The 42,979-nt window shown below is 60.4% G+C and carries 47 protein-coding genes (1 of these 47 cut by a window edge); 35 read left to right on the forward strand and 12 right to left on the reverse strand.

The features are described 5' to 3' along the window. The 20 genes from mutS to trmB all read left to right on the forward strand — a co-directional run. Positions 1 to 81 carry the 3' end of a DNA mismatch repair protein MutS gene (mutS, locus tag PH562_RS21475; RefSeq protein WP_483315371.1) on the forward strand. 2,577 nt of this gene lie to the left of the window's left edge, so 81 of the gene's 2,658 nt are visible here — the last part of the coding sequence; the start codon falls outside the window, past its left edge; the stop codon is at positions 79 to 81. A 28-nt stretch (positions 82 to 109) separates the two neighbouring features. Next, positions 110 to 403 (forward strand): hypothetical protein, encoded by a 294-nt coding sequence (locus PH562_RS21480; RefSeq protein ID WP_113231860.1) that lies wholly within the window; start codon positions 110 to 112, stop codon positions 401 to 403. A gap of 118 nt (positions 404 to 521) precedes the next feature. Then, positions 522 to 3,437 (forward strand): [protein-PII] uridylyltransferase, encoded by a 2,916-nt coding sequence (locus PH562_RS21485; RefSeq protein WP_113231861.1) that lies wholly within the window; start codon positions 522 to 524, stop codon positions 3,435 to 3,437. Beyond that, positions 3,434 to 5,035: a murein biosynthesis integral membrane protein MurJ gene (murJ, locus tag PH562_RS21490; RefSeq protein ID WP_113231862.1), complete on the forward strand. Its 1,602-nt coding sequence runs from the start codon at positions 3,434 to 3,436 to the stop codon at positions 5,033 to 5,035. The genes PH562_RS21485 and murJ overlap by 4 nt, the downstream gene beginning before the upstream one ends. Before the next feature lie 245 nt (positions 5,036 to 5,280). Beyond that, positions 5,281 to 5,673 carry a VOC family protein gene (locus PH562_RS21495; protein WP_285175532.1) on the forward strand — a complete coding sequence of 131 codons (393 nt, stop codon included), beginning with the start codon at positions 5,281 to 5,283 and terminating at the stop codon, positions 5,671 to 5,673. A 112-nt stretch (positions 5,674 to 5,785) separates the two neighbouring features. Further along, the gene (trpS, locus tag PH562_RS21500; protein ID WP_285175533.1) at positions 5,786 to 6,850 is read left to right on the forward strand and encodes a tryptophan--tRNA ligase; all 1,065 of its coding nucleotides are present in this window, start codon (positions 5,786 to 5,788) and stop codon (positions 6,848 to 6,850) included. Positions 6,851 to 6,925: 75 nt separating this feature from the next. Then, the gene (locus tag PH562_RS21505; protein ID WP_285175534.1) at positions 6,926 to 7,417 is read left to right on the forward strand and encodes a universal stress protein; all 492 of its coding nucleotides are present in this window, start codon (positions 6,926 to 6,928) and stop codon (positions 7,415 to 7,417) included. A gap of 116 nt (positions 7,418 to 7,533) precedes the next feature. Continuing rightward, entirely contained in the window at positions 7,534 to 8,100 is a 567-nt protein-coding gene (locus tag PH562_RS21510) for a NifU family protein (protein ID WP_285175535.1), read from the forward strand. A gap of 24 nt (positions 8,101 to 8,124) precedes the next feature. Beyond that, positions 8,125 to 8,781, forward strand: coding sequence for a tRNA (adenosine(37)-N6)-threonylcarbamoyltransferase complex dimerization subunit type 1 TsaB (gene tsaB / locus PH562_RS21515; protein WP_285175536.1), 657 nt, complete (start codon positions 8,125 to 8,127; stop codon positions 8,779 to 8,781). A 2-nt stretch (positions 8,782 to 8,783) separates the two neighbouring features. Next, entirely contained in the window at positions 8,784 to 9,278 is a 495-nt protein-coding gene (locus PH562_RS21520; RefSeq protein WP_113231867.1) for a GNAT family N-acetyltransferase, read from the forward strand. A gap of 121 nt (positions 9,279 to 9,399) precedes the next feature. Next, positions 9,400 to 9,828 (forward strand): Fur family transcriptional regulator, encoded by a 429-nt coding sequence (locus tag PH562_RS21525; RefSeq protein WP_285175537.1) that lies wholly within the window; start codon positions 9,400 to 9,402, stop codon positions 9,826 to 9,828. Between the two features lie 30 nt (positions 9,829 to 9,858). Continuing rightward, positions 9,859 to 10,656, forward strand: coding sequence for a lyso-ornithine lipid O-acyltransferase (olsA, locus tag PH562_RS21530; RefSeq protein ID WP_285175538.1), 798 nt, complete (start codon positions 9,859 to 9,861; stop codon positions 10,654 to 10,656). A gap of 61 nt (positions 10,657 to 10,717) precedes the next feature. Next, positions 10,718 to 12,130, forward strand: a complete 1,413-nt coding sequence (gene miaB, locus PH562_RS21535) for a tRNA (N6-isopentenyl adenosine(37)-C2)-methylthiotransferase MiaB (RefSeq protein ID WP_285175539.1) — start codon at positions 10,718 to 10,720, stop codon at positions 12,128 to 12,130. 30 nt (positions 12,131 to 12,160) lie between these two features. Further along, a complete protein-coding gene (locus PH562_RS21540) occupies positions 12,161 to 13,213 on the forward strand; it encodes a PhoH family protein (protein ID WP_113231871.1) in 1,053 nt (350 codons plus the stop codon). An 18-nt stretch (positions 13,214 to 13,231) separates the two neighbouring features. Continuing rightward, complete coding sequence (ybeY, locus tag PH562_RS21545; protein WP_113231872.1) at positions 13,232 to 13,738, forward strand: rRNA maturation RNase YbeY; 507 nt, start codon at positions 13,232 to 13,234, stop codon at positions 13,736 to 13,738. A 25-nt stretch (positions 13,739 to 13,763) separates the two neighbouring features. Beyond that, positions 13,764 to 14,933: a hemolysin family protein gene (locus PH562_RS21550; protein ID WP_285175540.1), complete on the forward strand. Its 1,170-nt coding sequence runs from the start codon at positions 13,764 to 13,766 to the stop codon at positions 14,931 to 14,933. Between the two features lie 78 nt (positions 14,934 to 15,011). After that, positions 15,012 to 16,613, forward strand: a complete 1,602-nt coding sequence (lnt, locus tag PH562_RS21555) for an apolipoprotein N-acyltransferase (RefSeq protein ID WP_285175541.1) — start codon at positions 15,012 to 15,014, stop codon at positions 16,611 to 16,613. Between the two features lie 151 nt (positions 16,614 to 16,764). Next, entirely contained in the window at positions 16,765 to 17,184 is a 420-nt protein-coding gene (locus PH562_RS21560) for a helix-turn-helix domain-containing protein (RefSeq protein WP_285175542.1), read from the forward strand. Positions 17,185 to 17,371: 187 nt separating this feature from the next. After that, on the forward strand, positions 17,372 to 18,625 hold the full coding sequence (gene metK / locus PH562_RS21565; protein ID WP_113231875.1) for a methionine adenosyltransferase: 1,254 nt from the start codon (positions 17,372 to 17,374) through the stop codon (positions 18,623 to 18,625). Further along, positions 18,622 to 19,323: a tRNA (guanine(46)-N(7))-methyltransferase TrmB gene (trmB, locus tag PH562_RS21570; RefSeq protein ID WP_285175543.1), complete on the forward strand. Its 702-nt coding sequence runs from the start codon at positions 18,622 to 18,624 to the stop codon at positions 19,321 to 19,323. Before metK ends, trmB begins: the two co-directional genes overlap by 4 nt. 162 nt (positions 19,324 to 19,485) lie before the next feature. On the opposite strand, the gene PH562_RS21575 is transcribed toward trmB, so the two are convergent. Then, positions 19,486 to 19,743 carry a BQ00720 family protein gene (locus tag PH562_RS21575; protein ID WP_015338639.1) on the reverse strand — a complete coding sequence of 86 codons (258 nt, stop codon included), beginning with the start codon at positions 19,741 to 19,743 and terminating at the stop codon, positions 19,486 to 19,488. A 158-nt stretch (positions 19,744 to 19,901) separates the two neighbouring features. Continuing rightward, complete coding sequence (locus PH562_RS21580) at positions 19,902 to 20,333, reverse strand: Hsp20 family protein (RefSeq protein ID WP_285175544.1); 432 nt, start codon at positions 20,331 to 20,333, stop codon at positions 19,902 to 19,904. A gap of 231 nt (positions 20,334 to 20,564) precedes the next feature. Here PH562_RS21580 and PH562_RS21585 point away from each other — a divergent pair, with 231 nt between their 5' ends. Then, positions 20,565 to 21,509: a nucleoside hydrolase gene (locus PH562_RS21585; RefSeq protein WP_285175545.1), complete on the forward strand. Its 945-nt coding sequence runs from the start codon at positions 20,565 to 20,567 to the stop codon at positions 21,507 to 21,509. A gap of 67 nt (positions 21,510 to 21,576) precedes the next feature. Here the strand turns inward: PH562_RS21585 and PH562_RS21590 are convergent, their stop codons facing one another. The 3 genes from PH562_RS21590 to PH562_RS21600 all read right to left on the reverse strand — a co-directional run bounded on the left by PH562_RS21590 (position 21,577) and on the right by PH562_RS21600 (position 26,295). Further along, positions 21,577 to 23,922, reverse strand: a complete 2,346-nt coding sequence (locus PH562_RS21590) for a methyl-accepting chemotaxis protein (RefSeq protein ID WP_285175546.1) — start codon at positions 23,920 to 23,922, stop codon at positions 21,577 to 21,579. A gap of 193 nt (positions 23,923 to 24,115) precedes the next feature. After that, positions 24,116 to 25,015, reverse strand: coding sequence for a ribokinase (locus tag PH562_RS21595; RefSeq protein ID WP_285175547.1), 900 nt, complete (start codon positions 25,013 to 25,015; stop codon positions 24,116 to 24,118). A 101-nt stretch (positions 25,016 to 25,116) separates the two neighbouring features. Further along, positions 25,117 to 26,295 carry a DNA recombination protein RmuC gene (locus PH562_RS21600; RefSeq protein ID WP_285175548.1) on the reverse strand — a complete coding sequence of 393 codons (1,179 nt, stop codon included), beginning with the start codon at positions 26,293 to 26,295 and terminating at the stop codon, positions 25,117 to 25,119. A 186-nt stretch (positions 26,296 to 26,481) separates the two neighbouring features. Between PH562_RS21600 and def the strand changes: the two genes are divergently transcribed. The 6 genes from def (at position 26,482) to arsC (ending at position 29,961) form a co-directional block, all read left to right on the forward strand. After that, positions 26,482 to 26,997 carry a peptide deformylase gene (gene def, locus PH562_RS21605; RefSeq protein ID WP_113231881.1) on the forward strand — a complete coding sequence of 172 codons (516 nt, stop codon included), beginning with the start codon at positions 26,482 to 26,484 and terminating at the stop codon, positions 26,995 to 26,997. Positions 26,998 to 27,061: 64 nt separating this feature from the next. Next, complete coding sequence (locus tag PH562_RS21610) at positions 27,062 to 27,322, forward strand: FitA-like ribbon-helix-helix domain-containing protein (protein WP_113231882.1); 261 nt, start codon at positions 27,062 to 27,064, stop codon at positions 27,320 to 27,322. A 15-nt stretch (positions 27,323 to 27,337) separates the two neighbouring features. Beyond that, positions 27,338 to 27,757: a type II toxin-antitoxin system VapC family toxin gene (locus PH562_RS21615; protein WP_285175549.1), complete on the forward strand. Its 420-nt coding sequence runs from the start codon at positions 27,338 to 27,340 to the stop codon at positions 27,755 to 27,757. Positions 27,758 to 27,828: 71 nt separating this feature from the next. Continuing rightward, entirely contained in the window at positions 27,829 to 28,776 is a 948-nt protein-coding gene (gene fmt, locus PH562_RS21620) for a methionyl-tRNA formyltransferase (protein ID WP_285175550.1), read from the forward strand. Next, positions 28,776 to 29,582: a tRNA pseudouridine(38-40) synthase TruA gene (gene truA, locus PH562_RS21625; RefSeq protein WP_285175551.1), complete on the forward strand. Its 807-nt coding sequence runs from the start codon at positions 28,776 to 28,778 to the stop codon at positions 29,580 to 29,582. The genes fmt and truA overlap by 1 nt, the downstream gene beginning before the upstream one ends. Beyond that, entirely contained in the window at positions 29,560 to 29,961 is a 402-nt protein-coding gene (gene arsC / locus PH562_RS21630) for an arsenate reductase (glutaredoxin) (RefSeq protein ID WP_285175552.1), read from the forward strand. Before truA ends, arsC begins: the two co-directional genes overlap by 23 nt. 11 nt (positions 29,962 to 29,972) lie before the next feature. On the opposite strand, the gene PH562_RS21635 is transcribed toward arsC, so the two are convergent. The 3 genes from PH562_RS21635 to dapD all read right to left on the reverse strand — a co-directional run bounded on the left by PH562_RS21635 (position 29,973) and on the right by dapD (position 32,769). Then, the gene (locus tag PH562_RS21635; RefSeq protein ID WP_113231886.1) at positions 29,973 to 30,572 is read right to left on the reverse strand and encodes a hypothetical protein; all 600 of its coding nucleotides are present in this window, start codon (positions 30,570 to 30,572) and stop codon (positions 29,973 to 29,975) included. Beyond that, on the reverse strand, positions 30,559 to 31,752 hold the full coding sequence (dapE, locus tag PH562_RS21640; protein ID WP_285175553.1) for a succinyl-diaminopimelate desuccinylase: 1,194 nt from the start codon (positions 31,750 to 31,752) through the stop codon (positions 30,559 to 30,561). Before dapE ends, PH562_RS21635 begins: the two co-directional genes overlap by 14 nt. 159 nt (positions 31,753 to 31,911) lie before the next feature. Then, complete coding sequence (gene dapD / locus PH562_RS21645; RefSeq protein ID WP_069611177.1) at positions 31,912 to 32,769, reverse strand: 2,3,4,5-tetrahydropyridine-2,6-dicarboxylate N-succinyltransferase; 858 nt, start codon at positions 32,767 to 32,769, stop codon at positions 31,912 to 31,914. A gap of 215 nt (positions 32,770 to 32,984) precedes the next feature. On the opposite strand from dapD, the gene PH562_RS21650 reads away from it, so the two are divergent. Beyond that, entirely contained in the window at positions 32,985 to 33,872 is an 888-nt protein-coding gene (locus PH562_RS21650) for an LOG family protein (RefSeq protein WP_285175554.1), read from the forward strand. Positions 33,873 to 33,943: 71 nt separating this feature from the next. On the opposite strand, the gene PH562_RS21655 is transcribed toward PH562_RS21650, so the two are convergent. Both PH562_RS21655 and PH562_RS21660 read right to left on the reverse strand, forming a co-directional pair. Further along, entirely contained in the window at positions 33,944 to 34,660 is a 717-nt protein-coding gene (locus PH562_RS21655) for an EF-hand domain-containing protein (RefSeq protein WP_285175555.1), read from the reverse strand. A gap of 173 nt (positions 34,661 to 34,833) precedes the next feature. Beyond that, positions 34,834 to 35,538 carry a pyrimidine 5'-nucleotidase gene (locus PH562_RS21660; protein ID WP_285175556.1) on the reverse strand — a complete coding sequence of 235 codons (705 nt, stop codon included), beginning with the start codon at positions 35,536 to 35,538 and terminating at the stop codon, positions 34,834 to 34,836. 217 nt (positions 35,539 to 35,755) lie between these two features. Here PH562_RS21660 and PH562_RS21665 point away from each other — a divergent pair, with 217 nt between their 5' ends. Further along, positions 35,756 to 36,526, forward strand: a complete 771-nt coding sequence (locus PH562_RS21665) for an isocitrate lyase/PEP mutase family protein (RefSeq protein WP_113231892.1) — start codon at positions 35,756 to 35,758, stop codon at positions 36,524 to 36,526. 67 nt (positions 36,527 to 36,593) lie between these two features. On the opposite strand, the gene argB is transcribed toward PH562_RS21665, so the two are convergent. Then, positions 36,594 to 37,481 (reverse strand): acetylglutamate kinase, encoded by an 888-nt coding sequence (gene argB / locus PH562_RS21670; RefSeq protein ID WP_015338657.1) that lies wholly within the window; start codon positions 37,479 to 37,481, stop codon positions 36,594 to 36,596. Between the two features lie 285 nt (positions 37,482 to 37,766). Between argB and PH562_RS21675 the strand changes: the two genes are divergently transcribed. From PH562_RS21675 to PH562_RS21685, 3 genes are all read left to right on the forward strand, one after another. Then, entirely contained in the window at positions 37,767 to 38,306 is a 540-nt protein-coding gene (locus tag PH562_RS21675) for a sigma-70 family RNA polymerase sigma factor (RefSeq protein ID WP_113231893.1), read from the forward strand. After that, positions 38,303 to 39,016: an anti-sigma factor gene (locus PH562_RS21680; RefSeq protein WP_285175557.1), complete on the forward strand. Its 714-nt coding sequence runs from the start codon at positions 38,303 to 38,305 to the stop codon at positions 39,014 to 39,016. The genes PH562_RS21675 and PH562_RS21680 overlap by 4 nt, the downstream gene beginning before the upstream one ends. A gap of 109 nt (positions 39,017 to 39,125) precedes the next feature. Then, complete coding sequence (locus PH562_RS21685; RefSeq protein WP_285175558.1) at positions 39,126 to 39,683, forward strand: fasciclin domain-containing protein; 558 nt, start codon at positions 39,126 to 39,128, stop codon at positions 39,681 to 39,683. Between the two features lie 73 nt (positions 39,684 to 39,756). Here the strand turns inward: PH562_RS21685 and yihA are convergent, their stop codons facing one another. Next, positions 39,757 to 40,416 carry a ribosome biogenesis GTP-binding protein YihA/YsxC gene (gene yihA, locus PH562_RS21690; RefSeq protein ID WP_285175559.1) on the reverse strand — a complete coding sequence of 220 codons (660 nt, stop codon included), beginning with the start codon at positions 40,414 to 40,416 and terminating at the stop codon, positions 39,757 to 39,759. Positions 40,417 to 40,535: 119 nt separating this feature from the next. Here yihA and PH562_RS21695 point away from each other — a divergent pair, with 119 nt between their 5' ends. From PH562_RS21695 to PH562_RS21705, 3 genes are all read left to right on the forward strand, one after another. Next, positions 40,536 to 40,823, forward strand: coding sequence for a hypothetical protein (locus PH562_RS21695; RefSeq protein ID WP_285175560.1), 288 nt, complete (start codon positions 40,536 to 40,538; stop codon positions 40,821 to 40,823). Between the two features lie 115 nt (positions 40,824 to 40,938). Next, positions 40,939 to 41,766 (forward strand): AraC family transcriptional regulator, encoded by an 828-nt coding sequence (locus PH562_RS21700; RefSeq protein WP_285175561.1) that lies wholly within the window; start codon positions 40,939 to 40,941, stop codon positions 41,764 to 41,766. Positions 41,767 to 41,863: 97 nt separating this feature from the next. Next, positions 41,864 to 42,838: an alpha/beta hydrolase family protein gene (locus tag PH562_RS21705; RefSeq protein ID WP_285175562.1), complete on the forward strand. Its 975-nt coding sequence runs from the start codon at positions 41,864 to 41,866 to the stop codon at positions 42,836 to 42,838. Positions 42,839 to 42,979: the final 141 nt, after the last annotated feature.

Genomic DNA, 42,979 nt, shown 5'->3' on the forward strand with positions numbered 1-42,979 from the left:
CTGGATCTGGACGATCTGACGCCACGCGCCGCTCTGGACGTGCTTTATGAACTGAAGAAAACGCTGACCAAAAGCAGCTGACCACAGGCGATATTCCAAGGGCAATATGATGTATCTCGAAGTTCTTCTCGCCGAAGTCCGCACTCTGGGTGAGCGCTTCTCTCCGATCGCCGCGCGCGGCAAGATCTGTGGCGAGGGCGAAGCCCCGGACTGTGAATCCGATCGCGGCCTGCTCGATATCACCCTATCCTGCAGCCGTATTTCCGATATTTGCTCGAAAATCGCCAAGGCCGGTTATTGGGAATGCGAGCGCGAAATGGTGACGCAGATCGGCGCCCAGTCGCGAAACATATTATATAGCTTGAACGAGCTCAGACGGGCGATCGAGCCGGCAAGGCCCTAAAACCGCCGGCTTCTGCGTCGATTGCCGTCACGCTTCGTCAACTTTGGTCCGGTAAAAATCATGGAAAGACCAGGCCCAGAATGCCTGTGTTAATCGTGGGCCAAAGAGGCTATAGCGCATGCAGACGAAAAGACAGGCGCGCCGGCAACGGGCCGCGGTCAGCGAAGAGAAAGCCGATCGGCAGAGCATGGAAACGCATCATATCGATTTTTCGACCATTCTCGATGTATCCGCGCTGAAGGCGGAGTGCGAGGCTCTCGCCAAACGCGGCCTGGACAAGAATGAAGAGCGCTCCGCGCTGCTGGCGCTGTTGAAAAAGGCGAGCCAGGATGGACGGGAAGAAGCACGGCGATTGCTGATCGCCGACGGCAGCGGGCTCAATTGCGCGCACCGGATTTCCTGGCTGCAGGACCAGATCATCACCGTCATCTACGATTTCACCGTCCGTCACGTCTATCCGAAACAGGCTGGCGCCTTCTCCGTCACCGCCGTCGGCGGTTATGGCCGCGATACGCTGGCGCCTGGCTCCGATATCGACCTTCTCTTCCTCTTCCAGCCAAAGCCGGCGAGCGAGACGCACAAGGCGGTCGAATTCATTCTCTATATGCTTTGGGACATGGGCTTCAAAGTCGGCCATGCCACGCGCACAGTCGAGGAATGCATCCGCGAGGCCAAGTCCGATATGACGGTGCGCACCGCCATTCTCGAAACCCGTTATATCTGCGGCAACGTCGCGCTGGAGCGCGAGCTGCAGGCGCGCTTCGACAAGGAAATCATCACCAATACCGGCCCGGAATTCATCGCCGCCAAGCTTGCCGAACGCGACGAACGCCATCGCAAGGCCGGCGACACCCGCTATCTGGTCGAGCCGAACGTCAAGGAAGGCAAGGGCGGCCTGCGCGATCTGCACACGCTGTTCTGGATCTCGAAATATTACTACCACGTCCGCGATCCAGCCGAACTGGTGAAGCTCGGCGTGCTCTCGAAGCAGGAATACCGCCTCTTCGAAAAAGCCGAGGATTTCCTCTGGGCCGTGCGCTGCCACATGCATTTCCTGACCGGCAAGGCGGAAGAGCGGCTTTCCTTCGATATCCAGCGCGATATCGCTGCAGCCCTCGACTATCACGCCCGCCCGGGCCTTTCGGCCGTCGAGCGCTTCATGAAGCACTATTTCCTTGTCGCCAAGGATGTCGGCGATCTCACCCGCATCCTCTGCGCGGCACTTGAGGACCAGCAGGCAAAGGCTACCCCGGGCCTCACCGGCGTCATCAGCCGCTTTGCCAACCGCTCGCGCAAGATTCCCGGCACCGTCGAATTCGTCGAGGACCGCGGCCGGATCGCGCTTGCCAATCCCGATGTCTTCAAGCGCGATCCGGTCAGTCTCATCCGGCTGTTCTTCGTTGCCGATATCAATGGGCTCGAATTCCATCCGGATGCATTGAAGCGCGTCACACGCTCGCTGAGCCTGATCGATAACGATCTGCGCGAGAACGAGGAGGCGAACCGGCTCTTCCTCTCGATCCTCACCTCGAAGCGCGATCCCGCTCTGATCCTGCGCCGCATGAACGAGGCCGGCGTACTCGGGCGTTTCATTCCGGAATTCGGCAAGATTGTCTCGATGATGCAGTTCAACATGTATCACCACTATACGGTGGACGAGCATCTCATCCGTGCCGTCGAGGTGCTGTCGGAAATCGACAAGGGCAAGGCCGAGGATATTCATCCGCTCACCAACAAGCTGATGCCCAATATCGAGGATCGCGACGCGCTCTATGTCGCCGTGCTGCTGCATGATATTGCCAAGGGCCGCGAGGAAGACCATTCGGAAGCCGGTGCCGCAGTTGCACGCAAGCTCTGCCCGCGCTTCGGCCTTTCGCCGAAACAGACGGAGCTGGTGGTCTGGCTGATCGCCGAACACCTGACCATGTCGATGGTCGCCCAGACGCGCGACTTGACCGACCGCAAGACCATTATCGATTTCGCCGACCGGGTGCAGTCGCTCGACCGGCTGAAGATGCTGCTGATCCTGACCGTCTGCGACATCCGCGCCGTCGGTCCTGGCGTCTGGAACGGCTGGAAGGGCCAGCTGCTGCGCACGCTCTATTATGAAACCGAGCTGCTGCTGTCAGGCGGGTTCTCCGAAGTCTCGCGCAAGGAACGCGCCGAAGCTGCCGCCGGAGCCCTGGAACATGCACTTGCTGATTGGAGCCAGAAGGAGCGCAAGGCCTACGTCAAGCTCCACTATCAGCCCTATCTGCTGTCCGTGCCGCTGGAAGATCAAATCCGCCATACGCAGTTCATGCGTGAATCCGACAAGGCGGGCAAGGTGCTCGCCACGATGGTACGCACCGACAGCTTCCACGCCATTACCGAGATCACCGTGCTCTCGCCCGACCATCCGCGTCTTTTGACCGTGATCGCCGGCGCCTGCGCCGCGGCCGGAGCCAATATCGCCGATGCGCAGATCTTCACGACATCGGACGGCCGCGCGCTAGACACCATCCATGTCAGCCGCGAATTCCCCGATGATGCCGATGAACTGCGCCGTGCCGCCACCATCGGCAAGATGATCGAGGATGTGCTGGCCGGCCGCAAGCGGCTGCCGGAGGTCATCGCGACACGGACGAAGAACCGCCGCAAGAACAAGGCTTTCGTCATCCCGCCGTCTGTCATCATCACCAACAGCCTCTCCAACAAGTTCACGGTCATCGAGGTCGAATGCCTTGACCGCCCCGGCCTATTGTCGGAAATCACCGCTGTTCTTTCGGACTTGTCGCTCGATATCCAGTCGGCCCGCATCACCACCTTCGGCGAGAAGGTCATCGACACCTTCTATGTCGCCGATCTCGTCGGGCAGAAGATTTCCAACGAGAACAGGCGAGCCTACATCACCGCACGCCTGAAAGCCGTCATGGCCGGCGAGGAGGATGAAATGCGCGAACGCATGCCCTCCGGCATCATCGCGCCGGCCGCCACGCGCGGCGCCGCCGTCGAAAAGTCAGACACCGAGAAGAAAGCCGGTTCAGCCGCATGAGCCTAGTCAAGAAATTCATCACCGTCGGTGGCGCGACGCTTGGCAGCCGCATCTTCGGCTTCGCCCGCGAAACGCTGATGGCTGCCGCCCTCGGCACCGGGCCGATGGCCGACGTCTTCTACGCCGCCTTCCGTTTTCCGAACCTCTTCCGCCGCTTGTTTGCCGAAGGCGCCTTCAACGCCGCCTTCGTGCCGCTCTTTGCCAAGGAAATCGAGGCCAACGGCATCGACGGCGCCAAGCGTTTTTCTGAAGAGGTGTTCGGCGTTCTCTTCTCGGTCCTGCTGCTGATCACCATCGTCATGGAACTGGCCATGCCACTCCTGGTGCGTTGGGTCATAGCGCCTGGTTTCGCCGACGATGCCGAGAAATTCGACCTGACGGTCCGGTTGGCGGCCGTGATGTTCCCCTATCTCATGTCGATGTCGCTGACGGCGATGATGAGCGGCATGCTGAATTCGCTGCATCATTTCTTCGCCGCAGCCGTGGCTCCGATCTTCCTCAACCTGGTGATGATCAGCGCGCTGTTCTACGCGATCTATTTCGGCGCCGATCCGCTGACCACCGCCTGGTATCTGTCCTGGTCGGTGCTGGTGGCGGGCGTGCTGCAGCTGGCCGTCGTCTATATCGGCGTGCGTCATGCCGGCATCAGTATCGGCCTGCGCTTTCCGCGCTTCACACCCAATGTCAAGCGGCTCCTGCTTCTTGCGATCCCAGCAGCCATCACCGGCGGCGTCACTCAGATCAATCTGGTGATCGGCCAGGCGATCGCCTCGGGCAAGGAAGGCGCGATCGCTGCCCTGCAATATGCAGACCGCATCTACCAGCTGCCGCTCGGCGTCGTCGGCGTCGCGGTCGGAATCGTGCTTTTGCCGGAATTGGCGCGTTCGCTGAAGTCGGGCCATATCAAGGAAGCCGCCAATATCCAGAACCGCTCGATCGAATTCGTGCTGTTCCTGACCCTGCCGGCCGCTGTCGCCCTGTGGCTGCTCTCCGACGATATCATCCGCGTGCTTTACGAGCGCGGCGCCTTTAACGCGAACAATACAACGCTGGTCGGCTCCATCCTTGCCATCTTCGGCCTGGGCCTGCCGGCTTTCGTGCTGATCAAGGCCTTGCAGCCCGGCTTTTATGCCCGTGAAGATACGAAATCGCCGATGCGCTACACGGCGGTCGCCGTCGCCGTCAATTCGGCGCTGTCCATCTTGCTTTTCCCGGTGCTGGCCGAACGCGGCATTGCGCTCGCCGAAGCGGTTGCCGGATGGCTGAACGCTGTACAGCTCTTCGTTACGCTCTATCGCCGCGGGCATCTCGTCTGGGAATGGTCGCTGGTGCGACGCACCGCCATGCTGCTCGTCTCCTCAGCCGTCATGGGTGGTGTCATCGTATATTTGTCTCATCGGTGGGAGCCGCTTCTGGGGTCCGGCTCGACGCTGCTCACCAAGACCGGCGTCCTGGGTTTGCTCATATTGATTGCGATGGCAGTGTATTTCATTGTCGCCTTCCTGATCGGCGGCGTGGATTTGGGCATGGTGCGCCGCAATTTGAAGCGCAAGCGGGCCGCGACTGCGTCGGATGCGAAGGCGGTGAATGGGGAGTAACAAAGCGCCTTCGCCCCGCAATGCGGGGAGAAGGTGGCTTGGCGCCATCGAACAAAGTGAGATCGCGACAAGTCGGATGAGGGGCGTTCATTGAGGCTCCCGCAGAGTTAAAGTATGTAGGCATCGCCGCTTTAGCGGCTGGCCAAGATAGTCTGCCCACGCCGAACGTTTGTGCATGGCCCCTCACCCTAGCCCTCTCCCCGCAAGCGGGGCGAGGGGACGACTTTGCCAAAAGTGGAGCCCCAATGCCCCAATCCCTCTTCCTCATTACCCTCGTCGTCGATGACTACGACCGCGCCAAGGCCTTCTACTGCGATGCCCTCGGTTTCGATTGCTTGGCGGATGAAGTGCAGCCGGAGGGCAAGCGCTGGGTCGTCGTCAGGCCGAAAGGCACGGAGGGCGCCGCGCTATTGCTCGCTCAAGCCGCTAGCGACAGCCAGCGTGCGGCGATCGGTAACCAGACCGGCGGCCGCGTCGGCTTCTTCCTCAAGACCGATGATTTCGCCCACGATCATGCCGCGATGAAGGCAAAGGGCGTGCGCTTTCTGGAGGAGCCGCGCCATGAGGTCTATGGCACCGTGGCGGTCTTTGCCGATCCCTATGGCAACACCTGGGATCTGATCCAGCATTCTTCCTGAGACTGCCCCCATATAACCTCTTGATCCCAACCTATCCGCCGTGCATAAGCCGCTCGAAACCAAGGGTCGAGCGCCGCTCGCCCAGGCCCTCCACAAGCCTTTTGAGGACGACATGACCGAATTCAAGCCGCTCGTATTCTCCGGCGTTCAGCCTACCGGCAACCTCCACCTCGGCAACTATCTCGGCGCGATCCGCAAGTTCGTGGCCCTGCAGGCCAACAACGACTGCATCTATTGCGTCGTCGACATGCATGCGCTGACGGCGCAGCTCGTCCATGAGGACATGCCGAACCAGACGCGTTCGATCACTGCGGCCTTCCTTGCCGCCGGCATCGATCCGGAAAAGCATATCGTCTTCAATCAGTCGGCCGTGCCGGGACATGCCGAGCTTGCCTGGATCTTCAACTGCGTCGCCCGTATCGGCTGGATGAACCGCATGACGCAGTTCAAGGACAAGGCCGGCAAAGACCGCGAGCAGGCCTCGCTCGGCCTTTATGCCTATCCGAGCCTGATGGCCGCCGATATTCTGCTCTATCGCGCCACCCATGTTCCGGTCGGTGACGACCAGAAGCAGCATCTGGAGCTGACCCGCGACATCGCCATGAAGTTCAATCTGGACTATATGGAGCATATCCGTCGCACGGGCTACGGCATCGATATCACCGTCGGCGACGAGCCGGTGCATGCCTATTTCCCGATGGTCGAACCATTGATCGATGGCCCGGCGCCGCGCGTCATGTCGCTGCGCGACGGCACGAAGAAGATGTCGAAATCCGACGCATCGGACCTCTCGCGCATCAACCTGCTCGATGACGAGGAAAACATCTCGAAGAAGATCCGCAAGGCCAAGACCGATCCGGATGGTTTGCCGAGCGAAATCGCCGGCCTTGCCGGCCGGCCGGAAGCCGACAATCTGGTTGGCATCTATGCAGCGCTTGCCGACAAGTCGAAGGCCGAGGTTCTCTCGGAATTCGGTGGCCAGCAGTTCTCCGTCTTCAAGCCGGCACTGGTCGATCTCGCCGTGCATGTGCTTTCGCCGATCACAATGGAAATGCGCCGCCTGATGGCAGATCCCGGCCATATCGATGCTGTTCTGCGCGATGGCAGTGCCCGCGCCCGCGCCCGCGCCGACGTCACCATGAAGCAGGTTCGCGACATTATCGGCTTTCTCTATTGATGATGTCGTAATGGAGAGCTCCGGTTGCCAAACGGGGGCTTGCAAAACGCCGCCTTCGGGTGTCAGAGTCGCCGTATGGTTTCAAAACGTCTTTCACGGCTCGAAGGTCATCGCCGCAAGTTCATGGCGGTCATCGACGGCACGCCTGAATGCCAGCGCGCCGTCCATTATGCCGGCCGGCGCGCCAAGAATTCCAATGGCGGTCTCGTACTGCTCTATGTGATCCCCGAGGGTGACTTCCAGCAATGGCTCGGGGTCGAGGAGATCATGCGGGCGGAAGCACGCGAGGAGGCCGAGGCGGCAACCGCAAAGGCTGCGCAGACCGTGCGCGAAAACATCGGCATCGATGCTGAAATCGTCATCCGCGAGGGTGCTGCTGCCGAGCAGATCAATGCCGCGATCGAGGAGGACCGGGATATCGCGCTTCTCGTGCTTGCCGCCGGTTCGGCCAAGGAAGGTCCCGGCCCACTGGTTTCGTCGATCGCCGGTCGAGCTGCCGCTTTTCCGATCCCGGTGACAGTGCTCCCGGATACGCTGAGCAATGAGGAAATCGACGCGCTGAGTTGATCGCGTGTGCCATTTCTTGAGAAACACTCTCTTGAATAGAATGGCCAAAAGGCCTATCTTCTTTTGAAATATTCTAAAGTCGGGACCGGGTTTTCGCCCGCCGCATGGAGATCAAGATGTTCATTCAGACCGAAGCGACGCCGAACCCCGCGACCCTCAAGTTCCTGCCGGGCAAAGTGGTGATGGAAAGCGGCACGGCCGAGTTCCGCAGCGCCGAAGAAGCCGAAGCGTCGCCGCTTGCTGCCCGCCTCTTCGAGATCCCGGGCGTGATCGGCGTTTATTTCGGCTACGACTTTATTTCCGTCTCCAAGGAACAGCAGGAATGGCAGCATCTGAAGCCGGCCATTCTCGGCTCGATCATGGAGCACTTTATGTCCGGCAAGCCGGTCATGGGCACCGCATCGGTTCTCTCCGAAGTACAGGATGCCGGCGGCGAATTTTTCGACGAGGGCGACGAGTCGATCGTGCTGACCATCAAGGAGCTGCTTGAAACGCGCGTTCGTCCGGCAGTTGCCCAGGATGGTGGCGACATCACCTTCCGCGGCTTCCGTGACGGCAAGGTCTACCTCAACATGAAGGGATCCTGCTCTGGTTGCCCGTCCTCCACGGCGACGCTGAAGCATGGCGTGCAGAACCTTCTGCGCCATTTTGTCCCGGAAGTGCAGGAAGTCGAAGCCGTCTAATCCCGGCCTAGCGGAAAAATTGACATGATCGTACTGGCGCTCGACACGGCAGGTGTGGATTGCGCTGCCGCTGTGTATGATAGCGGCAGTGATTCTGTGATGGGGGAGGTCACGGAAACGATCGGGCGGGGGCATGCCGAGCATTTGATGCACGTTGTCGACGAGGCGCTGGCGAAAGCCGATGTGGCGCTTTCGGCGGTTGAACGTGTCGTCGTGACCGTCGGCCCCGGTTCCTTCACCGGCATCCGCATCGGCGTCGCAGCTGCACGCGGTTTTGCACTTTCCCTCGATGTTCCTGCAGTCGGCATCACGACCCTCGAGGTCATGGCGGCGGCTGCCAGAGCGCAGAATCCGGGCAAGTCGGTTCTGGCTGCCATCGATGCCAAGCGCGAGGAGATCTATCTCCAGAGCTTCGATTCGGATGGCAACCCGCTGGACGAGGCTCGGGCCGTGACGATCGACGAAGCGCGAGCAATCGCCGGCGCATTCGACGGGATCGTCACCGGAACGGCTGTCGCCCGGTTGAGCGACGCGCCGCCTGCGGAGCGGCCAGACGCATTTCCGATTGCCATCGTCGCCCGGCTGGGCGCCGGCAAGCCTGCCGGCGAAAAGCCGAAGCCGCTTTATCTTCGCGGACCCGATGCCAGACCGCAGGCCGGATACGCAGTTGCCAGGCAATAGACATGCTCGAATCCTACCTTACCTTGAAAGCCGAATACGAAATCGTCCCGATGGAATTGAAGGATTGCGCCGAAGTGGCGCTCCTGCATGGCGAACGGTTCCCGCGGGTATGGGACGAGAGCGAATTTCAAGGCCTCCTCGGACAGGAGACTACCTTCGGCTTCGTCGCCCGTCAGACCAATGCCATCTTGAAAAAGGCGCTTCCCGGCTTCGTGCTGGCGCGGCATGTGGCGGGTGAGGGCGAAATCTTGACGATTGCCGTCAATGCCAAACTCGCACGCTCCGGTCTCGGCTGGCGCCTCATGCAGGCGGCTCTGCGGGAAGCCCGCAATCGCGGCGGCGAAACCATGTTCCTGGAGGTCGATGGCAGCAATCAGCCGGCGCTCGGCCTCTATCGCAAGCTCGGTTTCGAGACGGTAGGGGAGCGTAAGGCCTATTATGTCGGCGAAAACGGCCAGAAGTCGACGGCGCTTGTCATGCGTCGCGTTCTTCGCTAGAGCATTTCGGAGCCAAGTGGCATCACCTGGCGTCGCACAAATGCGGCAAAACAAATAGTTAGAGCAGCAATTCGACGCTCCAACTGTTGCCACAGTCCAAACAGACCGAAGACAGCGATTGATGGAAGACGCCGTAAAATCCCTGGAGGAGCTTTGCGCCGAACGCGGAATGCGCATGACGGAGCAGCGCCGGGTCATTGCGCGCATCATCGAGAGCTCCGGCGATCACCCCGATGTCGAGGAGCTTTATCGCCGCTCGGTGGAGGTGGATGCGAAAATCTCGATCTCGACGGTCTATCGCACCGTCAAGCTGTTCGAAGATGCCGGGCTTCTCGCCCGCCACGATTTCCGTGATGGTCGCTCCCGCTACGAAACCGTGCCGGAAGAACATCATGATCATCTGATCGACTTGAAAAACGGCATGGTAATTGAATTCCATTCGCCGGAGATCGAGGCTTTGCAGGAACGCATTGCCCGTGAACATGGCTTCAAACTCGTCGACCACCGGCTGGAGCTTTACGGCATCCCGCTGAAGAAGGACGAAGGTTGACGTGAAGGCTTTCATGCAGGAGCGAATGATTTGATGACCTGGCTGCGCATCGGCTGTGCCGCCGTGGTTATTGGTGTCGTCAGCGCGGTGATGCTGCCGCTGCAGATCCTCTGTCTGCGCTTTGACTGGAAACTTCGGCGCTATCTGCCGCGCTACTGGCATCGTATCGTCTGCTATTGGCTTGGCGTGCGCATCCACGTGGTCGGCAAGATGGAGACGAGCCGGCCTCTCATGCTGGCGTCCAACCACTCATCCTGGCTCGATATTCTCGTGTTGTCGGCGGTGGCCGACGTCTCCTTCATCGCCAAGTCGGAAGTGCGGGACTGGCCGATCTTCGGGCTTTTCGCACAGTGGCAGAAGAGCGTCTTCGTCGAGCGGGAGCAAAAGCGCAAGACCGGCGAGCAGGTGAACGAGATCGCCGACCGCATGGCGGATGGCGAAATCATGGTGCTGTTTCCCGAGGGCACGACTTCGGACGGCAATCGGCTGCTCGAAGTCAAATCCTCGCTGTTCGGTGCTGCCGCTGCCGCCCTGCCGAAGGCGCCGGATGCCGTCGTGCATGTTCAGCCGGTCGCGGTCGCCTATACCCGCGTCCATGGAACACCGATGGGCCGCTATTATCGCCCGCTGACGGCATGGCCTGGAGATATCGAGCTTGTGCCGCACCTGAAGGGCATCATCCAGTGCGGTGCCATCGATGTCGACGTCTGTTTCGGCGAGGCGGTGGATTATCGCGCCGGCACCAATCGCAAGGAAGTCAGCGCTACGATCGCCAGGCGCATCCGCAATATGCTTGCCAGCCGCCTGCTCGGGCGCGAGATCGCCTGATTTCCGGGTGATTCCAACTTTTTCATTTTCTCCGAAAGCAAAAGCCACTACATAGCGGCCCATGACCAAGGATAGCCTGACCTTCGACGCCCCGGCGGCCGACGCTTTGCAGCTCGGTTCCCGCGACGGCTCCAACAGCCGCAAGGTCTTCATCAAGACCTACGGCTGCCAGATGAACGTCTATGATTCCATGCGGATGAGCGATGCGCTCTCCCGCGACGGCTACGAGCCGACCGAGGACATGGAAGAGGCCGATCTCGTCCTTTTGAACACCTGTCATATCCGCGAGAAAGCGGCCGAAAAGGTCTATTCCGCGCTTGGTCGTCTGCGCGAGATGAAGAAGCGCAAGGCCGCCGACGGCCGCGAAATGATGATCGGCGTTACCGGCTGCGTCGCCCAGGCCGAAGGCGAGGAAATCCTGCGCCGTGCGCCCGCCGTCGATGTCGTCATCGGCCCGCAGACCTACCATCGCCTGCCGGAAGCGCTTCGCCGCGCCAAGGAAGGCCAGCGCGTCGTCGACACGGAATATGCGATCGAGGACAAGTTCGAGCATCTGCCGATCGCAGAGAAGACGAAGATCCGCGCCCGCGGCGTCACCGCCTTTTTGACGGTGCAGGAAGGCTGCGACAAGTTCTGCACCTTCTGCGTCGTGCCCTATACCCGTGGTTCCGAAGTCTCCCGTCCGGTCTCCCAGATCGTCGAAGAGGCCGAAAAACTTGTGGATGGCGGCGTGCGCGAAATCACGCTGCTCGGCCAGAACGTCAATGCCTGGCATGGCGCCGGTCCGACGGGCGAAGCCTGGAGCCTTGGCGATCTCCTCTATCGTCTGGCGGAAATCCCTGGTCTCGCGCGCCTGCGCTACACGACCAGCCACCCGCGCGATATGGACGACCGCCTGATCGGCGCGCATCGCGACCTGCGGACGCTGATGCCCTATCTGCATCTTCCGGTTCAGGCCGGCTCGGATCGCATCCTGAAGGCAATGAACCGACGGCATACGGCGGCGGAATACCTCACTCTCATCGAGAGAATCCGTGCGGCGCGCCCGGATATTGCCCTTTCGGGTGACTTCATCGTCGGCTTCCCGGGGGAGACAGACCAGGATTTTGAGGATACACTCAGACTGATTGAGGAGGTGAATTATGCACAGGCCTTCTCATTCAAATATTCCACACGGCCAGGTACGCCTGGCGCGGAGTTGAAGGATCAGGTGCCCGAAGAGGTCAAGACCGAACGGCTGGAGCGTTTGCAGGCATTGTTGCTGAAGCAGCAGCATGCGTTTGCGGAGGCCTGCGTGGGCAAAACAGTGGATATCCTTCTGGAAAAGCCGGGCCGGATGCCGGGCCAGTTGATTGGACGCTCCCCTTGGCTGCAGTCTGTGAATGTTGATGCAAAAGCATCGCAAATCGGTGACATTATTAATGTACGAATCACCGGAACCAGCACCAACAGCCTTTTCGCTGAATTGCTCTAGGTTCCGGACGGACCAAAGGAGCCGCACCGCTTGAACGGACAGGAATTGGTTTCTTCTTCATCGCGCCAGCCCCGCACCGCGAGCGACGCCAATCACTTCACCCTGACGTTCGAGAACAATCGGTTCGCCAGTGAGCTTTTCGGGCAGTTCGACCAGAATTTGAAGCTGCTTGAGGAGCGCCTCGGCATCGACGCCCGCGCTCGCGGCAACTCCGTCGTCATCACAGGCGATGTGCTGGCCACCAATCAGGCGCGCCGCACGCTCGATTACCTCTATGATAAGCTGCAAAAAGGCGGCAATGTGGAACCTTCCGACGTGGAAGGGGCAATCCGCATGGCGGTTGCCGCCGACGACCAATTGACGCTGCCGACCATGGAGAGAAAAGCCAAGTTGACGATGGCGCAGATTTCGACGCGCAAGAAGACGATCATTGCGCGGACGCCGACTCAGGATGCCTATATGCGGGCACTGGAGCGGTCCGAGCTCGTCCTCGGCGTCGGCCCGGCCGGTACGGGCAAAACCTATCTCGCCGTGGCGCACGCCGCCCAGCTCCTGGAGCGCGGTGCCGTGGAGAAGATCATCCTATCGCGCCCGGCCGTCGAAGCCGGCGAGCGCCTCGGCTTCCTGCCCGGCGACATGAAGGAAAAGGTCGATCCCTATCTGCGTCCGCTCTACGACGCGCTCTACGACATGATGCCCGGCGACAAGGTCGAACGTGCCATCACGGCAGGCGTCATCGAGATCGCGCCGCTTGCCTTCATGCGCGGCCGCACGCTTGCCAATGCCGCCGTCATCCTCGATGAGGCACAGAATACGACATCCATGCAGATGAAGATGTTCCTGACGCGTCTCGGCGAAAACTCGCGGATGATCGTGACGGGTGATCCGAGCCAGATCGACTTGCCGCGCGGTGTCAAATCCGGCCTGGTGGAAGCGCTCGAGCTGCTGAACGGCGTCGAGGGCATCACCATCGTCCGCTTCAAGGATACGGACGTTGTCCGTCATCCGCTGGTGGCGCGCATCGTCCGGGCCTACGATTCCACCTATGCCGCAAAGGCAGAGGAAAGCGATCCGCAGATCTGATCTGCGGCACGAAAGCTCATGGCCGAACTCGATATACAGATCAGTGTGGAGGAGGGCGATTGGCCCTCCGAAGAGGTATTGCAGTCGCTTGCCGAGCGCGTGCTAGGTGAAGCTGCGAATTATCTCAAGAAATACGAGAAGCAGCCGTTTCCAAAAATGGCGCCCGAATTGTCGCTGGTCTTTACCGATGACGCTTCGATCCGCGAGATCAATGCGGAATGGCGGTCACAGGACAAGGCGACGAATGTACTTTCTTTTCCGGCTTTCCCGCTTGAACCCGGCGGCAAGCCCGGCCCGATGCTGGGCGATATCATCATCGCCAGGGAGACGGTGGAGCGTGAGGCGGTCGATCTCGAAAAGAGTTTTGACGACCATCTGACGCATTTGATGGTGCATGGTTTCTTGCATCTCTTCGGCTACGACCATATGAATAATAGCGAAGCCGAAAGAATGGAGGGGCTGGAGACTCGCATTTTGGCTAGTCTTGGCCTATCTGATCCCTATGCGGGACAAGACCCCATTTGATTTGAACCCTGTCTGACCAGGAACAATGAGCGACTTTACGACAAGATCGGCCCCCGAGGCCAAAGACGGAGCCGAAGCAGCCTCCTCCGACGAGGTAGGCAGTAGTAGCAACGGCAAGCGATCCCACTCTTCATTCTGGGCACGTGCTGCGCGCATTCTGCGCCCGGCACAGGATTCCGCTCGGTTGCGCGAGGATCTGGCCGATGCGTTGATGACCAACGCGGCCGGTGACGATGCCTTCTCCGCGGATGAGCGGGCGATGCTCCACAATATCCTGCGCTTCCGCGAGGTGCGCGTCGAGGATGTCATGGTACCACGCGCCGACATCGAGGCCGTGGATCAGAACATCACCATCGGCGAACTGATGATCCTCTTCGAGGAAAGCGGCCGTTCGCGTATGCCCGTCTATGCCGACACGCTGGATGATCCGCGCGGCATGGTGCATATCCGCGACCTTCTGTCCTATGTCGCTAAGCAGGCCCGCAACAAGCGCCGCAACGGCAGTGCGAAGACGGCTGCGGCACCAGCCACTCCCGCAACCGAAAAGCCCGCACGCTCGGCCAAGCCGAATTTCGACCTTTCGCGGGTCGATCTGCAGAAGACGCTGGCGGAAGCCGGCATCATCCGCAAGATCCTGTTCGTACCGCCTTCGATGCTTGCCTCCGATCTCCTGCGACGCATGCAGGTCAACCGCACGCAGATGGCGCTTGTGATCGATGAATATGGTGGCACGGATGGCCTGGCCTCGCACGAGGACATCGTGGAAATGGTCGTGGGCGACATCGACGACGAGCATGATGATGAAGAAGTCATGTTCAAGCGCGTCTCGGAGGACGTCTTCGTTGCTGACGCTCGTGTCGAGTTGGAGGAGATCGCAGCTGCGATCGGTCCGGATTTCGATATCGCCGAGCAGGTGGACGAGGTGGATACGCTCGGCGGCCTGATCTTCTCCGCCCTCGGCCGCATTCCGGTGCGTGGCGAGGTGGTGCAGGCGCTTCCAGGCTTCGAATTCCACATTCTCGATGCCGATCCGCGCCGCATCAAGCGGGTGCGCATCACGCGTAAGCGCCATGCCGCTCGCCGCCGTCCGACCGTCAAGCTGGAAGGCGAGGCGGGTGCGTCGGAGCGCGATTTGCCGGCACCGGAAACGATCACCGAGGAAACGCCGGCCGAGCGTAACGCCGCCAGCCAATAAATGGCGCGGGAGCGGGACAAATCGCTGCATTTTTGAAAGACTGCGCCCAATTGATTCGCGATTGGACGGAGCTGGCGCATGGAATGGCTTTCGGGCAGGGTGATCCTCGTCTGGGGTTTCAAACGTGCGTTGCTTACCATTTTAGCCGGCGCCATCGGCGTGCTGGCGCTGCCGCCCTTCGGTTTCTTCGCGGCAATGTTCGTCTCGTTCACCCTGCTCGTCTGGCTGCTGGATGGCGTTGCTGCCGGCCCGGATAGCGGCCTGCTCGGGCGCCTGTGGCCTGCCTTCTTCACCGGCTGGCTGTTCGGCTTCGGCTATTTTGTCGCCGGCCTCTGGTGGCTTGGCCATGCGCTGCTGATCGATGCCGACGAGTTCGCCTGGGCGCTGCCGCTGGCAATCCTCGGTCTGCCAGCCTTTCTGGCCGTTTTCTACGGCGTCGCCACCGTGCTTGCACGGATCCTCTGGTCCGACGGCATGGGGCGTATCGCAGCACTCGCCTTCAGTTTCGGTATCCTGGAATGGCTGCGCAGCTTTCTTTTCACCGGCTTTCCCTGGAATGCCATCGGCTATGGCGCCATGCCCATTCCGCTGATGATGCAGTCGGCGCATGTCGTCGGCGTGCTCGGGGTGACCGTGCTTGCCGTCTTCGTTTTTGCGACACCTGCGCTGCTCGGCACGCGCCAGGGGCGGGTGCCGGGGATCGGCCTTGCCATTCTCATCGCCGCCACTCATGTCGGTTATGGCTATTACGCATTAGGCCAGCCGGAGGCGCCGCTGACCGATGCCAAGACGGCACCTGTGGTGCGTATCGTCCAGCCTTCGATCGACCAGGAAACCAAGATGGATACGGCCGCCGACCGCGCCGCCATCTTCGACAAGCACCTGGCGCTTTCCGTGCAGCCGCCTGCCAATGGCGGCAAGCGGCCCGACATCATCGTCTGGCCGGAAACGGCCGTGCCCTTCATCCTCACCGATAATCGCGATGCGCTCGCCCGTATTGCCGATCAGCTCGAAGACGATCAGATCCTGATTACCGGGGCTGTCCGTGTCGAAGACATGGGTCCGGGCGTCGAGCCGCGCTACTACAATTCGATCTATGTCATCGACGGCCGCGGGCAGATCATCGGTGCGTCCGACAAGACCCATCTCGTCCCCTTCGGCGAATATGTGCCCTTCGAGCATATTCTGAGCTATCTCGGTATCGAGAATGTCGTGGAACTGCCGGGCGGGTTCTCCGCGGCGACCAAGCGGCAATTGCTGACCATGCCAGACGGCATCAAATTCTATCCGCTGATCTGCTACGAGATCATCTTCCCGAATGAGATGACGTCGGAGATCCGGCAGGCCGATGCCATCCTCAACGTCACGAACGACGGCTGGTTCGGCGATACGCCTGGCCCATACCAGCATTTCCAGCAGGCAAGGGTGAGGGCGGTGGAGCAGGGACTGCCGTTGATTCGAAGCGCCAATACCGGCATTTCAGCATTTGTTGATGCACACGGACGGGTGCTTTCTGGCATCGATTATAATCAGCAAGGCTTCATAGATACCACTTTCGGTGGCGCAACCGTATCGCGCATCGACGATAAAGCCAGAAAAACATACTTTTGGTTGATCATCGGAGCAGTCGGCGTGATTGCCGTGATTTCGCGCATGGGTTTTATTTTCAGGGTGAATTGACCAAAAAACCCTAAAATTGCATAGTGCTAGATGTCCGCCTTTCGAACGTAGACTGGAGGCCTTGGGGGCGTCGGCTGCAACGTGGCGTTATAGGGGTGGTGAAGGGTACCGGGTGGCAGGTCCTGAATTCAACCTATGTTAGGGTAAAATGATGATTGAAAATAAAAAGAAGCCGAACCCCATCGACATTCATGTCGGTAGCCGCATACGCCTCCGCCGCACAATGCTTGGCATGAGCCAGGAGAAGCTCGGCGAAAGCCTCGGAATTACGTTTCAGCAAATCCAGAAATACGAAAAAGGCACCAACCGCGTTGGCGCCAGCCGCCTCCAGAATATCTCCAGCATCCTCAATGTCCCGGTTTCCTTCTTTTTCGAGGATGCACCGGGCGAGCACGCGGCCGGCACGGGCGGCATGGCCGAGGCATCCAGCTCCAACTACGTCGTCGACTTTCTGTCGTCTTCCGAAGGATTGCAGCTCAACCGCGCTTTCGTGAAAATTTCCGATGGCAAAGTCCGACGCAAAGTTGTCGAGCTGGTCAAGGCGCTCGCGGCCGAGGCGGATGCCGAGTAACCCTTCGAAGCGGGGTTAAACCGAGAAAGTCGAGAGGCGGTCATTTTGGCCGCCTTTTCGCTATTTACGGCAAAATTTTATCACTTGGGCAGGGATATAAAGATATATTTATGTCCTTGTGCGGCTTGTTTTTCGAGGCGGAGGCGAATATCAAAAGCAGAGATTTGTTCTTTGAGGGGAATCCCGCATGCGCGCGAATTATCTGTTTACGAGTGAGTCTGTTGCCGAAGGTCACCCGGATAAAGTTTGTGACCGCATTTCCGATGAAATTGTCGATCTGGTTTACCGCGAGGCTGCAAAGACCGGCGTAAACCCATGGACCGTGCGCATTGCATGCGAGACCCTTGCCACCACCAACCGCGTCGTCATTGCCGGTGAAGTGCGTTTGCCGCCGAGCCTGATGAAGAAGGACAAGGATGGCAACGACGTCATCAATCCTTCGAAGTTCAAGGCCGCCGCCCGCCGCGCCATCAAGGACATCGGCTACGAACAGGACGGCTTCCACTGGAAGAAGGCCCGTATCGACGTGCTCCTGCACTCGCAGTCTGCCGATATCGCCCAGGGCGTCGACAATGCCGCCGACCAGCAGGGTGACGAAGGTGCCGGCGACCAGGGCATCATGTTCGGCTATGCCTGCAAGGAAACGCCGGATCTCATGCCGGCGCCGATCTACTATTCGCACAAGATCCTGCAGCTGCTCGCTTCCGCCCGCAAGAAAGGCGACGGCGAAGTCGCCAAGCTCGGTCCGGACGCCAAGAGCCAGGTGACGGTTCGTTACGTTGACGGCAAGCCGTCCGAAGCGACCTCGATCGTGCTTTCCACCCAGCATCTCGACGAGAGCTGGGATTCAAAGAAGGTTCGTGCTGTCGTCGAGCCCTATATCGTCGAGGCGCTCGGCGACCTGAAGATCGCTTCCGATTGCAAGTGGTACATCAACCCCACCGGCAAGTTCGTCATCGGCGGCCCCGACGGCGACGCCGGCCTCACCGGCCGCAAGATCATCGTCGACACTTACGGCGGCGCAGCCCCGCATGGCGGCGGTGCATTCTCCGGCAAGGACACGACCAAGGTCGACCGTTCCGCAGCCTATGCTGCCCGTTATCTGGCGAAGAACGTCGTTGCCGCCGGTCTTTCCGATCGCTGCACGATCCAGCTCTCCTACGCCATCGGCGTTGCCCAGCCGCTGTCGATCTATGTCGACCTGCACGGCACCGGCAAGGGCGTCACCGAGGATCAGGTCGAAGCGGCGATCCGCAAGAACATGGACCTCTCGCCGACCGGCATCCGCCGCCACCTCGACCTCAATAAGCCGATCTACGCCAAGACCTCGGCTTACGGTCACTTCGGCCGCAAGGCCGGCCGTGACGGCTCCTTCTCCTGGGAGCGTACGGACCTGGTGAAGGCCCTCAAGGAAGCCGTGAAGCTCCGGGAAGCCGCATGATCGATACCGAGCGCCGGTCGCGGGCGACGGAAGCATTCTTCGGCCGGCGCAAGGGTAAGGCCTTGCGCGGCCAGCAGGCTGAAAAGCTGGAAGCATTGCTGCCGCAGTTCATCATCGACCTTTCCGCCCCGGCGCCGCAGCCGCTGAACGATCTCTTCCCGGTGCCGACCGAGCGTCTGCGCCTGGAAATCGGCTTTGGCGGTGGGGAGCATCTGATCCACCGGGCGCTGGAGCAGCCGAAGACCGGCTTCATCGGTGTCGAGCCCTTTGTCAATTCGATGCAGAAGCTGCTTGCTAGCGTCGACGACGCTGGCGCCCATAATATCCGCGTCTACAATGATGATGCGACGCAGGTGCTGGATTGGCTGCCGGATGCGTGTCTGGACCAGATCGACCTGCTCTATCCCGATCCGTGGCCGAAGAAGAAGCATTGGAAGCGCCGCTTCGTTTCGCAGGTGAACCTTGCCCGCTTTCATCGCGTCCTGAAGCCCGGTGCGCTCTTCTGCTTCGCCTCCGACATCGATACCTACGTCAATTGGACGCTGCAGCACTGCCAGGCGCATGGCGGCTTCGAGTGGACTGCGCAGAATGCCGCCGACTGGCTGACGCCCTATGAGGGCTGGCCGAGCACGCGCTACGAGGCCAAGGCCAGGCGCGAAGGGCGCTCGTCGGCATATCTGACCTTCAAGAAGGTCTGATCGCTCCGGTTACGGACGAGAATTTCAGATTGAGATATTTGCACTATCCTGTCTGACGACCGCCGCTTTGGGCGGTCTGGATCATGCGCGTGCGTTGCCAGGTGGGCCGGTTCGATGCGGTCCTTGCGGACGGTGACTTTCACCGTCGGACGACGCTCCTGGTCAGTGCAGGCTGACCGTCTTCAATTCGTCTTCGGCAGCACGATAGAAGGTGCTGGAGCGATTGTCCGTCAAGAGGATCGGGGTGCCGTCGGCGCCGAAAAGCGCCCACAGATCGACATCCGGATCGATATCGGGCGCTTCCGGGAAGCAGCGGGATACTTCGGACCAATCCATTTTTCTGATGTAGGCGACCTCACCGGTGCCGATATTGGCAAGTTCGGATGGGGTCAGGCGGGCGGTGGCTTCTTTCAACAACATGCTCGTACCTCCAGTATGAGGGACCAACGGCTCCAGAGCATGATGACCAAAAGTGTGAACGGCTTTCGGGTGACGTCGTGCTCTAGTTCTTTGATTCTAGAGCCGATTCGGATCTCAGGTCGAATCGGCCTGAAATCATCCGGCTCTAGGCCGTTGTTCTACTGTGAGACCGAAATGTTAATTTTCTTTACCATGCGGTCGGGTTCCGGCCGAATGAGATCGACGGAGAGCAACCCGTTCTTCAGCGTGGCGCCGAGCACCTGCATGCCGTCGGCAAGCACGAAAACACGCTGGAACTGCCGGGCGGCGATCCCCCGGTAGAGATAGTCACGCTCGCCCTGTTCCGTCTGGCGGCCGCGGATCAGCAGCTGGTTTTCTTCCGTCGTGACATCAAGTTCGTCTTCGGAAAAGCCGGCGACCGCCAGCGTGATGCGCAGACGTTCCGGCTCGCCCGACAGGCGGTCCGCACGCATCCGTTCGATATTGTAGGGAGGGTAGCCGTCGCTGACTTTGGAAATTCGCTCAAGCGTCTTTTCCATGGTGTCAAAGCCCAGAAGCAGTGGGCTGGCAAAGGGAGTCGTCCGGCTCATCGTCTCAAAGTCCTTGGGTGTCAAGCGACCGTTCCGGACCTGATCTTCAGCACCCGGTTGTCCCTAATATGGGAGTACGCGCCTGCGAGTGCAAGCCATGAGGTCTTCGCATTTGCGAGATCGAAATCCATGGTGAAAAATGGTTCCATGACATGGCGAGCGAGCGCTTGACAAAGCCGGACCGGACCCGCGACAAAGCCTGTCGATCTGCACCGGAGGAAAGTTGAAGACATGACCGAACCTAGAAAAATCATCATCGATACCGACCCCGGTCAGGACGACGCCGCGGCGATCTTTCTCGCCTTCGGCAGCCGCGAAGAGATCGACGTGCTCGGCATCACGGCGGTTGCCGGCAACGTGCCGCTGCGGCTGACCAGCCGCAACGCCCGTATCGTCTGCGAACTCTGCGATCGCCACGACGTCAAGGTGTTCGCCGGTGCCGACGCGCCGCTTAAGCGCAAGCTGGTGACGGCGGAGCATGTGCATGGCAAGACCGGCCTCGACGGTCCGGAACTCTCCGAGCCGACAATGGAACTGCAGCCAGGCCACGCCGTCGATTTCATCATCGATACGCTGCGCAAGGAGCCTGAGGACGCCGTGACCCTCTGCACGCTTGGCCCGCTGACCAATATCGCCATGGCGTTTCAGAAGGCGCCTGACATCGTCGGGCGCGTACGCGAATTCGTGATGATGGGCGGCGGCTTCTTCGAGGGCGGCAACATCACGCCGGCCGCCGAGTTCAACATCTATGTCGATCCGGAAGCGGCAGACGTCGTGTTCCGTTCGGGCGTTCCCATCATCATGATGCCGCTCGACGTCACCCACAAGCTGCTGACGCGCAAGGATCGCGTCGAGCGCATCGCCGCGGTCGGGACGCCCCCGGCCAAGGCCATGGTCGAAATGCTGCAGTTCTTCGAGCGTTTCGATATTGAGAAATACGGTTCGGACGGCGGTCCGCTGCATGATCCCACAGTCATCGCCTACCTTCTGAAGCCCGAGCTCTTCAAGGGCCGAGAATGCAATGTCGAGATCGAGGTGACGTCGGAACTGACCGTCGGGATGACCGTCGTCGACTGGTGGCACGTCACCGACCGCAAGCGCAATGCCAAGGTCATGCGCGACGTCGATGCCGATGGCTTCTTCGCGCTGCTGACGGAACGCTTCGCCCGCATCTGATCAGATCCATGCAAAAGGCCGCCGGATCGCTCCGGCGGCCTTTTGATTATATCCCGAGCGATTTGGCTCAGAATTCTTCCCAATCGTCCTGGGCAAGCGCCGTGGCACCCTGTGTCTGCGGAATGGCTTTGCGTGCCGGTGCTGCCGCGGGCGCAGGCGCGCGACGCGGCGCCGCCGGAGCCCGCATCTGCTGGGCGGTCGCCCGCAATGCGCTGGCATTGTCCGGAACGGCGCGGGCGGTGCGGAAGCGTGCAACGAGTGCCCTGAGCGACTGGGCTTCCTCGGCGAGCGCGACGCTCGAGGCTGTGGTTTCCTCGACCATCGCGGCATTCTGCTGGGTTACCTGATCCATCTGGTTCATGGCCGAATTGATTTCTTTCAGGCCGATAGCCTGCTCGCTTGCGGAAGCGGAGATCTGGCGGATCAAGCCGTTGATCTCCATGACCTGCTGGGCGATCTTGTGCAGGGCATCGCCCGTGCGGCCGACCAGATCGACGCCTTCCTTGACCTGTCCGGCCGAAGCGTTGATCAGGGTCTTGATCTCCTTGGCGGCATTGGCCGAGCGCTGGGCCAGCTCGCGCACTTCCTGCGCGACAACGGCAAAGCCCTTGCCGGCTTCGCCTGCGCGGGCTGCTTCGACACCGGCGTTCAGCGCGAGGAGGTTGGTCTGGAAGGCGATTTCGTCGATGACGCCGATAATGCGCGACACCTCCTGCGACGATTGCTCGATGCCGTGCATGGAGGAAATGGCCTTCTGCACGATCTCGCCGGAATGCTCTGCGTCCTCTGATGCGGCATTGACGCTGGTTGCCGCCGTACGAGCGTTTTCGGCGCTGGAATTGACCTGCGCGGTCAGCTCGTTGAGGGCCGCTGCCGTCTCTTCAAGGCTCGCCGCCTGCTGTTCGGTGCGGCGGGCGAGGTCCGAGGCGCTATTGCTGATTTCGCCGGTGCCGCTGCCGATATTGCCGACGCTGACATTGACGGTATGAACCGTCTCCTCGAGGCTCGCCAGCGCGGCATTGAAGTCCTGCTTGAGCTGGGCATATTCGCCGGGGAACTCGTCGGTGATCCGCTGAGTGAGATTGCCCTTGGAGAGCTCAGCGAGGCTTTGGCCGAGAATGCCGACGATATGGCGCTGAAGGGTAACGCTCTCGTTGCGTTCGCTCTCCGAGCGGCGGCGTTCGCCTTCGGCAGCCAGGCGCTGGTCGTTCGCTTCACCTTCCAGGCGCTTGGTGTCGGCTAGCGCAAAGCGGAACCCTTCCAGTGCCTTGGCGACTGAACCCACTTCGTCCGCACGAGCCTGACCGGCGACCGGCTCGGCATAATTGCCGGCGCTGAGACGATTGACGCTGGCGACGAGGCCGGCAAGCGGCGTCTGCACGAAACTGCGCACGGCGGCGTAAAGAGCGAGCATCACGGCAGCAAGCACCAGGATGCCAGCGACGATCATCATGTAGGTCTGATCGCGTACGGGTGCTGCGATTGCGCTGTGCGGTACGTCGATGAGAACGACCCAGGTGGCATTGAGACCCGGAACGGCGAAAGGATAGACGACGCGGTCGAACTCTTCGCTGCCTGCATCGGAAAGATTCTTGAGGATGCTTGCGGAAGAGGAGGTCAAAGCTGCCTTGATGACGTCAGCGCCGGAACCATTATAGTCCTTCATCAGCAGGTCGGCGGTCGGTGCCACCAGCCATTTGTTGTCCTGGGAAACCAGCAGCACGCGGCCGGTGCCGAAAGGCTGCATCTTCTGCAGCTTCGTCGAAAGCGAATTGAGGGAGATATCGACGCCTGCAACGCCGATCAACTTTCCGCCCGACATGACCGGATAAGCAATCGAGCTCATGGTCGTCGGAACATCGGTGCCCTGCGCGAGGTAGGGTGGCGTGATCGCGCCTTTGCCACTGTCGGCAGCAAGCTTCCACCATGCGGCGCTGTAATCATTGTCGAAGGTCGAGAACTGGATGCCGCCATCCTTGGTCTTCGACCAATAGGGCGTGAAGGCGCCCTTGTCGTTCACGGCCTGATCCTTGTTGTTGGCAAGTTCGGTCGTCTTGCCATCCAGCGCGCCGAGCTGCTCACAGAACCAGCTGCCGAAGGCAAAGGCATTCTGCTCGACATTTGCCTTGAGGATATTGATCATGCCCTTGCGGTCGAAGGTATGGCCCTCGTGGCCGCGGCCGATGATGGCGGCCATGGAGCGGGCGGCACTCGCCAGTTCGCCGACATTGGCGGCGATCTCGTTGGAAATGGATTTGGCCTCGGTATTCGCCTGATCCATCGTCAGCGTCTCGACGCGATCGCGGGTCTGGGAAATCAGCAGAAAATTGGAAACCAGCAGAACGAGTGCGATCGCCAGCCCGGTGACCAAGATGAGCTTGGCCGCAAGCGACTTCATGCGAAAGATGAACATCATTTCCTCGAAAAAGCGATGCGTCGGATACACATTATCCGAATGCAAGGTCGGCGCAGGATGGCCCTGTCATGGAGCCGCCGTTAAGATTCCTGCCGCGGCTCAAAGGCTATGCGCGCCAGGCTAGAGGAGAATGATATGGAAGCGCAAAAATTTAATTAATTGCGCTTCGCAAGGGTTGTGAAATTTAACCCTAAAGCTTTTCGGCGACTTCGCTGGCAACCGGGATGGACGGCTGCGCGCCCGGCTTCAGGCAAGCCAGCGAACCGGCGACGGCGGCGCGGCGTAGGCTGGCATGGAAATCCAGACCCTGATCGAGGCTCGCGGCAAAATAGCCGCAGAAGGTATCGCCGGCGCCGACGGTATCCACCGGCTCGATGACGAGGCCCTTGGCACGCGCGAGCTCGCCGTCGCGAATGGCGATTACGCCGTCGCCGCCAAGCGTGACGATCAGCGTCTGGCCGGTTTCACCATGCAGGCGGACGAGGGCAGCCTCACGCTCGGATGCCGACATGTTGTCCTGGCCGGCCAGCCTCTCGAATTCCGTCTCGTTGGCGATGACGATATCGGCAAGCCGGCCGAGGCGGGCAGCCTCAGGGATCAGAGGGGCCAGATTGAGCACGGTGCGCACGCCCTTTGCTTTCGCCGTATTCAGCGCCATCTCGACGGCGGCAACCGGAATTTCGAGCTGAAGCATCAGCGTATCGCCGGCGTTCAGAGCGGCGACGGCGGCGGCAACGTGTTCGGCCGCATTGGTGCCATTGGCGCCCGGAACGACAGCGATCATATTCTCGCCGTCACCGCCCACCAGGATGAGAGCAGTACCGGTCGGTTCTGACACGCGCCGGACGGTAGAAAGATCGGTCCCTGCCGCATCGAGCAAGGCAAGTGCGGGTTCTGCGAAGGCGTCATCGCCGACCGCCCCGCTGAGGCGCACCGTCGCACCGGCGCGGCGTGCGGCGAGCGCCTGATTGGCGCCCTTGCCCCCGGCCGCGGTGGAAAAGCCGTTACCGGCGACGGTTTCCCCCGGCTTCGGCAAACGATCCGTGGTGGCGATGAGGTCCATGTTGATGGAGCCGAAAATAGTGATCATGCGGTGTCCTGCCCTGGGTGTTGATCTCGCATGATCCTGCCCGAAGGCGCCTTATGTCTTTGTGGATCATGCATCGATTGGGGGCGACACTGCCGAAGCGATCAGTCTTCGTCAACTACCCTGAGCTTGAGTTGGCTCGTGTGGTTGTCGACAGGCTTGGGCCGCTCTTCCGGCCGCGCCTTGGCAGGCTCTTTCGCCGCCTCGAATTCCAGCGCCTCTATCCGCTCGCCGCGCCGCGCCAGCTTGTCGGCCGAGGTGACGATCATGTCGACATCCTTCTGCGCCATCGCGAAATGGCCCTGCAGCTTGCGCACGCGTTCATCGAGGCGCGAGAGGTCGTCCATCAGATGAGCCACTTCGCTTTGGATGACATGGGCCTGCTCGCGCATGCGTTGGTCCTTCAGCACAGCCTGGATGACTTGGATCGACAGCATCAGCAGCGAGGGTGAGACGATGACGATGCGCGCGCGCTGGGCCTTCTGTACGATCGCCTCGAAATTCTCGTGGATCTCGGCAAAGATCGACTCGGACGGCACGAAGAGAAAGGCCGTATCCTGCGTCTCACCGGGGATCAAATATTTTTCCGAGATATCGCGGATATGCAGTTCCAGATCCCTCCGGAACTGCTGCGCGGCGATCTTGCCATGTTCGGGACTGGCAGCACTACGGATGGCGTTCCACGCCTCCAGCGGAAACTTCGCGTCGATCACAAGCGGCGGCGAGCCGTTCGGCATGCGCACGGTACAGTCCGGTCGCGAGCCGTTGGAAAGCGTCGTCTGAAATGCGTAGGCGCCCATCGGCAGCCCGTCGGCGATGATAGTCTCCATGCGTGCCTGGCCGAAGGCGCCACGCGTCTGCTTGTTGGAGAGAATGGCCTGCAGGCCGACGACATCCTTGGCCAGCGTCTGGATATTGGTCTGAGCGGCATCGATGACGGCGAGCCTTTCCTGCAGGCGGCGCAGGTTTTCATGGGTCGAGCGCGTCTGCTCGCCGATCGTCGCCGTCACCCGCTGTGACATGCCGTCCAGGCGCTGGCCGATGGCCTGATTGAGCTCGGCCTGTCTGGAGCCGAACACTTCGGCGATGGTGGCAAGCCGCCCCTGCATTTCCGCCTGCGACCGCAGCAGCGCCGCCATCGTATGCTCGGCGTCGAGCGCGTCGTCTTCCGCGCGTGCCTTGCCACGGACGAAAAGGACGATGACTGCGATCGCAAGCAGAATGACGAGGCCGGTCAGAACCTGGACGGTGGAAATGGCTTGGCCGAAGATGATGAAAGACATGAAACCTGGCGCGCTGATGAAGTTCTCTACGCAAGCATAGCAAAATTGTTGTGAATATCCAGATCAAACCGTGAACAAAATTTCGAGACCATCCGCTGCCGTTCGGATTGCTGTCGTTGAAAAAACACCGCCTCACCGCCATCTTGGCGATTCCATCGCACAACAAGATGCGTTATGGGAAACGTCATGACGATCAAGCCACTCATCATTTTGCCCGACCCGCTGCTTCGCCAGGCTTCCAAGCCCATCGAGCAGATCGATACCGAAATTCAGCGCCTCGCCGACGACATGCTGGAAACCATGTATGACGCGCCGGGCATCGGCCTTGCGGCGATCCAGATCGGCGTTCCCCGCCGCATGCTGGTCATCGACGTTGCGCGCGAAGGCGAAGAGAAGAAGCCGCGGGTGTTCATCAATCCGGAGATCGTCGCGTCTTCGGATGAACGCTCGGTCTATGAGGAAGGCTGCCTTTCCATTCCGGATTACTACGCCGAGGTGGAGCGCCCCGCACGCGTCACCGTCAAGCATCTAGACCGCGACGGCAAGGAACAACTCACCGAGGCCGACGGTCTGCTTGCGACCTGCGTACAGCACGAGATCGACCACCTGAACGGCGTGCTCTTCATCGACTATATCTCGCGCCTGAAGCGGGAGATGGTGATCAAGAAGTTTACGAAGGCCGCCAAGTCGAAGGCTCTCTGATCCCAGACATTGAAAGATCGAGTTGAAACGCCTATGATATCATTGATATCAAATGGAGGCGCGAATGAGTGATCTGTTGCTGCGCGGTATCGACGACAGCTTGAAGGAGCAGTTGCAGGCCAATGCCAGCAGGCATGGCCGCAGCCTCTCGGATGAGGCGATCGAACTGCTGCGTCAATCGCTTGGACGCCAGCAGGGTGGGAGCAACTCGGCGGGGCAGCGATTGAGAGCAATTCTTGGCGCAGAAAAGCTCAGCGAAGAGGAAATCGAGGCAATCAATGCTTTTCGGAATGCGCCGGATCGCGATCCGCCCCATTTCGAATAGTGCTCTGGCCTGCGCATGATCGTTCTGGACACCAATGTTGTATCGGAGTTGCAAGGGCGGCTGCATAGCGAGCGCATATTGTCCTGGCTGGATAGCTTCGCCGTCGAGGCCGTTTTTCTGACCACCATCACCATCGGCGAGATTAGATTTGGACTGGAACTCCTGGCTGACGGGAAGCGCAAAGTGGCACTTGTCGCGGAGCTGGATGCGATAGAGGCAGAGTTTTCGGGCCGTGTTCTGGGATTTTCGAGCAACGCAGCCCATCAATACGGAATAATCTCCGCTCATCGCCACAAGATTGGGCGAAGGATGGAAACGAAGGACGCCATGATCGCCGCCATCTGCCTCGCGAGCGGTGCGACATTGGCGACGCGCAATACAAAAGACTTCGAGGGGCTTGATCTCAGGCTCATAAACCCGTTTGAAGGCGGCTAGCGTTTGATCCGATGGCATGCGCCGCGGCCGCTGGGTCATTCGAAATCTGATATCTTAGCCGGATGGATCGCATGTCGCTCAACATCATCTTTATGGGAACGCCCGAATTTTCTGTGCCGACATTGCGGTCCCTGATCGATGCCGGCCACAAGATTCGCGCCGTTTACACGCAGCCGCCGCGTCCCGGCGGGCGGCGAGGGCTCGACCTGCAGAAATCGCCGGTGCATCAGGCGGCCGAATTGCTAGGCCTGCCGGTTTTCACGCCGGTCAATTTCAAGGATCCCGACGAACGCCAGCGCTTTCGCGATCTGGATGCCGATGTCGCTGTCGTCGTCGCCTATGGCCTGCTGCTGCCGGAAGCGATCCTCACCGGGACACGTCTCGGCTGCTACAACGGCCATGCCTCTTTGCTGCCGCGCTGGCGCGGGGCAGCTCCCATCCAGCGAGCGATCATGGCTGGCGACAAAAAAACCGGCATGATGGTGATGAAGATGGACAAGGGGCTGGATACCGGCCCGATCGCTTTGGCACGCGAAGTGGAGATCGGCGGCACCATGACCGCGGGTGAACTGCATGACAGGCTGATGCTCGTCGGCGCAAAAGCCATGGCCGAGGCCATGAACAAGCTGGAGCACGATGAGCTGCCTCTGACCGCGCAGCCATCCGAAGGCGTTCTCTATGCCGCAAAGATCGACAAGGGCGAAACCCGCATCGATTTCGGCAAGCCGGCGACCGAGGTCCATAATCATATCCGTGGCCTGTCGCCCTTTCCCGGCGCCTGGTTCGAAGCCGACATCGCCGGTCGGCCAGAACGCATCAAGGTGCTCGGCTCGGAATTGGCAGAAGGTAAGGGAGCTTGCGGTCGGGTCCTGACAGATGATCTCGTCATTGCCTGCGCCTCCGGCGCCATCAGGCTGACGAAGCTGCAGAAGGCCGGCGGCAAGCCCTTGGCGGCAGCCGACTTCCTGCGCGGTACGTCGATCGCGCCGGGTACCGTGCTTGCCTCGGAGCAAGCCTGATGCCGCGCTACAAAATGACCGTCGAATATGACGGTATTCCCTATGTCGGTTGGCAACGCCAGGAAAACGGCCCCTCCGTGCAGGGTGCGATCGAAGGCGCCATCCTGTCCTTGACCGGCGAAACTGTTTCGATCCGCGGCGCGGGACGCACCGATTCCGGCGTGCATGCCATGGGGCAGGTCATGCATGCCGATCTTTCCAAGGAATGGAAGGTCTATACGCTGCGCAATGCGCTCAATGCCCATCTGAGGATGGCCGGTGACCGCATCGCCATTCTCGATATCGTCGAGGTCGCCCCACGCTTCGATGCACGCTTCTCGGCCGTCCGCCGCCACTATCTCTATCGCATCATCGCCCGCCGCGCGCCGCTTGCACTGGAAGCCGGCCGTGCATGGTGGGTGCCGAAGGATATGGACCACGAGGTCATGCATGCCGCGGCGCAGACCCTTGTGGGTCGGCATGATTTCACCACCTTCCGTTCGGCGCATTGCCAGGCAAACAGCCCGGTGCGCACGCTCGACCGGCTGGATGTGACGCGCACCGGCGAGCTGATCGAGATCCGCGCCACCGCGCAAAGCTTCCTGCACAATCAGATCCGCTCCTTCGCCGGTACGCTGAAGCTCGCGGGCGAGGGCAAATGGACGCCTGACGATGTGCGCGCGGCGCTGGAGGCTCGGGACCGCAAGGCCTGCGGTCCTGTCGCTCCGCCGGATGGGCTCTATTTCATGCAGGTGGATTATCGTGACGGTGCCGGTTCGGCGGGCAACGAAGGGGAGACTATCGATGACGGTGACGATCTATCATAATCCAGCCTGCGGCAAGTCGCGTAACACGCTGGCGATGATCCGGCAGTCCGGCGAAGAACCCGTCGTTATCGAATATCTGAAGACGCCGCCCAGCCGCGAACAGCTGGTGGAGCTCATTGCCGCCATGGATCTGACGACCCGCGATCTTCTCCGCCAAAAGGGAACGCCCTATGACGAGCTCGGTCTTGGCAATCCCGATCTCACCGAGGATCAGCTGCTTGAGCGGATGATCGAGTACCCGATCCTGATCAACCGTCCGATCGTGGTGACGGAGAAAGGCGTGCGTCTCTGCCGCCCGTCCGAACGCGTGCTCGATATCTTGCCGAACCCAGATATCGGCCCGTTTACCAAGGAAGATGGCGACGTCGTCAACCGTTAAACGCGACTACCTCAGCCCGGCGGATAGACGCCGAGGAAGCGCTGTAGGAAGTCCGTCAGCAGCATGGTCGGAATAAGCAGCACCAGCGTCAGCGTGCCGATGAAGAGCGGATGCGTGCCGCAGATCATTCGAAGCATGCGCGCCAGCGAAAAGATGATCGCCATCATCAGCGCCAGCCACAGCAACGCCGCCAACCCGCTGGAACCCGGAACGAAGGCGATCAAGGCGATGAGTAGCGCATTCAGATAGGATGTCGGCACGCCGAGCCAGTTCACGACGACGACGATCGGCGTGAACTTGTCGCCGAAGCGAAAAATCAGCAGCAACACGCCAGCAAGCACGAGCGGGATCAGCCAGTTCGCAAATTCGACTAAGGCCAGGCGCAGAAAGAAGGCAAGACCCGCCGATGTCTCCGGCGGCATGGCGGTCAGATAGGCCTTCTGCCACCACAGCCATGAAATGCCGATCGACGGCAGGCACCAAAAAATCGCCCAGAAGGAACGCAGCATGCCGCGGTCCGAAATGTCCAGATACTGGAATCCGCGCGCATCCATCCGGATCAGCAGCCATAGGCCGGACAGGTAATACTGGACTTCCTTAAAGCTCGGCATTCTCGAACCAGCGCTGGATGAAGGTCTGGTAGATCTCGGTCAGCGTTTCGAGATCCGAGAGCTCCACGCGCTCGTCGACCATATGCATGGTCTGGCCGACAAGCCCGAATTCCACGACGGGGCAGTAGTCCTTGATGAAGCGTGCATCGGACGTGCCGCCGGTGGTCGACAGCGCCGGCCTTTGACCGGTGATGTTTTCGATGGCGGAGGACAGCGAGGCGATCAGCGCATTGTTGCGCGTCAGGAAGACCTGGCTCGGACGCTCCGACCAGACGATGTCGTATTTCGCCGGCGGCCGCCCGGGCCGCAGCGTCTGGTCGGCGGCGGCTGCATCCAGGCGTGCCAGGATTTCCGCCTTCAGCGTATCGGTGGTCCAGGTGTCGTTGAATCGGATGTTGAAGGCAGCGGTCGCCTTGGCGGGAATGACGTTGGTGGCGGTATTGCCGACGTCGATCGTCGTCACTTCGAGGTTCGACGGCTGGAAATTGTCCGTACCCGCGTCAAAGGGCGGGTCGAGCAGCGCTTCCGTCAGCTTGATGATGCTGCGCACCGGGTTGTCGGCGAGATGCGGATAGGCGGCATGCCCCTGAACGCCATGGACTGTAATAGTGCCGGAAATCGAGCCGCGGCGACCGATCTTGATCATGTCGCCGAGCCGGTCGGGGTTGGTCGGTTCGCCGACGAGCGAGGCATCCCATGTCTCGCCACGCTCGGCCGCCCATTGCAGCAGCTTGACCGTGCCGTTGATCGCCGGCCCCTCTTCATCGCCGGTGATCAGGAAGGAGATCGAGCCGGCGGGTTTGCCATGCTTTTCGATATGACGCGCAACCGCTGCCACGAAGCAGGCAATGCCGCCCTTCATGTCGACGGCGCCACGGCCGAAAAGCTCGCCATCGGCGATTTCGGCAGCAAAAGGCGGACGGCTCCAGGAAGCGGCATCGCCGACCGGCACGACATCCGTATGGCCGGCAAACATCAGATGCGGTCCATCCGTGCCGAGCCGCGCATAGAGATTTTCGATATCGGGCGTTCCCGGCTCGCTCGCCGTCATGCGCTCGATCTTGAAGCCGAGTGGCTGCAGCATGCCGGCAAGCACGGTCAGCGCGCCGCCCTCGGCAGGGGTGACGGAGGCGCAGCGGATCAGGGTCTGCAGGTTCGTAATGGGATTGGTAACAGTCATCGGAGGCAATTTATCCGGCGGGAAATGGCAAAGCGATGGCAAAGGATCGGTGACGACTCGAAAATCTTTGCCGCGATTCCAGCAATCGCACAGGCATGCTCCCCCGGCAAGCATAAGGGAAGCGCGATATGGCAACCGCGCTTCCCAAATTTTGCGAGATTAGTCGCGCAGCAGCTCGTTGATGCCGGTCTTCGAGCGGGTCTTTTCATCGACTCGCTTGACGATGACGGCGCAATAGAGGCTAGGCGCCGGCTGGCCGTTCGCCATGGTATTGCCGCTCGGCAGCGCGCCGGCGACGACGACCGAGTATGGCGGAACTTCACCATAGGTGATCTCGCCGGTGGCGCGATCGACGATCTTGGTGGACTTGCCGATGAAAACGCCCATGCCGAGCACGGAACCTTCGCGAATGATGCAGCCTTCGACGACTTCGGAGCGGGCGCCGATGAAGCAATTGTCTTCGATGATCGTCGGGCCGGCCTGCATCGGCTCCAGCACGCCGCCGATGCCGACGCCGCCGGAAAGATGCACATGCTTGCCGATCTGGGCGCAGGAGCCGACCGTCGCCCAGGTGTCGACCATGGTGCCTTCGCCGACATAGGCGCCGAGATTGACGAAGGACGGCATCAGGATGGCGTTGGGGGCGATATAGGCGGAATGACGCACGACTGCGTTCGGCACGGCGCGGAAGCCGGCTTCACGGAAGCGATTTTCTCCCCAGCCTTCGAACTTCGAGGGAACCTTGTCCCACCAGGTGGCGCCGCCGGAGCCGCCTTCGACGATCTTCATGTCGTTCAGGCGGAAGGAGAGCAGGACCGCTTTCTTGAGCCACTGGTTGACGGTCCAATTGCCATCAGCGCCACGCTCGGCCACGCGAACCTTGCCGCTGTCGAGGAGATTGAGCGCCGTTTCGACGGCATCGCGGACTTCGCCGCGCGTCGACGTGTTCACATTGTCGCGATTGTCGAAGGCAGCCTCGATGGACTTTTCGAGGGAGGCGAGGTCGGTAGCGCTCATGGGAATTCCTTGCAACGTCAGGGCCTATCGTGATTTCCGGATAAAGGTCCGGAAGCGGTCGATTGGTCCTATAGCATGCATGCCGAAAATGGAATGTCTTTTCCGCGCCGATTGAGCTTGGATTCAAGGCGTTGTAGGGGCATATGCAAGAGCTTGGGCATTCCTGTCCTTCGGCAGGAAAGGCCCGTCATGATCGATTCGAAAGGCATGAATAGATGAGCAAGGGGAAGAACGGCAGGCTGAGGCGCAAGGATGGGGTTTGGGACCCGTTGAAGACGAGCTCGGCAGACAAGCAGCGGGCCGAGTCGGTGCCGCGCACGCCGCAGTCGATGTCGCCGTCCTACCGGCTTGCCTATGCCGATGAGGATTTCCTCTGCCGTGAGGAATTGCGGCCGATCCGCCTGCAGCTGGAACTGCTGAAGACCGAAATGTCGCTGACCGAGCGCGGCATCAAGTCGACCGTCGTCATGTTCGGCGGCGCACGCATTCCTGCCCCCGGCACCAATGCCTGGGCTGCCCGCAACGACGTGCAGCGCGCTAATCTCGAAGCAGCATCGGTCTATTACGAGGAGGCGCGCAAGTTTGCCCGGCTCTGCTCCCGTTATTCCGCCGGTTTCGATTACCACGAATATGTCGTCGTCACCGGCGGCGGCCCGGGTGTGATGGAAGCTGGCAATCGCGGCGCGGCCGAAGAAGGGGCTCCTTCGATCGGCCTCAACATCGTGTTGCCGCACGAGCAGGCGCCGAATGCCTATGTGACGCCGGAGCTCAGCTTCAACTTCCATTATTTCGCGATCCGCAAGATGCATTTCATGGTGCGCGCCAAGGCAATCGCGGTGTTCCCGGGCGGCTTCGGCACGATGGACGAATTGTTCGAGTGCCTGACGCTCATCCAGACCGGACGCATGGAGCGCCTGCCGCTTATTCTCTTCGGCGAAAAGTTCTGGCGCAGCATCATCAATTTCGATGCGCTGGCCGAGTTCGGCACCATCGCACCAGATGATGTGAACCTCATCAGCTTCGTTGATACCGCCGACGAAGCCTGGAAGATAGTCACCGATTTCTACGAGCACGATAACGGTCACCACGACAACGGGCACTGATAACGAAAAGCCCGCCGTCGCTTGGGCGAGGGCGGGCTTTCGTTCATGGGACCAGTGTCGGAGCGATCGGCTTACAGCAGCGGGCGGCCCGGCATGTCGTCCAGGTTAACGACGCCATCGTGGTTGCGGTCCAAGCGGTCGAAGAGCTTGTTCATGGCGTCTTCGGCTTCCTTCTTGCTGATCTGGCCGCTTTGATCGGTATCGGCAAAGCGGAAGACCATCGCTTCATGCATGAAGCGGCCATGCGGTCCGTGATGGCGATGCCCTTCGCCGCCCCTGTCGTTGTCACTGTCGTTTTGAGCCTGGTCGCCCTTGGACTGGTCGGCCGGAGCCTGATTGCTCTGCGCCTGATTGTCTTGCGCTTGATTAGCCTGGGCTTGATTGTTTTGTGCCTGATCGCCGCCCGAAGCCTGGCCATCTTGAGCCTTATCGCCATCAGCCTTGGCATGCTCGGCCCGCCATTGCTTGAACTGCTCCTGGCGATAGGTGCGATATTCGCCGGGGGTGATTTCGCCGTCATGGTTGACGTCGATCTGGTCGAAGATCTTGTCGACGCCAGCCTTGACCTCATCCTTGGTGAGCTTTGTATCGCCGGGATTGCCGAATTCCTTCAGCATGCGCACGTAAAGGACTTCAGGCGAAAAATGTGGTCTGTGCCACCGGCCTTCATGATGATGGTGCCTGCCGCCACGGTCGCCATCATGCGAAGCGGCGAGCGCCACCTGTGCGGCACCGCCGAGAAGCAGGGTTGCGGAAAGTCCGGCCAGAAGAAGTTTTTTCCCGTTCATCGTTTTTCCTTTCGTGTCGAGGAATGGTCAAACGATAAGGCTGGCGGTCGAAACCGGCCAATTAAACCTCTGTAAGGCGGATGAAACTTTGGTAACCCCGCCTTGGGCGTGCGTTTCCGCATTCCGAACGGAAAACCGCTGCGCACTTTTCCTGGAAGTGCTCAAATGAATGGTTAAACCAGCGCTTTGAGGAAAGCTGTGAGGTCATCGGTCACATAGTCGATGTGATCGTCCTCGCCGGTCGTTCGCTCCCACCATTCGACGACCGTCGTCTCGAGATTTTGCGGCACGAGAAGCACCGTCTTCATGCCGAGCGCCTTGGGCACTGCGAGGTTGCGCGGCAGGTCCTCGAACATGACCGCCTTCTTCGTATCCACGCGGTGCAGGCTCATGAACTTGTCATATGTGCTGCCGGCAGGCTTCGGCACATAGTCGGCCGCCACGATGTCGAAAATGTCGTCGAAGCCATCGAGGATGCCGAGTGCGCCGGCTGTCGCCTGGGCGTGTTTGACGCTGCCGTTGGTGAAGATGAACTTGCGTCCCGGCAGCGCCTTAATGGCAGCGGCGAGCTCCGGCTGCGGCGTCAGTGCCGAATAGTCGATCGCATGTGCCTTCTCCAGAAAGTCGTTCGGGTCGATGCCGTGATGGATCATCAAACCCTGCAGGGTCGTGCCGTGATGGAGATAGTATTGCTTCTGCAGCTTGCGAGCCTCCTCGCGCTCCATCTGCAGAAGGGCGGAGACGTAAGCCGTCATGTTCTTGTCGATCTGCGCGAAGAGATCGACATGATGTGGATAGAGCGTGTTGTCGAGATCGAACACCCAATCGCGGATGTGGGAGAAATCTGCTGGCTCGGATAGCGTTTTTGTCTGGCTCATGCCCGTCTTATGGCACGCCCGCTCCGGGCGGGGGAAGGGAAATATTCATGCTGCCGCCTCTCAGCCATTTGGGGGAGATTGCCGTGCGATCCAATGCCGGCTATGATTTTACCATTGATTTCCGGGGTTTTACTCTATTTGCCATGTGAGGGGGAGCTTACGCTCTTTTGGGTCGCGGAGGAGAAATCGCCCGGCCAGGCTTTTCGGAGGGGATGCGATGAGTCAGGTGGAAAAGGCGCAGGAATTCGCACGGCTGCACAAGAAGGGTGAGCCGCTGATCCTTTTCAATATTTGGGATGCGGGTTCTGCCAAGGCTGTCACTGAAGCCGGCGCGAAGGCATTGGCAACGGGGAGTTGGTCGGTTGCCGCCGCCAATGGTTTCGGGGACGGCCAGGCAATCCCGCTATCGCTGCTGGCAGTGACCGCCAGGCTGATTTCGGTGACGAGCCCGTTGCCCCTGTCCGTCGATTTCGAGGGCGGTTATGCCGTCGAGCCTGAAGAAGTCGCCGTTAATGTCGAAAAGATCATGGATCACGGCGCCATCGGCATCAATTTCGAGGATCAGGTGATCGGTGGCCAGGGCATTCATCCTATAGAGGTGCAGGCGGCACGTATCCGCGCCATCCGCGAAATGGCCGATCGCCGGGAAATACCCTTATTCATCAACGCCCGCACCGATCTTTTCCTGCAGGAAAGCGATACGGCGCATCATCAGCTCCTTCTGGACGACGCCTTTCAGCGCGCCGATGCTTTTGCCGAGGCCGGTGCCAGCGGCTTCTTCGCGCCGGGCCTGGTCGAACCGGATCTGATCGGCGCCCTTTGCGAACGTTCGCCTCTGCCTGTTAACATCATGGTGCGCCCGACGACGCCGGACAATGAGACCATGGCAAAGCTGGGCGTCAGCCGCATCAGCTATGGGCCGGCCCCTTACCGCTCGGTCATGGGAATGCTGAAAAGCGAGGCCGAAGCGATCTATCGGCCGTCCTGACGGACCGGCCAGCGCTTCGCAATCAACATTTGCGAAGCACCTTTGAGACATTGCAGATTAGGCTGACTTACGGAACGATCAGCGTGCCCGCGCCGCGCTCAGTGAAGATTTCGAGCAGCACGGAATGGGCCGTCTTGCCGTTAAGGATGACGACGCCCTGAACACCGGCCTTGATGGCGTCGATGCAGGTCTCCACCTTCGGGATCATCCCGCCGGAAATCGTGCCGTCGGCGATCAGCGCATGGGCCTGGGCAACGGACAATTCCTTGATAAGTTGACCCTGCTTGTCGAGGACGCCCGGAACGTCGGTCAGGAAAAGCAGGCGCGTGGCGCTGAGCGCGCCGGCGATCGCGCCGGCAAATGTGTCGGCGTTGATGTTATAGGTCGCGCCGTCGCGGCCGGGAGCGACCGGGGCGATGACCGGGATCATCTCGGACTTGGCAAGCAGGTCGAGCAGCGTGCGGTCGACTTCGACCACTTCGCCGACGAAGCCGAGATCGAGCACACGCTCGATATTGGAATCGGGGTCCTTGATGGTCTTGCGCGCCTTTTCGGCGAAAACCATGTTGCCGTCCTTGCCGCAAAGGCCGATCGCCCATTCGCCGGTCTGGTTGATCAGAGCGACGATTTCCTTGTTGATCGAGCCGGCGAGCACCATTTCGACGATCTCGACCGTCTTCTGATCGGTAACGCGCAATCCGCCTTCGAACTTCGATTCGATGCCCATCTTCGTCAGCATGGCGCCAATCTGCGGGCCGCCGCCGTGGACGACGATCGGGTTGACGCCCGACTGTTTCAACAGGGCGATATCGGCCGCAAAGGCCTTGCCGAGTTCGACATTGCCCATGGCATGGCCACCATATTTCACGACGATGGTCTTGTTTTCATAACGCTGCATGTAGGGCAGCGCCTGTGCGAGCAGGTTGGCTTGGAGTTCGCTTTGGGCTTCGGACATGGTGCACCCTTCGGAAATGATCGCGGCCTTTTATCTCAAGTTTTTGACAGAGGGAATAATGATCTCGGGATTAAAGCACGTCGCGCAAAAGTGTTCAGCGGTTTTGCGACAGCGACTTGCGCAAAATTAAAGATCTAAAGCGCGAAAAACGTATCTGAAAGATCGCGCTGCTCTGTCGTTGACGCTATGTCACATTAGCGTCGCGGAAATTGATGGTGCGGACACATTTGCCGAAGCGAAGTTTTCTTCTAAAGATGGTGCAGGCGTCGCACCCCGGGGATTTGGATGGCGAGCGAGGATACGGAAGCGCTGATCGGCCGCATTGCCATGCGCGACCAGAAAGCCTTTGCGGCACTCTACAAGCGTACCAGCCCGAAACTCCTCGGTGTTTGCCTGCGTATCGTCGGCAACAAGGCGGATGCGGAAGAGGTTTTGCAGGAGGTCTATATCAAGGTCTGGCAGCGGGCCGAGCAATTTGCTGTTGCGGAAGGGCCGGCAATGGCCTGGCTGGTGACGATCGCGCGCAATCGCGCCATCGATTTCATCCGTGCCCGTAAGCCCGTGGCTGACGAAATAGACAGCGCTTACGATCTCGCCGACCTGGAACCCGGCCCCGAAGAGCAAGCAATCGTCAAGGGAGAGGGAAGGCGGATTGACAGGTGCATGGAAGAGTTGGAAGCTGATCGCGCGCGGGCTGTTCGCAGCGCCTATGTCGAGGGCTTGAGCTACCAGGAGCTCGCCGACCAACACGCTGTGCCACTGAATACTATGCGCACCTGGCTGCGCCGAAGCCTGATAAGACTGAGAGAGTGCATGGACCGATGAGTACGCCCGATCAAAGCAAGGGAGGCCGCTCCCGCGATGAAGTCCTGGCCGGAGAATATGTGCTTGGCGTGCTTTCCCTTGAGGATCGGCAAAAGGTCGAGCGCCGCATGCGCAGCGACCGCCAGTTTGCCGCCATCGTCAGCCGCTGGGAGCAGAATCTCTCGGAATTCAACGAGGAATATGAGGCAGTGACGCCCGCGGCCGCCGTATTTCCGAAGATCGAAAAGCGGATTTTCGGCGAAGCGGCCTTCGGCGCTCATCTCTGGAATTCGCTGATGCTGTGGCGCTCTGTCGCCTTCGGCTCGTTGTTCTTGGCAGCCGGCGTACTCGTCTTCGCCGTCACGAATGAAGGCGGCTTGCGCACGAGCCCGGGCAAGCAGCTCACCGCATCCCTTGCCGGCCAGAACAGTCCCTTCAATCTCCTTGCCAATTACGACGTCGCCAGCGGGCGTCTGAAAATTACGCCGGTCGCCGCCGGCAAGCCCGAGGAGAAATCGCTGGAGCTCTGGCTGATTCGCGGCAGCGATCCCGCCGAGGCGCTGGGTATCCTGCCACCGACCGGCGATGGCGAAATCGTCTTGTCGCCGGAACTTCACGCCAAATTGACTGAAGGCGCCATCATCGCCGTCAGTGTCGAGCCCTTCGGGGGCTCGCCGACCGGCAAACCGACGGGCGATGTGGTTGCTTCCGGCACGATCCATTTGCCCTGAGGAATTTCGGCTCGCGAAAAACGATCGCGGCTGAAACTCTTTATCCGCGTGCTCCGTATCTTCTTCCGACCCCGCCTGATCGGGGCAACAGAGAGGAAGAGGAGACGTTATGATCAAGACCGTGTTTCGCATTGGTGCCGCTGCCGCAATGCTGTCGGCCGCAAGCAGCCTAGCCTATGCCAAGGACCCGATGGTGGGCGGCGCTGCGATGTATGCCAGCAAGAACATCATCCAGAATGCCGTGAATTCCAAAGATCACACGACCCTGGTCGCAGCCGTCAAGGCGGCCGGCCTCGTCGATACCCTCGAAGGCAAAGGCCCGTTCACCGTCTTTGCGCCGACCAATGAAGCCTTCAAGCAATTGCCGGCGGGTACGGTCGAAACCTTGCTGAAGCCCGAGAACAAGGAGAAGCTGGTCAAGATCCTAACCTGCCATGTCGTCGCCGGTGATGACATGGCTGCCGCCATCAAGAAATGGGCAATGAGCAAGGGTGGCGAATACGATCTGAAGACGGTCGGCGGCTGCACGATCAAGGCCGTGGACAAGGGCGGAAAGCTGACGCTGACCGATGATGCCGGCGGCACCGCTCACATCACCATCGCCGACGTCAAGCAGTCGAACGGCGTGATCCATGTGGTCGACAAGGTGTTGTTGCCGAAGATGTAATCCTTAGCGGCAACACGGCCGCCGTCGCCTTACGCGGGGTCGGGGCGGCGGCCTCATTGTATCGGAGCGGTTCTCAGACCTGGATGCCGACCGTCAATCCGATGGCCTCGCGTAATTCCTGAAGGCCAGCGCCTTTTTCCGATGACGTGGCAAGGATGCCTGGATAAGCGGCCGGGCGCTTGCGGATTTTTTCGGCTGTGTCGGTGAGCAGCTTCGGTATGCCCGCTTCCTTGATCTTGTCGGTCTTGGTCAGCACGATCTGATAGGAAACGGCGGCCTTGTCGAGAAGGTCCAGGACCTCTGCATCGTTCTTCTTGATACCGTGGCGGCTGTCGATCAAAACATAAACGCGCTTCAGGGTCGTGCGCCCACGCAGATAGTCGAAGACCAGCTTCGTCCAGGCATCGACCTGATCCTTCGGTGCTTCGGCATAGCCGTAGCCGGGCATGTCAACCAGAGCCATCGGCGGCAAGTCGCCGCCCTCGCCGGAAAAGCCGTCGGGAACGAAATAGTTGAGTTCCTGCGTGCGCCCCGGCGTATTCGAGGTGCGCGCCAGCCCCTTGTGCCCGACAAGGGCATTGATCAGCGACGACTTGCCGACATTCGAGCGGCCGGCAAAGGCAATTTCCGGCGGCCCTTCTGGCGGCAGAAATTTCATCGACGGCACGCCGCGGATGAAGATCCACGGACGCCCGAAAAGCGGCTTGTCGTCTTTTGTCGTCTGATCTGCCATTTGCTCAGTCTTTTGCTTGCTCTGATGGTCTGGCTTCGAGGTTTTGCCCATGAAAGTCAAGTTTTGATCGATGTGTGTGACAGGTTGCGGACCTGCACGTACCCTGTCATGCTGCGCTGATGGAGCAAGATGCGCTGAAAGATGACGGTGCAGTAGAAATACGTCTTGATGCGAAGGAGGCGGTGGTTCTATTCGAGCTCCTCTCCCGTTGGTCCGATCCGAAGGCAACGCACACCCCCGACAAATTGTGTTTCGAAAGCCCTGCCGAATGCGTGGTATTGGACGGTTTGCTCGGGGATCTCGAAAAGCAGCTCACTGCTCCGTTCAAGCCCGAATACAAGCGGATTCTCGCCGATGCCCGCAACTTCCTGGCGCGGCGGTGGAATAACCCGGCCCTCCGCGACTGAACGCTCCTGAGCCGTCGACTTAGATCCGAATTTTGATCTGCAGCAGATGGTGATCCTGTAAAATCCGCAATTGCTGCACCACGGCGCCGCACAAGTCGTGGTAAAGCTCGATCCCATGAAAGCCGCTACAGAACAAAACTATCGTCGGCGCATTGCCCGGGTCATCGAGGCGATCATGGTCGATCCAGCAGCACCCCATTCCGTCGAAAGCCTGGCGGCGGTCGCCCATTTCTCGCCGTTCCATTTTCACAGGCTCTACCGGGCGATGACAGGCGAAAGCGTAGCCGCCACGATCCGCAGGGTGCGGCTTGCGCAGGCCGCAAATCAATTGGCCGCAAGTCCGGCCTCGGTCACCGAGACGGCGCTCGAGGCGGGCTACGACAGCTCGCAGAGCTTCGCCCGCGCCTTTCGCGGCATGACCGGCCTCACCCCGACCGCATTCCAGCTGCAACAGCAGGCGATCACTGCAAATCTGCCCACCGTTACGGTCGACGACCGACCTCCCGCAACGCTCTTTGGATTGCGTCATGAAGGGCCGGCCCAGACGATACCGCACACCTATCGCCGGCTTGCGCAACGGCTGGGGGACAGCGGGCGCGTCTGGCATGAGATGACACGTATCGGCATCGGCTCCGGCGACCCCGAACAGGGGCAGGGGTTCTGGTATTTCGCCGCTGTCATGCTGCCGCCAGGCGATGTCGTTGCCGAGGGGCTCGAACGACGTGATCTGCCCGGCGGCCTCTATGCCTGCTATCGGCTCATGGGTTCATACAGCCTTATTTCACCGACCTTTCAGACGCTCTTCGGCGGCTGGCTGCCGCAGAGCGGTTACGAGCCTGACGACCGCCCGATAATCGAGCTCTACCTCAACCATCCCGCCAAGGTGATGGAGCACGAAATAGCCACCGATCTGCTGATCCCGCTGCGTCGCATCGCAGCCTGAACTGTTCGAGACATACTTCCGAATGGAACATGCCGGCCATCAGGGCCGGCGATATCACTCGTTCTTGCCTGCCCTGATCCCGTTCCCGGAGAAGAAAATGCGTTTCTTGAAGATTGGAATTCTCTTAGCCTTTGGTCTGGCTGCCTCATCGGCTCGAGCGGCCGGTCTGACGTCCATTCAGGTTCCTGCAACGGCAGACAATCCGGCCCTGAGCGCCTTCGTATGGTCGCCCTGCGCGACGCCACCGGAGGAGGTGAAGCTTGGACCGATGACGGTTGTTGCCGTCCGCAATTGCCCGATCGCCGCGAGGAAGCTGCCGCTCATCGTCATCTCGCACGGGCACGGCGGCGGCTCCCTCAATCATCACGATGTGGCAGAAACGCTGGCCGATGCCGGCTTCCTGGTGGTGGCGCTCAACCATCCCGGCGACAATTTTTCCGATCTCAGCCGGTCGGGGGACATCTCGATCATGTTTCAGCGGCCGCGGGACATCAAGCGTCTGATCGACTTCCTGCTTGCCGGCTGGCCGCAGGCGGAAAAAATCGATCCGGATCGCATCGGTTTCTTCGGCTTCTCGCGTGGCGGCTACACTGGCCTGGTGCTCGCGGGTGCGGTTCCGGACTTTCATGACGCCACGGTTCCCTGTCCGGAGCCTGCTCCGATCTGCGGCGAGATCCGCCGCAACGAAATACCGGCCGAGCCACTCGCTCGTGATCTGCGCATAAAGGCCTTCGTCCTTGCCGATCCGCTGAGCTTCTTTTCGACAAAGGAAAGCCTGAAGGCAGTCGACGCTCCGATCCAGCTCTGGGGGTCAGAACATGGCGGCGATGGGGTACTGCCGGAAAATGTCGCATCACTGGCGGTCAATCTGCCCGACAAGCCGGACTTCCATGTCGTGCCCGGTTCGGCCCACTTCGCCTTTCTGGCGCCATGCTCGCCGGGCTTGGCCAGGTCCCAGCCGGAGATGTGCACGGATCAGGCGGCATTTGACCGGACTGCGTTTCACAGGTCGCTCGATGCGAATATCCTCGAATTCTTCCGCCAGAATCTCGCCCCGGAACGGAAGAGCTGAAAGAAAGCGCGAAACACCGCCACAAAAGAAAAGCCCCGCCGAATGAATTGACCCCCGAAAGTTGGACACCCAACTTCGGGGGTTTTGCATGTCCAAATACAGCAGCGCATTCAAGCGAGAAGTCATTGAGTATTACGGCAA

It is taken from the genome of Rhizobium centroccidentale (assembly GCF_030182565.1).
Classification (GTDB): domain Bacteria; phylum Pseudomonadota; class Alphaproteobacteria; order Rhizobiales; family Rhizobiaceae; genus Rhizobium.

Coding starts and splice junctions, on each gene's coding strand:
- PH562_RS21485 (WP_113231861.1), top strand. CDS start 522: ATGCAGACGAAAAGACAGGCGCGCCGGCAACGGGCCGCGGTCAGCGAA.
- truA (WP_285175551.1), top strand. CDS start 28,776: ATGCCGCGCTACAAAATGACCGTCGAATATGACGGTATTCCCTATGTC.
- PH562_RS21610 (WP_113231882.1), top strand. CDS start 27,062: ATGAGTGATCTGTTGCTGCGCGGTATCGACGACAGCTTGAAGGAGCAG.
- PH562_RS21595 (WP_285175547.1), bottom strand. CDS start 25,015: ATGATCACTATTTTCGGCTCCATCAACATGGACCTCATCGCCACCACG.
- PH562_RS21655 (WP_285175555.1), bottom strand. CDS start 34,660: ATGAACGGGAAAAAACTTCTTCTGGCCGGACTTTCCGCAACCCTGCTT.
- PH562_RS21525 (WP_285175537.1), top strand. CDS start 9,400: ATGGAAGACGCCGTAAAATCCCTGGAGGAGCTTTGCGCCGAACGCGGA.
- PH562_RS21600 (WP_285175548.1), bottom strand. CDS start 26,295: ATGTCTTTCATCATCTTCGGCCAAGCCATTTCCACCGTCCAGGTTCTG.
- trmB (WP_285175543.1), top strand. CDS start 18,622: ATGATCGATACCGAGCGCCGGTCGCGGGCGACGGAAGCATTCTTCGGC.
- PH562_RS21635 (WP_113231886.1), bottom strand. CDS start 30,572: ATGCCGAGCTTTAAGGAAGTCCAGTATTACCTGTCCGGCCTATGGCTG.
- dapD (WP_069611177.1), bottom strand. CDS start 32,769: ATGAGCGCTACCGACCTCGCCTCCCTCGAAAAGTCCATCGAGGCTGCC.
- murJ (WP_113231862.1), top strand. CDS start 3,434: ATGAGCCTAGTCAAGAAATTCATCACCGTCGGTGGCGCGACGCTTGGC.
- PH562_RS21520 (WP_113231867.1), top strand. CDS start 8,784: ATGCTCGAATCCTACCTTACCTTGAAAGCCGAATACGAAATCGTCCCG.
- def (WP_113231881.1), top strand. CDS start 26,482: ATGACGATCAAGCCACTCATCATTTTGCCCGACCCGCTGCTTCGCCAG.
- PH562_RS21575 (WP_015338639.1), bottom strand. CDS start 19,743: ATGTTGTTGAAAGAAGCCACCGCCCGCCTGACCCCATCCGAACTTGCC.
- ybeY (WP_113231872.1), top strand. CDS start 13,232: ATGGCCGAACTCGATATACAGATCAGTGTGGAGGAGGGCGATTGGCCC.
- PH562_RS21615 (WP_285175549.1), top strand. CDS start 27,338: ATGATCGTTCTGGACACCAATGTTGTATCGGAGTTGCAAGGGCGGCTG.
- argB (WP_015338657.1), bottom strand. CDS start 37,481: ATGTCCGAAGCCCAAAGCGAACTCCAAGCCAACCTGCTCGCACAGGCG.
- PH562_RS21590 (WP_285175546.1), bottom strand. CDS start 23,922: ATGTTCATCTTTCGCATGAAGTCGCTTGCGGCCAAGCTCATCTTGGTC.
- arsC (WP_285175552.1), top strand. CDS start 29,560: ATGACGGTGACGATCTATCATAATCCAGCCTGCGGCAAGTCGCGTAAC.
- PH562_RS21560 (WP_285175542.1), top strand. CDS start 16,765: ATGATTGAAAATAAAAAGAAGCCGAACCCCATCGACATTCATGTCGGT.
- PH562_RS21650 (WP_285175554.1), top strand. CDS start 32,985: ATGAGCAAGGGGAAGAACGGCAGGCTGAGGCGCAAGGATGGGGTTTGG.
- PH562_RS21705 (WP_285175562.1), top strand. CDS start 41,864: ATGCGTTTCTTGAAGATTGGAATTCTCTTAGCCTTTGGTCTGGCTGCC.
- PH562_RS21680 (WP_285175557.1), top strand. CDS start 38,303: ATGAGTACGCCCGATCAAAGCAAGGGAGGCCGCTCCCGCGATGAAGTC.
- PH562_RS21480 (WP_113231860.1), top strand. CDS start 110: ATGTATCTCGAAGTTCTTCTCGCCGAAGTCCGCACTCTGGGTGAGCGC.
- tsaB (WP_285175536.1), top strand. CDS start 8,125: ATGATCGTACTGGCGCTCGACACGGCAGGTGTGGATTGCGCTGCCGCT.
- PH562_RS21505 (WP_285175534.1), top strand. CDS start 6,926: ATGGTTTCAAAACGTCTTTCACGGCTCGAAGGTCATCGCCGCAAGTTC.
- trpS (WP_285175533.1), top strand. CDS start 5,786: ATGACCGAATTCAAGCCGCTCGTATTCTCCGGCGTTCAGCCTACCGGC.
- PH562_RS21685 (WP_285175558.1), top strand. CDS start 39,126: ATGATCAAGACCGTGTTTCGCATTGGTGCCGCTGCCGCAATGCTGTCG.
- PH562_RS21660 (WP_285175556.1), bottom strand. CDS start 35,538: ATGAGCCAGACAAAAACGCTATCCGAGCCAGCAGATTTCTCCCACATC.
- PH562_RS21675 (WP_113231893.1), top strand. CDS start 37,767: ATGGCGAGCGAGGATACGGAAGCGCTGATCGGCCGCATTGCCATGCGC.
- yihA (WP_285175559.1), bottom strand. CDS start 40,416: ATGGCAGATCAGACGACAAAAGACGACAAGCCGCTTTTCGGGCGTCCG.
- PH562_RS21585 (WP_285175545.1), top strand. CDS start 20,565: ATGACCGAACCTAGAAAAATCATCATCGATACCGACCCCGGTCAGGAC.
- PH562_RS21700 (WP_285175561.1), top strand. CDS start 40,939: ATGAAAGCCGCTACAGAACAAAACTATCGTCGGCGCATTGCCCGGGTC.
- PH562_RS21695 (WP_285175560.1), top strand. CDS start 40,536: ATGGAGCAAGATGCGCTGAAAGATGACGGTGCAGTAGAAATACGTCTT.
- metK (WP_113231875.1), top strand. CDS start 17,372: ATGCGCGCGAATTATCTGTTTACGAGTGAGTCTGTTGCCGAAGGTCAC.
- PH562_RS21665 (WP_113231892.1), top strand. CDS start 35,756: ATGAGTCAGGTGGAAAAGGCGCAGGAATTCGCACGGCTGCACAAGAAG.
- PH562_RS21510 (WP_285175535.1), top strand. CDS start 7,534: ATGTTCATTCAGACCGAAGCGACGCCGAACCCCGCGACCCTCAAGTTC.
- PH562_RS21550 (WP_285175540.1), top strand. CDS start 13,764: ATGAGCGACTTTACGACAAGATCGGCCCCCGAGGCCAAAGACGGAGCC.
- PH562_RS21495 (WP_285175532.1), top strand. CDS start 5,281: ATGCCCCAATCCCTCTTCCTCATTACCCTCGTCGTCGATGACTACGAC.
- dapE (WP_285175553.1), bottom strand. CDS start 31,752: ATGACTGTTACCAATCCCATTACGAACCTGCAGACCCTGATCCGCTGC.
- PH562_RS21580 (WP_285175544.1), bottom strand. CDS start 20,333: ATGAGCCGGACGACTCCCTTTGCCAGCCCACTGCTTCTGGGCTTTGAC.
- fmt (WP_285175550.1), top strand. CDS start 27,829: ATGTCGCTCAACATCATCTTTATGGGAACGCCCGAATTTTCTGTGCCG.
- miaB (WP_285175539.1), top strand. CDS start 10,718: ATGACCAAGGATAGCCTGACCTTCGACGCCCCGGCGGCCGACGCTTTG.
- lnt (WP_285175541.1), top strand. CDS start 15,012: ATGGAATGGCTTTCGGGCAGGGTGATCCTCGTCTGGGGTTTCAAACGT.